50 protein-coding genes (2 of these 50 cut by a window edge) are annotated in these 57,446 nt (G+C 75.0%); 25 read left to right on the plus strand and 25 right to left on the minus strand.

Translation table 11 applies throughout. The features are described 5' to 3' along the window. Together AB0I60_RS05870 and AB0I60_RS05875 are read left to right on the plus strand one after the other, a co-directional pair. Positions 1 to 1,080: the 3' portion of an ANTAR domain-containing protein gene (locus AB0I60_RS05870; protein ID WP_360726076.1), read on the plus strand. The gene continues 12 nt to the left of window position 1, outside the view; 1,080 of the gene's 1,092 nt are visible here — the last part of the coding sequence; its start codon lies off the left edge, out of view; it ends in the stop codon at positions 1,078 to 1,080. A gap of 75 nt (positions 1,081 to 1,155) precedes the next feature. After that, a complete protein-coding gene (locus AB0I60_RS05875; protein WP_360726077.1) occupies positions 1,156 to 1,320 on the plus strand; it encodes a hypothetical protein in 165 nt (54 codons plus the stop codon). Here the strand turns inward: AB0I60_RS05875 and AB0I60_RS05880 are convergent. Further along, positions 1,305 to 1,991: a hypothetical protein gene (locus AB0I60_RS05880; protein WP_360726078.1), complete on the minus strand. Its 687-nt coding sequence runs from the start codon at positions 1,989 to 1,991 to the stop codon at positions 1,305 to 1,307. The genes AB0I60_RS05875 and AB0I60_RS05880 overlap by 16 nt on opposite strands. A 73-nt stretch (positions 1,992 to 2,064) precedes the next feature. Then, complete coding sequence (locus tag AB0I60_RS05885; RefSeq protein ID WP_360726079.1) at positions 2,065 to 2,958, minus strand: NADP-dependent oxidoreductase; 894 nt, start codon at positions 2,956 to 2,958, stop codon at positions 2,065 to 2,067. A gap of 70 nt (positions 2,959 to 3,028) precedes the next feature. On the opposite strand from AB0I60_RS05885, the gene AB0I60_RS05890 reads away from it, so the two are divergent. The 5 genes from AB0I60_RS05890 to AB0I60_RS05910 all read left to right on the plus strand — a co-directional run bounded on the left by AB0I60_RS05890 (position 3,029) and on the right by AB0I60_RS05910 (position 7,705). Next, positions 3,029 to 3,616: a helix-turn-helix domain-containing protein gene (locus tag AB0I60_RS05890; RefSeq protein ID WP_360726080.1), complete on the plus strand. Its 588-nt coding sequence runs from the start codon at positions 3,029 to 3,031 to the stop codon at positions 3,614 to 3,616. Between the two features lie 58 nt (positions 3,617 to 3,674). Then, entirely contained in the window at positions 3,675 to 4,400 is a 726-nt protein-coding gene (locus AB0I60_RS05895; RefSeq protein ID WP_360726826.1) for a HEAT repeat domain-containing protein, read from the plus strand. Next, complete coding sequence (locus AB0I60_RS05900; protein ID WP_360726081.1) at positions 4,387 to 5,451, plus strand: MerR family transcriptional regulator; 1,065 nt, start codon at positions 4,387 to 4,389, stop codon at positions 5,449 to 5,451. Before AB0I60_RS05895 ends, AB0I60_RS05900 begins: the two co-directional genes overlap by 14 nt. Before the next feature lie 242 nt (positions 5,452 to 5,693). Next, entirely contained in the window at positions 5,694 to 6,227 is a 534-nt protein-coding gene (locus AB0I60_RS05905) for a hypothetical protein (RefSeq protein WP_360726082.1), read from the plus strand. A 407-nt stretch (positions 6,228 to 6,634) separates the two neighbouring features. After that, positions 6,635 to 7,705: a hypothetical protein gene (locus tag AB0I60_RS05910; protein WP_360726083.1), complete on the plus strand. Its 1,071-nt coding sequence runs from the start codon at positions 6,635 to 6,637 to the stop codon at positions 7,703 to 7,705. An 8-nt stretch (positions 7,706 to 7,713) separates the two neighbouring features. Here the strand turns inward: AB0I60_RS05910 and AB0I60_RS05915 are convergent, their stop codons facing one another. Together AB0I60_RS05915 and AB0I60_RS05920 are read right to left on the minus strand one after the other, a co-directional pair. Next, on the minus strand, positions 7,714 to 7,920 hold the full coding sequence (locus AB0I60_RS05915; RefSeq protein WP_360726084.1) for a hypothetical protein: 207 nt from the start codon (positions 7,918 to 7,920) through the stop codon (positions 7,714 to 7,716). Between the two features lie 19 nt (positions 7,921 to 7,939). Next, the gene (locus tag AB0I60_RS05920; protein WP_360726085.1) at positions 7,940 to 9,166 is read right to left on the minus strand and encodes a hypothetical protein; all 1,227 of its coding nucleotides are present in this window, start codon (positions 9,164 to 9,166) and stop codon (positions 7,940 to 7,942) included. Between the two features lie 406 nt (positions 9,167 to 9,572). Here AB0I60_RS05920 and AB0I60_RS05925 point away from each other — a divergent pair, with 406 nt between their 5' ends. Next, a complete protein-coding gene (locus tag AB0I60_RS05925) occupies positions 9,573 to 10,253 on the plus strand; it encodes an SDR family oxidoreductase (RefSeq protein WP_360726086.1) in 681 nt (226 codons plus the stop codon). A 24-nt stretch (positions 10,254 to 10,277) separates the two neighbouring features. Here the strand turns inward: AB0I60_RS05925 and AB0I60_RS05930 are convergent, their stop codons facing one another. Beyond that, positions 10,278 to 10,904 (minus strand): maleylpyruvate isomerase family mycothiol-dependent enzyme, encoded by a 627-nt coding sequence (locus tag AB0I60_RS05930; protein ID WP_360726087.1) that lies wholly within the window; start codon positions 10,902 to 10,904, stop codon positions 10,278 to 10,280. A gap of 285 nt (positions 10,905 to 11,189) precedes the next feature. Here AB0I60_RS05930 and AB0I60_RS05935 point away from each other — a divergent pair, with 285 nt between their 5' ends. The 8 genes from AB0I60_RS05935 to AB0I60_RS05970 all read left to right on the plus strand — a co-directional run bounded on the left by AB0I60_RS05935 (position 11,190) and on the right by AB0I60_RS05970 (position 19,560). Then, on the plus strand, positions 11,190 to 11,765 hold the full coding sequence (locus tag AB0I60_RS05935) for a dihydrofolate reductase family protein (RefSeq protein ID WP_360726088.1): 576 nt from the start codon (positions 11,190 to 11,192) through the stop codon (positions 11,763 to 11,765). Positions 11,766 to 11,915: 150 nt separating this feature from the next. Next, positions 11,916 to 13,676 (plus strand): Xaa-Pro dipeptidyl-peptidase, encoded by a 1,761-nt coding sequence (locus tag AB0I60_RS05940; RefSeq protein ID WP_360726089.1) that lies wholly within the window; start codon positions 11,916 to 11,918, stop codon positions 13,674 to 13,676. Between the two features lie 93 nt (positions 13,677 to 13,769). Then, a complete protein-coding gene (locus AB0I60_RS05945; protein ID WP_360726090.1) occupies positions 13,770 to 14,612 on the plus strand; it encodes a metalloregulator ArsR/SmtB family transcription factor in 843 nt (280 codons plus the stop codon). Beyond that, the gene (locus tag AB0I60_RS05950) at positions 14,609 to 15,208 is read left to right on the plus strand and encodes a dihydrofolate reductase family protein (RefSeq protein WP_360726091.1); all 600 of its coding nucleotides are present in this window, start codon (positions 14,609 to 14,611) and stop codon (positions 15,206 to 15,208) included. Before AB0I60_RS05945 ends, AB0I60_RS05950 begins: the two co-directional genes overlap by 4 nt. Positions 15,209 to 15,516: 308 nt before the next feature. Continuing rightward, a complete protein-coding gene (locus tag AB0I60_RS05955) occupies positions 15,517 to 17,472 on the plus strand; it encodes a metallophosphoesterase family protein (RefSeq protein WP_360726092.1) in 1,956 nt (651 codons plus the stop codon). A 77-nt stretch (positions 17,473 to 17,549) separates the two neighbouring features. Further along, positions 17,550 to 18,578: a DUF916 domain-containing protein gene (locus AB0I60_RS05960; protein ID WP_360726093.1), complete on the plus strand. Its 1,029-nt coding sequence runs from the start codon at positions 17,550 to 17,552 to the stop codon at positions 18,576 to 18,578. A gap of 132 nt (positions 18,579 to 18,710) precedes the next feature. Then, positions 18,711 to 19,127 (plus strand): PRC-barrel domain containing protein, encoded by a 417-nt coding sequence (locus tag AB0I60_RS05965; RefSeq protein ID WP_360726094.1) that lies wholly within the window; start codon positions 18,711 to 18,713, stop codon positions 19,125 to 19,127. Between the two features lie 103 nt (positions 19,128 to 19,230). Beyond that, positions 19,231 to 19,560, plus strand: a complete 330-nt coding sequence (locus AB0I60_RS05970; protein ID WP_360726095.1) for a plasmid stabilization protein — start codon at positions 19,231 to 19,233, stop codon at positions 19,558 to 19,560. 41 nt (positions 19,561 to 19,601) lie between these two features. On the opposite strand, the gene AB0I60_RS05975 is transcribed toward AB0I60_RS05970, so the two are convergent. After that, positions 19,602 to 21,005, minus strand: a complete 1,404-nt coding sequence (locus AB0I60_RS05975) for an amidase family protein (RefSeq protein ID WP_360726096.1) — start codon at positions 21,003 to 21,005, stop codon at positions 19,602 to 19,604. Between the two features lie 51 nt (positions 21,006 to 21,056). Between AB0I60_RS05975 and AB0I60_RS05980 the strand changes: the two genes are divergently transcribed. Then, positions 21,057 to 21,644 carry a TetR family transcriptional regulator gene (locus tag AB0I60_RS05980; RefSeq protein ID WP_360726097.1) on the plus strand — a complete coding sequence of 196 codons (588 nt, stop codon included), beginning with the start codon at positions 21,057 to 21,059 and terminating at the stop codon, positions 21,642 to 21,644. 16 nt (positions 21,645 to 21,660) lie between these two features. Here the strand turns inward: AB0I60_RS05980 and AB0I60_RS05985 are convergent, their stop codons facing one another. From AB0I60_RS05985 to AB0I60_RS06020, 8 genes are all read right to left on the minus strand, one after another. Next, on the minus strand, positions 21,661 to 23,409 hold the full coding sequence (locus AB0I60_RS05985) for an ATP-binding cassette domain-containing protein (RefSeq protein WP_360726098.1): 1,749 nt from the start codon (positions 23,407 to 23,409) through the stop codon (positions 21,661 to 21,663). After that, positions 23,406 to 26,000, minus strand: a complete 2,595-nt coding sequence (locus tag AB0I60_RS05990; RefSeq protein ID WP_360726099.1) for an ATP-binding cassette domain-containing protein — start codon at positions 25,998 to 26,000, stop codon at positions 23,406 to 23,408. The genes AB0I60_RS05985 and AB0I60_RS05990 overlap by 4 nt, the downstream gene beginning before the upstream one ends. Beyond that, positions 26,000 to 26,704, minus strand: coding sequence for a hypothetical protein (locus AB0I60_RS05995; RefSeq protein ID WP_360726100.1), 705 nt, complete (start codon positions 26,702 to 26,704; stop codon positions 26,000 to 26,002). Before AB0I60_RS05995 ends, AB0I60_RS05990 begins: the two co-directional genes overlap by 1 nt. 90 nt (positions 26,705 to 26,794) lie before the next feature. Next, the gene (locus AB0I60_RS06000; protein WP_360726101.1) at positions 26,795 to 27,760 is read right to left on the minus strand and encodes a hypothetical protein; all 966 of its coding nucleotides are present in this window, start codon (positions 27,758 to 27,760) and stop codon (positions 26,795 to 26,797) included. A 91-nt stretch (positions 27,761 to 27,851) separates the two neighbouring features. Next, entirely contained in the window at positions 27,852 to 28,808 is a 957-nt protein-coding gene (locus tag AB0I60_RS06005; RefSeq protein WP_360726102.1) for a DMT family transporter, read from the minus strand. Then, a complete protein-coding gene (locus tag AB0I60_RS06010) occupies positions 28,805 to 30,259 on the minus strand; it encodes an AMP-binding protein (RefSeq protein WP_360726103.1) in 1,455 nt (484 codons plus the stop codon). Before AB0I60_RS06010 ends, AB0I60_RS06005 begins: the two co-directional genes overlap by 4 nt. 150 nt (positions 30,260 to 30,409) lie before the next feature. Next, positions 30,410 to 31,309, minus strand: a complete 900-nt coding sequence (locus AB0I60_RS06015) for a methyltransferase domain-containing protein (RefSeq protein ID WP_360726104.1) — start codon at positions 31,307 to 31,309, stop codon at positions 30,410 to 30,412. A gap of 454 nt (positions 31,310 to 31,763) precedes the next feature. Beyond that, on the minus strand, positions 31,764 to 32,255 hold the full coding sequence (locus AB0I60_RS06020) for a hypothetical protein (protein WP_360726105.1): 492 nt from the start codon (positions 32,253 to 32,255) through the stop codon (positions 31,764 to 31,766). Between the two features lie 735 nt (positions 32,256 to 32,990). Between AB0I60_RS06020 and AB0I60_RS06025 the strand changes: the two genes are divergently transcribed. The 3 genes from AB0I60_RS06025 (at position 32,991) to AB0I60_RS06035 (ending at position 40,679) form a co-directional block, all read left to right on the plus strand. Then, a complete protein-coding gene (locus tag AB0I60_RS06025) occupies positions 32,991 to 35,813 on the plus strand; it encodes a BTAD domain-containing putative transcriptional regulator (protein WP_360726106.1) in 2,823 nt (940 codons plus the stop codon). Then, positions 35,806 to 37,122, plus strand: a complete 1,317-nt coding sequence (locus tag AB0I60_RS06030) for an alanine racemase (RefSeq protein WP_360726107.1) — start codon at positions 35,806 to 35,808, stop codon at positions 37,120 to 37,122. Before AB0I60_RS06025 ends, AB0I60_RS06030 begins: the two co-directional genes overlap by 8 nt. A 254-nt stretch (positions 37,123 to 37,376) precedes the next feature. Then, complete coding sequence (locus AB0I60_RS06035) at positions 37,377 to 40,679, plus strand: BTAD domain-containing putative transcriptional regulator (protein ID WP_360726108.1); 3,303 nt, start codon at positions 37,377 to 37,379, stop codon at positions 40,677 to 40,679. A 44-nt stretch (positions 40,680 to 40,723) separates the two neighbouring features. Here the strand turns inward: AB0I60_RS06035 and AB0I60_RS06040 are convergent, their stop codons facing one another. The 3 genes from AB0I60_RS06040 to AB0I60_RS06050 all read right to left on the minus strand — a co-directional run bounded on the left by AB0I60_RS06040 (position 40,724) and on the right by AB0I60_RS06050 (position 42,565). Beyond that, on the minus strand, positions 40,724 to 41,131 hold the full coding sequence (locus tag AB0I60_RS06040; RefSeq protein ID WP_360726109.1) for a hypothetical protein: 408 nt from the start codon (positions 41,129 to 41,131) through the stop codon (positions 40,724 to 40,726). A gap of 137 nt (positions 41,132 to 41,268) precedes the next feature. Then, a complete protein-coding gene (locus AB0I60_RS06045; protein WP_360726110.1) occupies positions 41,269 to 41,901 on the minus strand; it encodes a hypothetical protein in 633 nt (210 codons plus the stop codon). Between the two features lie 82 nt (positions 41,902 to 41,983). Continuing rightward, entirely contained in the window at positions 41,984 to 42,565 is a 582-nt protein-coding gene (locus AB0I60_RS06050; protein ID WP_360726111.1) for a GNAT family N-acetyltransferase, read from the minus strand. A 148-nt stretch (positions 42,566 to 42,713) separates the two neighbouring features. Here AB0I60_RS06050 and AB0I60_RS06055 point away from each other — a divergent pair, with 148 nt between their 5' ends. Next, positions 42,714 to 43,739: a methyltransferase gene (locus AB0I60_RS06055; RefSeq protein WP_360726112.1), complete on the plus strand. Its 1,026-nt coding sequence runs from the start codon at positions 42,714 to 42,716 to the stop codon at positions 43,737 to 43,739. Positions 43,740 to 43,793: 54 nt separating this feature from the next. Here the strand turns inward: AB0I60_RS06055 and AB0I60_RS06060 are convergent, their stop codons facing one another. Beyond that, positions 43,794 to 46,346 carry an ABC transporter substrate-binding protein gene (locus AB0I60_RS06060; protein WP_360726113.1) on the minus strand — a complete coding sequence of 851 codons (2,553 nt, stop codon included), beginning with the start codon at positions 46,344 to 46,346 and terminating at the stop codon, positions 43,794 to 43,796. Between the two features lie 161 nt (positions 46,347 to 46,507). Further along, entirely contained in the window at positions 46,508 to 48,091 is a 1,584-nt protein-coding gene (locus AB0I60_RS06065; protein WP_360726114.1) for a lipase family protein, read from the minus strand. Positions 48,092 to 48,222: 131 nt separating this feature from the next. Here AB0I60_RS06065 and AB0I60_RS06070 point away from each other — a divergent pair, with 131 nt between their 5' ends. Continuing rightward, positions 48,223 to 48,960, plus strand: a complete 738-nt coding sequence (locus AB0I60_RS06070; protein ID WP_360726115.1) for a class I SAM-dependent methyltransferase — start codon at positions 48,223 to 48,225, stop codon at positions 48,958 to 48,960. A gap of 95 nt (positions 48,961 to 49,055) precedes the next feature. Beyond that, positions 49,056 to 49,451 carry a hypothetical protein gene (locus AB0I60_RS06075; protein WP_360726116.1) on the plus strand — a complete coding sequence of 132 codons (396 nt, stop codon included), beginning with the start codon at positions 49,056 to 49,058 and terminating at the stop codon, positions 49,449 to 49,451. Positions 49,452 to 49,542: 91 nt separating this feature from the next. On the opposite strand, the gene AB0I60_RS06080 is transcribed toward AB0I60_RS06075, so the two are convergent. From AB0I60_RS06080 to AB0I60_RS06100, 5 genes are read right to left on the minus strand one after another with little or no spacing between them, the layout of a single operon-like run. Continuing rightward, a complete protein-coding gene (locus AB0I60_RS06080) occupies positions 49,543 to 50,757 on the minus strand; it encodes a multidrug effflux MFS transporter (protein ID WP_360726117.1) in 1,215 nt (404 codons plus the stop codon). A gap of 36 nt (positions 50,758 to 50,793) precedes the next feature. Continuing rightward, the gene (locus tag AB0I60_RS06085; protein ID WP_360726118.1) at positions 50,794 to 51,777 is read right to left on the minus strand and encodes an alpha/beta hydrolase; all 984 of its coding nucleotides are present in this window, start codon (positions 51,775 to 51,777) and stop codon (positions 50,794 to 50,796) included. Beyond that, positions 51,774 to 52,751 carry an alpha/beta hydrolase gene (locus AB0I60_RS06090; RefSeq protein ID WP_360726119.1) on the minus strand — a complete coding sequence of 326 codons (978 nt, stop codon included), beginning with the start codon at positions 52,749 to 52,751 and terminating at the stop codon, positions 51,774 to 51,776. Before AB0I60_RS06090 ends, AB0I60_RS06085 begins: the two co-directional genes overlap by 4 nt. Positions 52,752 to 52,780: 29 nt before the next feature. Further along, positions 52,781 to 53,737 carry an aldo/keto reductase gene (locus AB0I60_RS06095; protein WP_360726120.1) on the minus strand — a complete coding sequence of 319 codons (957 nt, stop codon included), beginning with the start codon at positions 53,735 to 53,737 and terminating at the stop codon, positions 52,781 to 52,783. An 18-nt stretch (positions 53,738 to 53,755) separates the two neighbouring features. Continuing rightward, a complete protein-coding gene (locus AB0I60_RS06100; RefSeq protein ID WP_360726121.1) occupies positions 53,756 to 54,865 on the minus strand; it encodes a zinc-binding dehydrogenase in 1,110 nt (369 codons plus the stop codon). Positions 54,866 to 54,967: 102 nt separating this feature from the next. Between AB0I60_RS06100 and AB0I60_RS06105 the strand changes: the two genes are divergently transcribed. After that, complete coding sequence (locus tag AB0I60_RS06105; RefSeq protein ID WP_360726122.1) at positions 54,968 to 56,335, plus strand: amidohydrolase family protein; 1,368 nt, start codon at positions 54,968 to 54,970, stop codon at positions 56,333 to 56,335. 85 nt (positions 56,336 to 56,420) lie between these two features. Here the strand turns inward: AB0I60_RS06105 and AB0I60_RS06110 are convergent, their stop codons facing one another. Next, positions 56,421 to 57,143, minus strand: coding sequence for an SDR family oxidoreductase (locus tag AB0I60_RS06110; RefSeq protein WP_360726123.1), 723 nt, complete (start codon positions 57,141 to 57,143; stop codon positions 56,421 to 56,423). Positions 57,144 to 57,412: 269 nt separating this feature from the next. Between AB0I60_RS06110 and AB0I60_RS06115 the strand changes: the two genes are divergently transcribed. Continuing rightward, positions 57,413 to 57,446: the 5' portion of a methyltransferase dimerization domain-containing protein gene (locus AB0I60_RS06115; protein ID WP_360726124.1), read on the plus strand. 944 nt of this gene lie beyond the right edge of the window; 34 of the gene's 978 nt are visible here — the first part of the coding sequence; the start codon lies at positions 57,413 to 57,415; the stop codon falls past the right edge of the window.

A 57,446-nucleotide genomic window follows, 5' to 3' on the forward strand; every position in this document is an offset into this window, starting at 1 on the left:
GAAATCCGCCCTCCTGCCGAGTGCTCGGCGAACGCAGCGGCCTCCGCCCACGTCGTCTCCCTGCGCGGAGCGCTGGACGCCTCGGTGGCACCGATGGTGGGCACGGCGCTGTGGGGCAAGGCCGCGTCCGCGCGACTGTTCGTGGTCGACCTGACGCGGGCGAGCCTGTTGTCCGCCGCCACCGCCCGGGTGCTGTCCGACCTGGCCGGACAGCTCCTCGGCCAGGCGCGACAGGTGTGGTTCGCCGCGCCGGAGCCGCTGGCGGGCATCCTGAGCCGGGTGAACCGGGCGCTCACCTCCCTGGTTGTGCCCACGGTGTCGGACGTGGTCGTGGACGGGCGGTTCAGCCACTCGCACATCGACGTGCGCTGGCTGCGCAACCGGGCGCACATCGCGAGCGCCATCGAGGTGCTCCGCCTGCGGCACGGCATCGCCGACGAGAAAGCGGCATTCGCGCTTCTGCGCACCTCGTCACAGCGGAACAACGTGACCGTCCGGGCCTTGGCGCACGAACTGCTCAGCCCGCACCACGGAACTGCGCCGCCTCCGACCCGTCCGGTGCTGGAATTCGCCCCTCACGCCGTCACGACGTCCGAAGTGCTGGCCGCCCTGCTCGACACCGTCCTGCAGGTGACCAACGCGGGACGCGGGGACGTGCAGACCCTCGACATCCCCGAGGACGGTCTGTCGCTGGAGCACCAGCGCGGCTTCCAGGAGACCTTCGCCGACCACCTCCTCCACGTCCAGGGCAATTCGGCGGCCGACTCCGCGTGGCGGACCGGGCAGCGGGTGGTCGTCGGCGACGTCGCCACGAGCCCCGTCCTGGGCGCGGAGGACCGCCGGGCACTGCTGGAAGCCGGTGTCGTCGCCCTGCACAGCACGCCGGTCGTCACGCCGGACGGCACGTGCCTGGGCGTGGTGACCGACCACCACGCCGACCGGTCGGCCCTGCCGCACGCGCGCGGCGTGCTGCGCGCGGTGGACGAGGTGGCGTCGGCGGCCGGTGCGTGGCTGGACTGGCACCGCCGGGTGGTCGTGCCCGCCGCCGTCGCCGAGCTGCACGGCCTGGCCGGCCGCTGACCGCGCCCGCGCCGGTTTGGACGGGCACGCCCCGGGTAGGTCCAAGCCACCGCAGGAGGTGAGGAGGCGATCGCGTTGACCGGCGAGACCGACCCGGAGCAGCCCGTGACCGAAGAGGACGCGGAGGAGTTCGCCGAGGAGGCGGGCACCGACCCGACGGCCCAGGAGGTCGACGAGTACCGCGACATGATCGGCGATCCCGTGCCGGAGCCCCCGGCCGAGCCCTACTCGGAGACCTGAGCGGCCGGTGCCCCCATGGCATAACCGATCTTGGCGACCTCGTCGGCGACGGCCGCCAGGGTGGTGTCGGGGTTCAGCGCGGTGACCACCTGCGCCGTCAGGGGCCGGGTGGCGTACAGGTGCCGGACCGCGCCGAGGTCCACGGGCCGTTCGTAGTAGTCCTCGGCCCAGTCCTGGAACGCCTCCGGGGTGCCGTCGGTGAGCAGGCCGAACAGCCAGTCCGCGCCGTCCTGGTCGCCGCCCGGGAAGTTGATCCCGCCGTGCTGCCAGGACGCGTCGGCGGATTCGCGCCACATGCACGCGGTCACCCACGGCGTGCCGGTCTCGTCGGTAAAGGCACGGTGGCCGATCTGCGGGCGGAAGACCTCCGGCACGGAGTCGAGGACACCGGGCCACGGCTCGCCGTCCTCGGTGGCGTACGGGCTCATCGGGGACTCGTGGTCGAAACCGCGCACGTACGCGCCGAACGCGGTGAACGTGATGGAGTACTCGTTGCCCGCGCCGTCCCTCTTGAGGGCTACTTCCTCGCCGGGTGCCCACGCGGAGTCGTAGAGGTGGTGGCGGTCTTCGCTGTCCGGGTCCAGGACGACGTCCAACACGGCCAGCGCACGGCCGAGGTCGCGCAGTCGGGGGATGTCGGGCAGGCGGCGTGCGACGTCGTAGACGGTCATGGGCACATCCAAGTGCAGGGCGCGGTGACGTCCTGCGGCAGCCCGACCGCCCCCGCGCCCCGCATCGGTCCGGTCAGACGAGGATCACGCGGCGGCCTCGGGTGTGCCCGGCGTGGCTGTCGGCGTGGGCGGCCGGGGCCTCGGCGAGGGTGTAGGACTGCTGCACCGGGATGTGCAGCTTCCCCCGCGAGATGAGGTCGGAGGCCACGGCAAGCGCTTCCGCCATGTCGCCGGCCACGCCGGAGAACCGGACGCCCAGCTCCGGTGCGCCCAGGTCGGCGATGGAGACCACCGCGTGCGGGTCCCCGGTCAGCTCGACCAGTTCGCGGATCACGCCCGCACCCGCCAGGTCGAGGGCCGCGTCCACGGTGCCGAGGTCGCGCACCCGCTGCACCCAGCCGTCGCCGTAGGTGGTGGCCCGCGCGCCCAGGCCGCGCAGGTAGTCCTGGTTGGCGGACCCGGCCGTGCCGACCACCCGGATGCCGCGCTCGCGGGCGATCTGGAGCACCGCCGACCCGACGCCGCCGGCCGCGCCGCTGACCAGCAGCGTCTGCCCGGGGCGCACGCCGACCTGGTCGAGGACGCGCAGCGCGGTCTCCACGACGGACGGGTACCCGGCCGCCTCGGCGAACGGCAGCCCCTCGGGCACCCAGGTCCACGCCCACAGCACGGCGAACTCGGCGTAGGTGCTCGACCCCTCGCCGAACACGGGGTCGCCGACCCGGACGCCCTCGACGCCCGCGCCGACCTCGTCCACCACGCCGGCGGCGTCCTGCCCGACGCCGGAGGGCAGTTCGACGGGGTGCGCGGAGAGCACCTGGCCCTCCCTGATCCGCCAGTCGACGGGGTTGACGCCCGCCGCCCGCACGGCGATCCGGACCTGGCCCGGCCCCGCGTGGGGTTCTTCGGCGTCCACGAGCCGCAGGACGTCCGGGCCGCCGAACTCGGTGAAGCTCACCTTCTTCATGACGCCGAACGTAACACTAACGGTTAGCTTTCAGCAACGGTTACGCTTTTGCACCTGCTAGCATCCGGACGTGACCGTGCCCACCGGACGCCGTGAGCGCAAGAAGGCGGCGACCCGCCGGAAGATCGCCGACACCGCCCTGCGGCTCTTCCTGGAGCGCGGGTACGACGCGGTGGGCATCCGGGACGTGGCCGCCGAGGCCGACGTCGCCGTCACCACGCTGTTCTCCCACTTCGCCTCGAAAGAGGCCCTGGTGTTCGAGCAGGACGAGGACTTCGAGCACCGCCTCGCCCGCGCGGTCACCGACCGGGCCCCGGACGAGCCGCTGATCCCCGCCCTGCGGCGCGAGGTCGCGGCCCTGGTGCGGCACTGCACCGCCGACAGCGCCGCCCCGGTCCGGCGCATGGTCCACGGGTCGGCCGCGCTGCGCGAGCACGAGGAGTCGATGAGGCTGCGCCACGCCGAGTCGCTGGCCTCCGTCATCGCCGCCGACCCCCGCCTGGCGCGCAGCACGACCGCGTGCCGGACGATCGCGCGGTTCACCGTCGACGCCTACTCGCTGGCCCGCGACGCCGCCGACCCGGAGGCGGCGCTGGAGGAGATCTTCCGGATGGTCGAGGCGGCCTGGGCCGGTGCCGATCCCGCACCGCGAGAGTGAGCCCGCGGTCCGGGACTTGACCTTGACACGGTGTCAAGGCGTCCACTGGGTGCCGGAGGTGGTCCCGATCAACACCGCGTCGAACGACACCCCGCAGCGCGCCCACCTGGCCGCCGCACTCTCGGCCGAGAACTCCTCGGTCCGGCTCCAGGCCGCCCTGGCCGCCGGGTCGCACCCCGATCCCGCCCTCCTGGAGGAGCTGGTCGAGCGGTGCGCGGTCGAGCCCGACTTCTTCGTGCGGGACATGCTGTCCTGGGCGCTCACCCGCCTGCCGCCGGAGACCGCCCTGCCCCGGATCCGGCGCGAGCTGGACTCCGCCCGCGTCCGGGCCCGCAGCCAGGCGCTGCACACGCTGTCCAAGATCGGCGACAGGAGCGCGTGGACCTGGATCACGCGGGACATGCTGCGCGACGCCGACGACGAGGTGGCGCGGACCGCGTGGCGCGTCGCCGTCGCGCTCGTGCCCGAGCACGCCCGGCCCGGCCTGGTCGGCGAACTCGTCGGCCAGTTCGGGCGCGGCGGGCGGGACGTGCAGCTCAGCCTCAGTCGGGCGCTGGTGGACCTCGGTGACGTGGTCGAGCCCGCCCTCCTGGTCGCGGCGGCGAACCCCGACCCCGTGGTGGCCGCGCACGCCCGTGCCACCGGACTGCTGCTGCGGGACCCGGAGATCGGCTTCGACGCTGCCGTCCACGAGGCCAGGCGGCTCGTCGCGCTCGGCGCGGACCGGGCGGCCGACGTCGACGGGGCCGCCGACGCGACGGGGGACGCGGGTGCTGATCGGTGACGTGGCCCGGCAGTCGGGGGTGAGCACCCGGGTGCTCCGGCACTACGACGCCCTCGGCCTGGTGCGGCCGTCCGGTCGCACCACGGGCAACTACCGCGAGTACTCCGCCGAGGACGTCCGCAGGATCTTCCACGTGGAGAGCCTGCGGTCCCTCGGGCTCTCGCTCAAGCAGGTCGCCCGCGCGCTGGAGGACCCGGCCTTCACGCCCGCTGCCCTGGTCGGCGACCTCATCCGGTGGGCGGAGGACCGGCTGGCGCGGGAGCGCGAGCTGCTGGAGCGGCTGCGCGCGATCGACGCGTCGGCACCCGACGGGTGGCACGGCGTGCTGCGCGTCGTGGAGCTGATGCAGGGGCTCGGCTCGGCCAGCGCCGCCCGCAGGCAGCAAGCGGTGCTGGCCCGGTCGGAGGACGTGCCGGTGCCCGTCGAGCTGCTGGCCGGGGCGGTCCTGGCCGAAGCCGACCCGCACGTCGCGGGCGCGCTGCGCTGGGCGCTCGCCAGGGCGGGCGGCGACGGCCTGGCGGCGCTGGCCGTGGGCGCGCGCTCGGAGGACGTGGCCGTCCGGCGGCGCGCGGTGCCGGCGATCGCCGCGATGCCCGAGGAGGTCCCGGAGGTGACCGCGCTGCTCGCGGACGCGCTCGGGGACCCGGACGCGACCGTGCGCGGGCAGGCCGCACTGGCGCTGGGCCGGCGCGGGGTGCCCGCTTCGGTGCCGGCGCTCGTCGGCACGGTGGTCGAGGGCCACAACGACGTCGAGGCGGCGGAAGTCCTCGCGGCCCTGGCCCGGGACCACGGCAGCGCGGACGTGGTCCTGACCGCCCTGGTGGACGAACTGGCCGCGCACACCGGGGACTCCGCCCGACGCATCCGCCTGGCGCAGGCGCTGGTCGAGCTGCCGGGCACCGCCGCGTCGGACGTGCTGCGCCGACTGGCCGGCGACGACGACCCCGCTGTCGCCGTGGTCGCTGCGGCATTCGTGGGCGTGCTCGATGAACGGTCACGAAAGGGTGAGGACGACGGGGTTCGACGGCCCGGTTCGGCTGACGGCCGGTGACGAGCAGGGCGGGCGATCGGGTGTACCCGGCGCAACCGTCTCGAATACCTGGTGAAAAGGGCTCCGATACGGGTAGAAATTAGGAGCCGAGATATTCGACCGGTGCGGGTGCTCTCTTTGGATTGTTAAATTCACACTGGGGTTCTTCCGGTTGAGCCCGGTCGCGGGGATTCGCTAGCTTCACATTTCCCCGACGTGTCCTGCAACGCGTCGGATCTCCCTGCGATGGAAGGAAGAGCAACGTGCAGAAGTTGTTCTTGGCGCCTGCCCTGCTGGCGCTGGTCGTCGCCGTCCTGGTCGCCCCGGACTCCCGGGGCTCGTTCCTGGTGGAGGGGCACCCCACCAGCGTGGTCGAGGTCGCGCAAGCGCCCGCGAACCTGCTGTCCGCCGCGCCGGCGGCGGGGTGGCCGGTGCCCCGTGCCCGGACGTACCGCATCCTCAGCTCCTGCTCGGCCTACGCGTCGGCCATCCGGACCGGGGCGCGGGCGTGGAACGGGCTGACCGAGAGCGCCAACGGGACTCCGGTGGAGTGCCGCAACGGGTACATCGCCGACTGCGGCGGCGGCAGCCGGGTGGTCGGCTGCAACTGGGGGCAGGGTCAGCGGATCGCCCTCTACATGGGCGGCGTGAACGACGACGCCCTGTTGGCCGCGCACGAGTTCGGCCACGACTGGTACGGCCACTCCAGCTACCAGTGCGCGGGCTGGGGCAGCCCTCAGGAAGTGATGGCACCGACGATGTGCAACTACGGCGGTACGACGGCGTTCGAGCGTTGATCGCATTTCCGGCTGGGCCTCGACCGGGGGACTGATCGGGTGGTGATCGGGCGTCGGTGAGGAGTGGGTCGGTGCGCGGGGAGTGCCCGGGTGACGGGCGCTCCCCGCGTTCGCGTGCGGCAGTGCGCGGCCGGTGTGACGTGTCTCGTTCGGGTGGAGGGTGGATTCTCCCGGGCCCTGGTGGTTGACTAGCGAAGATGATCTTGGTTGCGCTCGGTGACGTTACCGCGCGAGCTACCCCTTTCGGGTTAATCGCTGGGGTGTTGGCCAGGGCGAATGGGCAGTGGGGGGTCCCATGGCGGCGGGGTGCGCGGAAAGATCCGGGGTTGCGCACCGATAGGGGAAGGCGGGTACGGCTACAGGTGCGGCCGGAGGCGGGGTTGGGCGAGGCGAAGGGGTAGTTGCCGGTGAGTCAGGCACGGGACGAGTCCGCCGCGATCGACGACCTGTCCGCGCTCTACGACCTGCTCGGTGCGGCAGCCCTACCGCCCGTGGTGGTCGCCGCCGCCCTCGGACCCGGCCGCGCGGACTTATCGAGCCCCGACCTGGCCGAGGTGGGCCGGTGGCGGGCGGACGGCTGGCTGGTCGCCACCTCCACGCCCGCGACCCGGTCCGTCGTGTCGCCGGAGCGCCGCCGCGCGGTGGTCGACCGGGTGGTGCGGGCGCTGCTGGACGACCTCGCGGTCGAGCGGGACGCGGGCGTGCGGTGGGTGGCGGAGGGCACGCACCGGGTGGTGCTCGCCGTGGCCCGGCTGGCGTCCGCCGAGGTGCGGCCGTCGGCGGCGGTGTCCCTGCTCGCGCTGCTGTGGGCGGCACCGGGCGCGGCGGGGTTCGAGCCCGACTTCGCCCGGGAGGCGGTCGACCTCGGCCTGGACGCGGCCTCGGCGGCCCGTGACCCGCACGCGCTCGCCGGGCTGCTGCGGGCCGCGTCGCGGTGGTCCGAGGCGCGCGGGGACCTGGCCAGGGCCGAAGAGCTGGCGTCGTGGGAGTGGGAGGTGTGGCGGCGGCTCGACGACCTCCCGGAGATGGCCGCGACGCTGTGGCGCCGCGCCGGCATGTTCGCCGCCCGCCGCCGGGGCGACCGCGAGCTGGGCTGCTACGAGCGCCTGGAGTCGCTGCACCGGGGCGAGCACGCGCGCCCCCGGCTGGCCCGGGTGCTGGCGGCCAAGGGCAGCGCGTTCCTGGCCTACGGCCGGGTGCCGGCCGCCGTGGACGCGTTGCAGCGCGCGGAGCGGATGGTGCGGTCGCTGCCCGACTTCCCGCCGGTGGAGCAGGCGGCCGTGCTGGAGTGGTCCGGGCGCGCGCTGTGGGCGTCCGGGGAACCCGGCGTGGCCCGGCGGCGGTTCTTCGACGCGCTGGCGCTGCTGGTCGACCGGGACGAGCCGGGTGCCGACCGGGTCCGGGACCTCCTGGCGCACGACCGGGGTGCGGAGCTGCCGCCCGCGCACCCGGACCGGTTCCCGGGCGCGCGGGCGTGAGACCGGGGTCAGTCGTGGTGGCGCAGCCACGGGAGCACGTGGTCGGCCGCTAAGTTCGCCGCGGCGACCACCAGGGACGCGACGCGCAGCGGGAGGTCCAGCCACGGGCGCGGCGCAGCCGGTTCCGGGCGCAGCGGCGGTGTCGGGCGGGGACGTGCCGCGCCGGGGCGCCGGGACGGGGACGACGCGGGTCGGGGGCGGTGGGGACGGGTCATCGTCTCGCTCTCTCGGGGGCTAGCGGGGTGGCTCGGGGGCGAAGGTGGCCGGGATCTGCTGCGGGATCGCGGCGCGTTGCAGGGTCAGCACGTCCATGGCGCGGTCGCAGACGAAGATCTTGAACGGGTGCTGCGCCAGCACCCGCAGCGTCCCGTTCCGCTCCAGGTCCTGGGTGATCTTCCAGGCGGTCTTCGGGCTGATCCCGTGCCGGACGGTCAGGGCGTGGCTGCTGGTCACCGGCGCGGTCGGCAGCGCGGCGACGACCGCACGCAGCGCCGGGGACTTCCGGGCCTCGTCGGCCACCCGGTCGCGCAGCTCCTCGCGCAGCGCGGCCTGGGCCTCGACCAGGTCGAGGTTGGCCACCGCCTGCTCGTGGACGCCGCGCGCGAAGAACTCGACCCACGGCGACCACGGGCCGCCCCGGACGAGGTCGCGCAGGTGGCGGTGGCACTCCTCGCCGCGCTCGTCGAGCCAGTACGACAGGGACAGCGACAGGTCGCGGGTCAGCCCCCTGCGCACCATCTCGGCGCTGGAGAACAGCTGGGACACGTGGCCGTTGGCCTCGGGGTAGGGCCGGCTCAGCTCCAGCACGGCGTGCGCCACCGCGATCCGGACCAGTCGGGGGCCGACGAGCGGGGAGGCCACCCAGCGGTCCCACTCGGCGAGCGCGTGCCCCAGCTCGGCGGGCGGCGTGGTCCGCGCGTAGGGCGGGCTGTCGGGCGCGGCGGCGAGCACGCCCTCGTCCCGGCGCAGCCCCTCCCGGGCGGAGCGCGGCGACTTCCCGGTCAGCGCGGCGCTGACCTCGCCGTGCAGGTCGATGTCATTGCGCCGGCCGTTCGAGATCTCGCGCTCCAGCAGGCGGGCGGCCCCGATGAACCGGCTCAGCGGGTCCGCGCCGGCCTCCCCGGCCGGTGCGGACCGGTCGTGGTGGGTCAGCACCAGCGCCGCCTGCCAGGTCTCCACCGGGGTGGCGGTGTGCCCGGCCAGGCGCGCGGAGTTGAGCACGTCGCGCAGTTGCAGGCAGGTGACCAGCGCCGCCGGGTCCGCCACGCCGCGCACCGCGTGGTCGAACGCCCCGGCGGCGTGCTCGGCCAGGCACATCAGGGCGTGGGCGCGCGGGGACACCTCGACCTCGTCCGCGAGGTAGGTGAACCGGTAGACCGGCAACGCGGCGGTGTCGGCCCCCGGGCCACCGGCCCCGCGCGACCCGTCGCGCTCGCGCGGGGGCTGGGAAGCTGGTCGCATGGCGGCAAGACTGGCGCAAACGGAGTTGGCAACGCAAATTCGGCGGTGACCCGTTCCGATGATCAACTTCAGGTGGAATTCCGGTTGTCGCAGGGCTGTGACCAGGGCTTTTGTTCGAATGCTCACGAATGGGTCCGTGTCTCCGCGAAAGTGCGGCTACGGCGGGCACCGCCGGCGCGGGTGATCAGGTCGAACCGGCGTTCGAGCCCGGTAGCTGCTCGATTCCAGGGCCGGTGGCGTCGGCGCGCACCCCCGTTCTCGGCGTCAACCACTCGATAGAGGGACATTCGCCGGCAGTCGGCGACGGCGCGTGATCAGGACGCGGCGGACCCCTGCGCCCGGGAGTTGTGACCGGGCACCCGGTGGCCCAGGGTGGGGGACGACTGATCGAGCGAAGGAGGGGCACGTGGGCCGAGGTGTGCTCGTCACCGGTGGCAGCCGGGGCATCGGGGCGTCCGTCGCGGCGGCGTTCCACGACCTCGGCGACCGGGTGGTGGCCCTGTCGTCGGCGGACGTGGACCTGGCCGACCCGGCGTCCGTCGCGCGCGCCGTGGAGTCCTCCGCCGACGCGCTCGGCACGATCGACGTGCTGGTCAACAACGCGGGCCTGGTCGAGTACGGGTCGGTGTTCGACAAGTCGTACGAGGAGTGGCAGTCGCTGTGGCGGCGGACGTTCGACGTGAACGTGTTCGGCGCGGCCAACATGTCGTACTGCGTCGCGCGGCACATGGTCGAGCGCGGGGTGCGCGGGCGGATCGTGAACGTCGGCTCGCGCGGCGCTTTCCGGGGTGAACCGGGGATGCCCGCGTACGGCGCGAGCAAGGCCGCGCTGCACTCGGTGGGGCAGTCGTTGGCGCTCGTGCTCGCGCCGCACGGGATCGCGGTGGCGACCGTGGCCCCCGGTTTCGTGGCGACCGAGCGGGTGGCCGACCTGGTGACCGACGAGGTCCGCCGGCAGAGCCCGTTCGGCCGGGTGGCCCAACCCGAGGAGGTCGCCGCCGCCGTCGTCTACCTCGCGTCACCGCAGGCCGAGTGGGCCTCCGGGACCGTCCTCGACCTCAACGGCGCGTCCTACCTGCGGACGTAGGGCTGTCTGCGGGAGCGCCGGGGGTCAGGCCGGCGTCGCCAGGGCGGCCAGCCCCGGGCCCGTCAGCTCGTCCAGCGCCACCCGCCGGCCGTGGACGCCGAGCAGGAGCGCCAGCGCGGGGCCGGTGACCTCCGGACCGTCGCCGAGGGACAGGTCCGCGTCGGTCGCGGTGAGCCGGATGCCCGTCACCAGCTCCTTCGCCCCGCCGAACGACGCGGGCGTGCTCGTCTGGTACTCCAGCGCCCGGACGAGGGCCTCGCGCGGGTAGGCGCGGGTCAGGCCCAGCGGGCGGCGGATGTCCTCGCCGTGCACGACCTCCTCCGCCAGCCGGCTGTTCAGCGGCGCCGGGGGAGTCGAGGTCCGGGTCACCACCCGGCGGAGGCGTTCCAGCGCCTCCTGCGGGGTGGCACCGCGCTCACGGGCCACGCCGCGCGCGTTCAGGCGGTCGAAGTCGAACCGGGCGCGCACGAGACCGGCCACGAAGCCGAGGCGGGTCGTGCGCGCGGTGTCGACCAGGTGGGCGACAACGTCGTGCACGGTCCAGCCGTCGCACAGCGACGGCGTCTCCCACCGCGCGCCCTCCACGGCGGTGAGGTCTTCCACCAGCGCGGCCCGCTCCGCGTGCACCAACGTCCAGACGGCGTTCGCCACGGCTCCTCCTTCGTCGCACCCGGGTGTTCGCCGACTGGGACCCCGGGCAGGGCCGGAAATCGTCGCAGGGTGACCGGCGTCACGTTCGGCGGGTCGGTCGGCGTCCGCTCCCGGTCGTCGCGCACGATGCCCACCACTGCGGTGGGTGGTGCGCCGCCGCAGGTCCGAGCGGTCGGCGGCCGTGCACGCGGTCGGCGGCGAAAAGTTTCCGGACGGGTGTCGATTGCGGCGGCGCTCGTTCGACGCACCGGTGACAGCAGGCAGAACCGACCGAGGAGCACCCCGATGCGCACCCTGATCGCCACCGCGTTCGTCTCGCTCGACGGCGTGGTCGAAGCACCCGGCGGGGAACCGGGCTACCGGAACTCCGGCTGGACCTTCCAGGACGTCGAGTTCGACCCGGCCGCCTACGAGCTCAAGGAGCGCGAGCAGGCCGAGTCCTCGGCGATGCTGCTGGGCCGGGTCAGCTACCAGGCGTTCGCCCCCGTCTGGCCGGGCATGACCGAGGAGTTCCCCGCCTACAACGCCATGCCGAAGTACGTCGTGTCGACCACGTTGCGGGAGGAGGACCTGGTGACCAACTGGGGCGAGACCACCGTCCTCCGGTCGCTGGACGACGTCGCCGCGCTCAAGGAGGGCGACGGCGGGCCGATCATCGTGCACGGCAGCGCCACGCTCGGCCGCGCCCTGTCCGACGCCGGTCTCGTCGACCGCCACCACCTGCTGGTCTTCCCGGTGCTGCTGGGCGCGGGCAAGCGGCTGTTCAGCGGCACCGACAAGGACAAGCAGAACCTCCGGCTGGTGGAGAGCGGGTCCTACTCCAACGGCGTGCAGAAGCTGGTCTACGACGTCGTCCGCTGATCCCGGCGGGGCCGGGGTGTGAACGTGCCGGTCCTTTCGGACGGGGTTCGCGGTCTGTCGTCCGGGTGAGGAGGTGCGCGAGACTGGAGGCACGCCGCCGTGCATCTCCACTCGCGCCCCGCGCGCGAGTCCCTGCGAAGGAGACCTGCGATGGCACCTCCCCCTGGCTCGCTGCGGTCACGCGCGCGCCGTCGTCCGCTGGAGTGCGCGGTCGGGCTCGGCCTGGCCGCCCTGCTCGCCACCACGGGCGCACCCGCCGCGCACGCCGCCCCGGCACCGCCGGCCGCCGCCGCCGTCGAGCAGCGCGTCTTCGTCGAATCGTCGGTCGACAGCGACCGCGACGGCCGGCCCGACCGGATCGCGCTCGACATCGCCCGCCCGTCCGGGACGGGCCGCTACCCCGTGGTGTTCGAGCACAGCCCCTACCGGACGCCGCTGGGCTCGCCCGCGATGCACCAGGTGAACGTCGACCGGCTGCCGCAGGAGGGCCTGTTCGGCACGGCCGGCGCGCACCGGGACGGCTCGGCGCGCGTGGCGTCGCCGAACCTGCCCGGCTGGCTGGACGACTACTTCGTGCCGCGCGGCTACGCGGTCGTGCTCGGGCACAGCATCGGGACCGGCGCGTCCGAGGGGTGCCCGACCAGCGGGGACCAGCAGGAGGCGTTGGCGGGCAAGGCCGTCGTGGACTGGCTCAACGGCCGGGCGCGCGGCTTCGACAGCTCCGGCCGCGCGGTGACCGCGTCGTGGAGCGACGGCAACGTCGGCATGACCGGCATCTCCTACAACGGCGCGCTGCCGAACATGGTGGCCACGACCGGGGTCGCGGGTCTCAAGACCATCGTCCCGATCGCCGCGCCGACGAACTGGTACGACTACTACCGCGCCAACGGGCTGGTGGTCGCGCCGGGCGGGTACCAGGGCGAGGACGCCGACGTGCTGGCCAAGGCCGTGGTCACCCGCGCCGGGTGCGCGGACGAGATCGCCGGGCTCACCCAGCGCCAGGACCGCGTGACGGGCGACTACAACGCCTTCTGGGACGAGCGCAACTACACCCGCCTGGCCGGGCAGGTGAAGGCGAGCGTGTTCGTCGTGCACGGGCACTCGGACTGGAACGTCAAGGGCTCGCACTACGCGCAGTGGTGGGACGCCCTGCGGCGGCACGACGTCCCGCGCAAGATCTGGCTGCACCGGGGCGGTCACGGCGCACCGTCGCGCGCGGACTACCAGTCGACGCTGCTGCGCTGGTTCGACTACTGGCTCAAGGGCACCGACAACGGCATCATGCGCGAGCCGGTCGCCGAGGTGGAGCACAACGACGGCTGGCGCAAGCTCGCCGACTGGCCCGACCCGGCCGCCCGGCCCACGGCGCTGCACCTGGTGGCGACGTCGGCCACCGCGCCGGGCCGCCTCACGCCCGCCCCGGCGGCCGGTGTGGCGCAGGCGTTCGAGGACCAGGGCCGCACCCGGACGGCGGCGCAGCTCGTCGCCCGGCCCGACGCCGCCGACCCGAACCGGCTGGTGTTCCGGTCGGACCCGCTGACCGCCGCGTCCCGCCTGTCCGGGGTGGTCGCGGTCTCCCTGCGGCTGGCGGTGGAGAACCGGGACGACGCCAACGTGACGGCGCTGCTGGTCGACTGCGGGCCGGTCGGCAGCACCGCCGCGCCGGTGGTCGTGACGCGCGGCTGGATCGACCCGCAGAACCGCGACTCGGCCTCGGCCGGTGCGAAGGTGGTGCGCGGGCAGGAGTACGACCTGCGCTTCTCCTTGGAGCCCAAGGACTACGCGTTCGCGGCAGGGCGGCGGATCGGCCTGGTGGTCGTCTCCACCGACTACGACTACACCTTGCGGCCGGCCGCCGGCACCCGGCTGCGCCTGGCCGGCGGGTCGGTGGTGGTGCCGCTGACCGGCTGACCGGGGTGTCGCCGCTCCGGTGCGTCGAGCAGCGGGCCGGAGCGGCGACGTATTCCTTGACGCGAATATTCTGGGTGGTGAATACTTCGGGGCGTGGACGAGATCGCCTCAGCCCTCGGGGACGCCGCGCGGTGGCGGTTGCTGGAACTGCTCGCCGAGCGGCCCCGCTCGGTGGGGGAGCTGGCCGAGCTGACCGGCGCGCGCCAACCGCAGACCACCAAGCACCTCCAGACCCTCGCCCGCGCGGGCCTGGTCAGCGTGCACCCGCTCGGGCAGCGCCGCGTCTACGCGGTCGAGACCGCGCCGCTGGCCGCCCTCGCCGACCGGGTGCGCGACCTGGTCGGCACGGCCGAGGCGCACGCCGGCGAGCGGGACGTCCTCGCCCGGTACCGGGCCGCCATCGAGGCGGAGGCCGCGCTCGCCGACCGCGACCGGTGGGCGGACGGCCGCACCTTCGCGTTCGACCGCGTGCTGGCCGCCCCTCCGGACGTCGTCTGGCGGCACTGGGTCGACCCGGACCTGCTCGCCTCCTGGTGGGCCCCGCCGTCGATGACGGTCACCGAGTGCCTGCTCGACGCGCGCGAGGGCGGGGCGGCGGTGCTGGAGTACCGGGACGCCGAAGGCCGCTACCGCTCCGAGGGCACCGTCCACGCCGCCGTCGAGCCGGAGCGCCTCGCGTTCCACCTCTCGGTGCTGGACGCGGCGGGCGGGATCTCGTTCACCGGGCACTACGACCTCGCGCTGGACGCCGACCCGGGCGGCACGCGCCTGCACCTCGACCTGCGCATCACCGACACGGCGGTGGACGCCGTCCCGCACATCGCCGGGATCGGCACCGGGTGGGACCGGGTGCTCGACCACCTCGCCGCCGTCGTCGGCGGACACCCGCGCGCCACCCCGGCGTCGCGGCCGGAACGGAGGAAGACCGGGACATGAGCGACACGACAACCCGCCGGGTGACCGCCAACCTGAGCATCACCCTCGACGGGCGCTACGACGGTCCGGGCGGGCCCGGCGACCTCGGCGCGATCCTCCCGTACGCGACCACGGAGGTGGCGCGGCGGCACCTGGCCCGCATCTGGGAGAACGCGTCCACGGCGGTGCTGGGCCGGCTCAACGCCGAGGGCTTCCTCGGCTACTGGCCCACCGTCGCCGCCGACGAGGACGCCGACCCGCGCGATCGCGGGTACGCGAAGTGGTTGGTGGACGTGGAGAAGGTGGTCTTCTCCACGACGTCGACCGAGTCGCCGTGGGACCGCACCCGCCTGGTGAACGCGCCCGCCGCCGAGGTGATCAGCGGCCTGAAAGCCGCCGGTGGCGGCGAAATCCTGGTCAACAGCAGCCCGAGCGTCATCACCGCGCTGCTGGCGGTGGACCTGGTGGACCGGCTGTACCTCATGGTGTGCCCGGAGATCGCCGGCGGCGGGCGGCGGCTGTTCGAGGACGGTCTGCCGGCGTCGAAGTGGGTGCTGACCCACCACGAGACCGGCGAACTCGGTGAGACCGCGATGGTCTACGACCGCGCGCGCTGACCAAGTCCATTGTGGACATGAGGGCGGCCGGGTGTCGAGGTGCCCGGCCGTCTGTCCCCGTAGTGCTCCAGGGGGGCGTGAAGCCGTTGTGGCCGTGGGGGTTCGCGGTCACGCTGGTGGTATGGACCAATCGCGGTCCGTGGTGGGTCACCGCCCGTGTCCGAGCACATCCCCCGCGTGCTCGTCTGCGCATGTGCGCATCTGTCCGGGAATGGTCATCCCCTGTTTCCTGAGCGTTCCTCAACTCGTGGGGGTTGGCGTGCGAGCGTCTGGCACGCACCACCCCGACCAAAGGAGCACTCCGCAGCATGTCTTCTCAGCAGCCGAAACGCGGTGCGCGCAGAGCCTCGCGCACCGTCGTGGCCGCCGCCGTCATCGGTTCGGTGGTGGCGGGAGCGCTCGCGTCGGCCGGCACCGCGTCGGCCCAGACGTCGAACGTCAGCCGGGTCATCCTCACCCCGACCGCCACGCCGAGCGACTCGCAGAGCTTCACCTGGCGCAGCACCACCGCCGGCGGCGGGACCGTGCAGCTGCGCCCCGCAGGCGGCACCGCGACCGACATCGCGGCCACCGCCGTGGACACCAGCTCCCTCTCCGGCGTCGACTACACCCACTACTCGGCCACCGCCACCGGTCTCAGCGCGGACACCGCCTACGAGTACCGCGTCGGCAGCGGCGACGAGTGGAGCCGGTGGCGGCCGTTCCGCTCGGCCGCCAAGGGCGCGAAGCCCTTCGAGTTCTTCTACTACGGCGACGCCCAGATCGGCCTGGACTCCACCTGGCCGGCCGTCGTCGCCGCCGCGAACGCCAAGGCGCCGAACGCGGCCGGCAGCGTGCACGCGGGCGACCTGATCGACAGCAGCACCCAGGTCCAGTGGACGAGCTGGTTCAACGGCATGGGCGAGAGCGCGGCCACCACGCAGGTGCTCGCCGCGCCCGGCAACCACGAGTACAGCGGCGACAGCGCGCTGCGCAACTGGAAGATGAACTTCGAGTACCCGGCCAACCACCCGAACCTGGGCACCATCGGCGCGCTGGCCGACCGCGCCAAGGGCGACACCGACGCCGCCCGCCAGACGGCGGCCTACTTCGCGCACTGGGACAACGTCGCCCGCGAGACGGTGTACTTCAGCGACTTCCAGGACGTCCGCTTCATCACGCTCAACGCCACCCAGAGCACCGGCTACCTGCGCCCGGCCACCCTGCCGGCGTGCTCGGTCGCGTGCCCGGACGCCGCCTCGCTGTGGGTCGAGTTCCAGGCCGCGTGGTTGGACCACATCCTGGCGCACAACCCCAACAAGTGGTCCGTGGTGACCTTCCACCAGCCGGTCTACAGCACCTCGACCGGCCGTGACGAGCCGATCCTGCGCGCCAACTGGGTGCCGGTGTTCGAGAAGCACAACATCGACCTGGTGCTGATGGGCCACGACCACACCTACGCCCGTGGCTTCAAGAACAGCGACGCCAGTGGCACGCCCGGCATCACCACCGGCCCCGTGTACGCCGTCAGCAACTCCGGCGCGAAGCACTACACGCTCGCCCCGGCCGACGACAACGTGTGGACCCGCAACGGGGCGACCCAGGTCCGCCGTGGCCAGGGCGTCACCACCTACCAGGTGATCTCGGTCAACGGCGACACCGTCACCTACCGGTCCTACGTGGCCGAGAAGACGGCCACCTCGCCCGAGCCGGAGAAGGTCGGCGACCTGTACGACACCTTCACCATCACCAAGCGCGGCGGCATCAAGCACGTCACCGAAGCCGGTGTCGAGCCGCCGGCGGCCGACGGCGAGCAGCGGGTCAAGGTGACCGTGCCGGAGCGCGCGCCGGGCGAGCTCGTGTGGAGCATCGACGGCGGCAACGGCGTGGTCGACCTCGGCACCGCGAAGGAGTCCGGCGACCACTTCGCCGCCACCGGCTCCCTCAACCCGGTGCGGGTGACCGACACCCGGCTCAACGGGCCGCAGTGGTCGCTGTCCGGCCAGGTCGGCGACTTCACCTCGGCCGGCAAGACGTTCAGCGGCAAGTACCTGGGCTGGACGCCGTACCTCGGCGGCAACGACGGCGGTGCCGTCCCCGGTGCCGAGGTCGTCACCGGCTTCGCCTCCGGCAACGGCCTGTCGCAGTCGGCCACCCTGGGCAGCGCCCCGGTCGGCCACGCCGGCGGGTCGTCGGTCCTGCGCGCCGGTCTGGACCTGAAGCTGCCGGTCACGGTCGCCGACGGCACCTACCGCGCGACCCTCACCCTGACCGCCCTGGGCTGAGCCCGTTCCCGCACTCCCCGGTGGGGCGGCGCGATCGCGCCGCCCCACCTCCTACGTCCGCCCCCTGGAGAACCCCGATGCCCCGCCCGCTGCTCGTCCTCGTCCTGGCCGTGTTCGCGCTGGTCACCGTCGCCGCACCCGGTGCCGCCGCCGCCCAGACCCAGGACCCGGTGACGTGGGGGGTGCGCCCGGCGGCCGGCACCGACCACGGCGACAACCGCCCCAACTACAGCTACACGGCCGAGCCGGGCAGCACCGTCCGGGACGCGGTGGCCGTGGCCAACCACGGCGACCGGCCGATCAGCCTGCTGCTCTACGCGGCGGACGGCTTCACCACGGCCAGCGGCCAACTCGACCTGCGCCCGCGTGCCGAGAAGCCCTCCGGGCTGGGCGCGTGGGTCACGCCCGCCCAGTCCCAGGTGGAGATCCCGGCGCGGTCGGCGGTGGAGGTCCCGTTCACCATCGCCGTGCCCGCCGACGCCGGGCCGGGGGACCACAGCGGCGGCATCGTCACGTCGCTGGCCGTGCCCGAGCAGTCGGGCGGCGTGAGCGTCGACCGGCGCCTGGGCACCCGGATCCACCTCCGCGTCGCCGGCGAGGCCAAGCCGGTCCTGGCGATCGGCGACCTGTCGGTCGACTACCGGGGCAGCGCCAACCCGATCGGCTCGGGGTCGGCGACGGTGCGCTTCCGGGTGTCCAACACCGGAAACCTGCGGATGAGCGCGGAGCAGGAGGTGTCCGTCGAGGGCCTGTTCGGGCTGGGCGGCCGGCAGCAGGCGCTCACCGTGCCGGAACTGCTCCCGGGCGCGCACCTGGACTTCACCGTGGAGGTGGAGGAAGTGGCGCCCTTCGTCCGGCTCGACGCGACGGTCCGCCTCGCACCCCGCGTGGAAGGGTCGGCCGGCACCGCGAACCCGGAGGCGGTGACGGCCACCGCGAGCGCGTGGGCCGTGCCGTGGAGCGCGTTGCTGGTGCTGGTCCTGCTCGTGGGCCTGTTCTCGGTGTGGCGGTGGCGAACCCGCCGGCGCGGGGCCACGACCGACCGGCGGATCGCCGAGGCGGTCGAGGAAGCCCTCCGCGCGGACCGCGCGCCCGCCGACCGGTAGTTCCCGGCCCTGTCCTTTGCGGACAGTCGCGGGTGATCGTCCGTGCGGTGGCCCCGGCCGGTGAAAGAGGTGTTCAGCGGGCCTCTTCGGCGGGTAACCCGGAACGGACATCGGCCGACGCGGGAGGACGAGATGGAACCTTTTGCCTTCACCCCTTGGGCGTGGCGCGACCCGGCCTGGTTGCCGTTGGCCGTCGAGGGCGCCCGTGGTGACGCGGACGGCACGCGGCCGGACGCCGACCTGGTGGGCTACCACGTGGAAGCCACCGACGGCGGCATCGGCAAGGTGGACTCGCACAACCCCGAGGTGCCGGACGGCTGCCTCCTGATCGACACCGGGCCGTGGATCTTCGGCCGCACGGTCGTGCTGCCCGTCGGCATCGTCCAGCGGGTGGACCACGAGGAGCGCCTGATCCACGTCGACCGCACCAAAGACCAGATCAAGGCCGCGCCGGAGTACGACCCGCACTCGTTCGAGAGCGACGACTTCCGCCACCGCACCCACGCCTACTACACCGAGACCTACCGGCTCGTCCCGCCGATGCTGTGACGCAGCCGCTGCCGCCACACCTGACGGTGGCGCTCCGGTGGGAGGAGTCGGGTGTGGTCGGCGGCCGAGCGGGGTAATCGGTTGTTCGGAACGGAGGTTTGCCATGCCACGCGGATCGAACGCCAAGCGGGAACGCCAGTACGAGCACATCAAGGACTCGGTCGAAGGACGCGGCGAGTCGCCCAAGCGCGCCAAGGAGATCGCCGCCCGCACGGTGAACAAGAACCGGGCGCGGGCGGGCGAGTCGAAGACCGCCAGCCGGTCGTCCACACAGGACATCTCCTCGCAGCGCCGGGGCGGCCTGCGCTCGGGCAACCGGCAGGGACCGCAGGGCCCCACGCGCGACCAGCTCTACAACGAGGCCAAGAAGCGCAACATCAAGGGCCGTTCCACGATGACCAAGAAGGAGCTCGCCTCCGCCCTCGGCCGCTGAGGGACCACTCGTCCTCGCCGCCACCGGCCTGCGGTGCGTTCTCAGGTGCGTGCCGCGACCTGCGGCCGGCGCACGGGGCCGAGGACGCCGAAGCGCGCCTCCAGTTCGCGGGCAGCGGTCAGGCAGACGTCTTCCCGGTGGTGCGGGCCGATCACCTGCACGCCGAGTGGCTGCCCCGCGCCCACACCCGTCGGCACGGCCACGGCGGGCACGCCGACGCAGGTGGTCGCGGTGCACAAGCGCATCCCGAACATCACCCGCAGGCCGTCGTCCGGGTCGAACGGGTCGGCGTCGAACGGCCGCCAGGTGTAGACCGGGCCGAGGAGCACCGGGTAGCGCTGGGCGAAGGCGGCCCACTCGCGCATGGCGCCGAACCGGGTGGCCGTCGCCTCCAGGTAGTCGTCCAGGGTGGCCGGCGGGTGCCGGGCCAGGGACAGCTCCATGTGCTGGGCGGACTCGGGGGTGAGCAGCGGGCGGATCGCCGGCCAGCGGCGGCCGAACTCGGCGGTGATCAGCGTGCCGTACGCGGTGAGCGCGTCCGCGAACCGGGGCGGCTCGGCCTCCTCGACCTCGTAACCCGCGTTGGCCAGCGCGTCGGCCGCCCTCTCGACCTCGGCCCGCACCTCCGGGTCGACGCCCAGCCCGGCCGGGTCCGCGCACACGGCCACCCTGCGGGGCAGCGCCGGCAGCGGGCCGCCGTGCGGGATGGTCCTCGCGTCGCCCGGGTCGGTGCCCGCCAGCACGTCGAACGCCCGCGCCAGGTCGGCCACGTTCCGCGCGACGGGGGCGTCGGTCGGGAACAGTTGGGAGGCGAGCGTAGGGTCGCCGCCGACCCGGTGGTCCGCCGCGATCCTGCCGTAGCCGGGCTTGAGGCCGGCGACCCCGCAGAACAGGGCGGGCAGCCGGATCGAGCCGCCGGAGTCGTTGCCCACGCCGAGCGCGGCCATGCCGGTCGCCACGGCGACCGCGTCACCGCCGCTGCTGCCGCCGGGGGTGCGGATCGCGCCGTGCGGGTTGACCGTCTCGCCGAACATCTGGCTGACTGTGACGTTGCCGGCGATCGCCAGGTCCGCCGTGTTGGCGTGCCCGACGAGGATCGCCCCGGCCGCGCGCAGCCTGCGCACGGCGGGCGCGTCGGCGTGCGCCATGGCGTCGCGGAAGTGCGGCACGCCGTGGGTCGTGGGGTGGCCCGCCACGTCGATGTTGGCCTTCACCGTCACGGGCACGCCCGCGAGTGGGCCGGGGTCCTCGCCGGCGCGGACCGCGTGGTCGACCCGCTCCGCCTCGGCGGTCGCCTCGTCGAAGACCGCCGCGACCGCGTTCACCACCGGGTTGACCTCGGCGATCCGCGCCAGGTGGGCGGCCACCACCGCGCGGGCGCTCACCTCGCCCGTCCGGACCGCGCGGGCGATCGCCTCGGCGGACCACGTCCAGATCTCGTCCATGCCGTCAACATACAGATCTGTATTTGAATGCACTCCTGTATATTCGTGGCCGTGGCCCGCCTCTCCCGCGCCGACAACCGCGCGCTGACCAAGGAACGCCTGCTGACCGCCGCCGCCGAGCTGTTCGCCGAACGCGGCGTCAACGGCACGTCGTTGGAGCAGATCGCCGAACGCGCCGGCTACACCCGTGGTGCGATCTACAGCAACTTCCCGGACAAGAACGCGATCGCGCACGAGTTGCTGCTGCGGCGCACCCGCGAGGAGGCCGAGGAGGTGCGCGCCCTCGGCGGCGACTTCGACGCCCTGCGCCGCTGGAACCGCGAGCGCGCCGAACACCTGCCGGCGTGGCTCTCCCTCCGGCTCGAACTGGTCCTGCACGCGCTGCGCGACCCCGCCGGCAGGCCGCCCCTGGCCCAGCGCGAGACCTTCGCCCGGCAGACCATCGCGGCCGGCCTCTCGGCGGGCGGCACGGCCGACCCGGACTTCCTGGCGCTGATCATCCACGCGCTGGAGGACGGCCTGCTGATCCAGCACCTGCTCACCCCGGACACCGTGCCGGCGGACGTGGTGGTGGACGCGGTGGAGTACCTGCTCAGGCCCCCGGCCACCCCGCCGGCGGATGAGCGGCGCGCGGAGTAGCGCCGTGATCCCGGCGTCAGGCCGGCGCGGCCGACCCGGTCTCCCGGCCGACCCGCCAGGCGGCGCTGCGCTCGTGGTGGGCGCGGAACTCGGCGAAGCGGCCTCCCCGGGCCGTCAGCTCGGCGGGGGTGCCCTGCTCGACCAGTGCGCCGTCCTCCAGGTAGAGCACGCGGTCGGCGGTGCGGACGGCTCCGAGCCGGTGGGCGACGACGACCCGGGTCCGGTCGCGCGGGTCGGCGGTCAGGGCCTCGGTCACGGCGGCCTCGTTCTCGGTGTCCAGGGCGCTGGTGGCCTCGTCCACGAGCAGGATCGGGGCGGGGCTGAGCAGGGCGCGGGCGATCGTGACGCGCTGGCGCTCGCCGCCGGACAGCGCCGCCCCGGCCTCGCCGACCGGCGTGGACCCCTCGACCACCCGGTCGACGCGGGCCAGGGCGGCGGCGCGGTCGACGGCCGCGTCGTCGGCGGTCGGGTCACCGGCGCGGATGTTGTCCCGGACGCCGCCGTCGAACAGGTACGGGTGCTGGAAGACCATGCTGCACAGGCGTCGGCGCGCGGCCGGGGGCAGCGCGGTCGCGTCCTGGCCGTCGATCAGGATCCGGCCGCCGTCGGGCTGGTGCAGCCCCGCGAGCAGGGCCAGCACCGTGCTCTTGCCCGACCCGGACGGGCCGACGACCGCCGTGGTGGTGCCCGGTTCGAGGGTGAACGACAGGCGGTCGACCACGGGCGTGCCGCCGTAGCCGAACGTGACGTCGCGGAACTCGACGCGCGGTGCGCCGGCGACCTCGATCGCCCCCTCCGCCCCCGGTTCCGCGTCGGCGGTGCGCACGGCGCGGATGTCGGCCAGCGTGCCCCGGACCGTCTCCAGCGCGGGGGCCAGCTCGGACAGGGTGGTGAACGGCTCCACGAACCGCACGGCCACCACGAGCAGCGCCACGGCCTCCGGGCCGGGCAGGTCGCCGCGCACCGCCAGGACGGCGGTCGTCCCCGCCAGGAGCACGAGCGCGAGCTGGGCGGCCACGCCGAACAGCAACTGGCCCGGCACCTGGAGGAGCAGCAGCCGCAGGGTCGTGCCCCGCTGGGCGGTGACCGCGTCGCCCGCCGCGCTGCGGGCCGGGTCGACCCGGCGGGCCGCGCGCAGCGCCTGCTGGGTGCGGGCGAACTCCAGCACCCGCTCGGTCAGCGCGCTGTGCGCGCGGGCGTCGGCGGCGTCGGCCGCGCGGCTGATCCGGTTGCCCGCCCACAGCGCGACCAGCAGCGCGGGCAGCGCCAGGACGGCGGCCACGCCCACCGGCCACGCGGCGACCAGCAGCCCGGCGGCCAGGGCGACCGGCAGCAGCACGGCGCTGAGCAGCGGCGTGAGCAGGTTGACGACCAGGCCGACCAGTTCCGGACCGCCCGCCGCGAGGGCCCGCCGCGCGGTCGCCGTCCGCTCCCCGGTGAACCAGCCGAGGGGGATGCGGGTGACGCGCTCGGCCGTGTCCCGGTGGGTCCGGTCGAGCAGCGCGAAACCGAGGGCGAACCCGTGCCGGGACAGGGCGGTGTCCACGGCCCACGCGAGCGCGGTGACGGCGGTCAGCGCGCCCAGCCACCCGAAGGCGTCCGCCGGGGTCGTCGAGAACAGCGCCGACACCAGCGGGAGCAGCAGCAGGCAGCTCGCCGCGCGCAACGCCGTCGAGACGACCGCGAGCACCGCGTACCGTCCTGCTCGCCCCCGCTCCTGCGCCGGGATCAGGTCGATCAGGGTGCGGATCACGGTGCCGATCACCGGGGTACCTCCACTCGGGCGGGCGCGCGGTGGCCGTCCCACAGCGCCCGGTAGCGCCCGGCGGCGGCGTGCAGCGCGGCGTGGGTGCCGGTCTCCACCACGCGCCCCCGGTCCAGCACGACGATCAGGTCGGCGTCGGTGACGGTGTGCAGCCGGTGCGCGACGACCAGGACCGTGCGGTCCCGGGTGAGCCGGCTCAGCGCCTGCTGTACCAGGAACTCCGACTCCGGGTCGGCGAACGCGGTCGCCTCGTCCAGGACGAGCACCGGGGTGTCGGCGAGCAGCGCGCGGGCGATGGTGACCCGCTGGCGCTCGCCGCCGGACAGCGGGGCGTCCGCGCCGACCACCGTGGCGTAGCCCCGGGGCAGCCGGAGGATCCGGTCGTGCACCAGGGCCTGCCGGGCGGCGGCCTCGACCTCGGCGTCGGTGGCGTCCGGGCGGGCCAGCGCGATGTTGTCGCGCAGCGTGCCCCGGACCAGCTGCGCGTCCTGGAACACGAACCCGACCTGCCGGTAGAGCTCGTCGGAGGTCAGCGAGCGGACGTCCCGGCCGCCGACCCGGACCGCGCCCGACCCGACGTCGTGGAACCGGGCGAGCAGGCCCGCCAGCGTGGACTTGCCGGAGCCGGACGGGCCGACCAGCGCGGTGACCGTGCCGGGCCGCAGGGTCAGCTCCACGTCGTGCACGACGGGGTGGCCGGGCCGGTAGCCGAAGGACACCCGGTCGAAGTGGACCGTGCCCGGTGCGGCGTCGCGCGGCGCGGACTCCCCGGTGACCAGCTCCGCCTCGCCCAGGGCGACCGCGATGCGCCGGGCGGCCGACACGCCCGCGCGGACCCCGCCGAGGCCGTAGCCGATGCCCAGCAGCCGCGCGCCGAACGTCGTGCCCAGCAACAGGAACGGCAGCAGCGCGGCCGGGTCGAGCGCGCCGCCCACCACCATCGGCGTGCCGGCGGCGGCGATCAGCCACAGGAACGTGGTCGGCCGGGTCACCAGGTCGATGAACGTCTTCCTGCCGGTGAACGGCCGCTGCCAGTCCGCCAGGAACGCGGTGTGGTCGGCGAGCGCGCGGCGGAACGACGACGCGGCCACGCCGAACACGCGGATCACCGGCTGCCCGTCGAGGTAGGCCGCCGACTCGGCGGTCATCCGCTCCGCCCACCGCGCCGCCTCGGCGATCTTCGGCCCGCTCTGGGCCATCATCCCGGCGAACGCGACCAGGTAGACCAGGACGGGCACGAGCAGGACCAGGGCGAGCCGCCAGTCCACGGCGAACAGGTACACCAGCACGGCGACCGGCGCGACGACGGCCGCGACGGCGTCCGGGATGGCGTGCGTGACCAGGGAGTGCAGCGCGAGCGTGTCGTCCTGCACCAGGTTCTTCACCGACCCGGAACCGCGCCGGGTGAACCAGCCCAGCGGCAGCCGGGCGAGCTTGGCGAGCAGCCGGCGGCGCACGTCCGCGCCGAACCGGGCGTCCACGACGTGCAGCCACAGCATGAGCGCGCTGCCCAGCGCGGTGCCGGTCGTGAGCAGGACGAGGAACGCGATCCCGATGTCCCGCAGGCCCCCCGCGCCCGCTCCGGCGAGCAGCAGGCGGGCCAGGTCGACCAGCACCACGAACGGCGCGAGCTGGAGCAGCGTGATGACCGCCTGGAGCGCGCCGGCCGCGACGATGGTCCGCTTGACCGGCGCGAACAGCTCACCGGCGGCCTGCGACCGCCAACGGCCCGCCGGCACCGTCCTGTCCGGTGGGGGCCCGGCCGGTGCGGGTTCCGGTGCTCCGGCAGCGGTCCCGCCGACGGCGGTGTCGGTGCCCACGGGGCCGGTCTCCGGGGTTCCGGTGCGGCGCAACGATCCCATCGCCCGGCCGTGCGCCCAGTACGCCTGCGCGTGCAGGTCGGTCTTGGGGAAGCCGAACCGCTCGCGCAGCAGCTTGCGGAGGTGCTTGAGGCTGCCGGTCTCGGTGGCGACCCAGGCGTACCAGTCCGACCAGTCGCGGTCCTCGATCGCGGCGGCCAGCGAGGTCTCGCCCCGGCGGGGCACGCGGTGCACCCGCAGCCCGGGGTGCTCGGCGAGCGGGATCAGCTCGTCCTCGGCGTGCTGCTGCTCCAGGTACAGCTCCACGGCGGCGTCGGCGGGCAGCACGGCCAGGATGCCGTTCACGGCCGGGACGGACGCGGGGTCGCCGATCAGCAGGTACCCGGCGGGCGGCGGGTCGGGCGGCGCGAAGCGGGACGAGCCGAACGAGGTGACCGCGACCGTCGCGCCGGGCCGCGCGGCGAGCACCCACGCCGTCGCCGGTCCGGCTGGCTCGTGCAGCACGACGTCCACGGCGAACTCGCCGCTGTCCCGGTCCGCCCACACCACCGTGTACGCCCGCTGGTGCTCCCGGTCCGAGCCGGTGTGGTCGGGGAACCAGAACCGCAGCCACCCGGCGGGCTCCGGCGCCAGCCCCTCGACCAGGTCGGGCGCGGACAGCCGCACCCGGACGAAGTGCGGCGCGACGCGCGACACCCCGACGACGGTCGCCACGTGGTCGCGCGCGCCGAACCCGCGCAGGACGGCTCCCTGGAACCCCCGCGCCGCCATCAGCGCCCACCTCCCGGCAGGCCCAGCGCGGCGGTGATCTCGGCGACCGAGCGGCCCGCCGGCGCGGTGGTGAGGATGCCGCCCAGGCAGGCGGTGATCACCAGGCGGAAGTAGGTGTCGGTGCCGATGTCGGGGAAGTTCGCGTGCGCCTCGGCGAGCAGGTCGCTCGACCCGAGCAGCCGGCGGGTCTCGGCGACCTGCCGCTCGAACCCGGGCGTGTCGGCGATGCCCCGCCGCTGCTGCTCCTCGGCGGCGGCCAGGCTGATCGCCAGCAGGGCGACCGTGCTGCACACCACCGCCGCCGCGTCGGGCCGGTGGCCCCGGCGGACCAGCGCGGCGATCCCGCCCTCCAGCAGCGCCGCGCCGGCGCGACCGCGCGGGAACAGGACCTGGAGGTAGCCGGACATGCCCGGGTGGTCGAGCACGAAGTCCCGGAGCTGGACGGCGAAGGACACCAGGTGCCCGGCGACGTCGTGGGCGGGGTCGTCCACGACGCGCAGCTCCGCCAGGACGCTCTCCCCGACCAGCGTCTCCAGCCCGAACCTGCCGTCGACGTGCCGGTAGAGCGCGGTCGGCGTGACCCCGAGCGCGGTCGCCACGCCCTGCACGGTCAGCTCGGCCAGGCCGATGGCCCGGCCGGCCCGCTCGATGTCGGCCGCGCCGATCCGCGAGGGCCGGCCACCCACCCGTCCCCGTGACGACACCTGCGCACCCCCGAAGTTAGGTAACCCTTTGTTAGGGGCGTAACTTAGCCTCGGAGGTGCGCGGATGTCCAGTGCGGATGTCCCCCTCGCTCACTTCACCAGGGTGAACAGCTCCCCGCCGCCGCCGATCGCCTCGGCGGCCCGGCCGATCTTGAGCGTGCCGTCGTCCGGGGCGACCACCCGCACCACGTCGGGCTGGTCGGCGGGCACCTCGGCCGTCGCGCCGGGGAACACCGCCGCCCACGTCGGCGAGGCGAGCCGCTCGCGCACCCGGCGGAGGTGGGCCTCGGCGTCGCGGGTGGGCGTGCACACCACCTCGGACGGCTTCCCGTCCACCACCCGCACGCCCGCGCCGACGAAGGGCTGGTACGACGGCCGCTGCACCAGCGCCGCCGTCACCTCGCCCAGGCACCGCGCCAGGCCCGCCAGCCCCCGGTCGGCCAGCAGCGACGAGCCCGGGTCGTCGGTCCAGCTCACCGCCGTCGCCGCCGTGGTGTGCTCGAACCTCTCCGGCCCCACCCGCACCTGGTTGAAAGCCTTCGCGAACTCCCTGCGCGCCAACGGCGAGCCGGGCGCGGCCCCGTCCACCCCGGTGAGCCACGACGTGACGCCGTCCTTCGAGTCGCCCTTCTGCGCGGACAGCGCCTCGAACTTCGCGTTGACCGCCGCCACGTCGAAGTCCGACCGCAGCACGCCGATCCGCTCGCCCACCACGGTCACCCGCAGGGCCTGCCGCGACTTCCTCGGGTCCACGCCGATGATGTCGGCCAGCGCCGCCGAGTGCGCGTGCAACGGCCCGTAGCCGTAGCCCTCCAGCGAGACGAACCGGCCATTGCGCGCCACCAGTTCCCGCACGGCGGCCCCGTCCCCGTACTCCACCCGGATCACGGCGGGGTCGGCGGCCGTGACCCACGTCAGGGCCGTGGCGAGCCCGGTCGCCGGCACGGGGGACGTGCCGGCGACCGACGTCGGGGCCGTGTCGGGTGCCGGTGCACCGGAACAGCCCGCCACCACGACGCCCAGCACCGCCGCCACTGCGGCCACTCGTCGTCTCATCGGCCACACGCTAGCGACACCGGGCGCCCCTTGTCGCCGCATCCCGGGGCCGCGCGGAAACTTCCGCACGGCCCCGGAACCGCCGCCGCGGTCACGGTTCCCGCGAGGACCGCCCCTGCCCGGCCGGCGAGTCGGCCCCCTGCGGAGCCGTGCCCGGCCGCTTCGCGGCGGGCGGTCCCGTCCGGGAGACGGCGACACCCACCAGGCACAGCAGCCCGCCCAGCACGGCGACCGGAGCGGGCACCTCGCCCAGCAACAGCCACGACAGCAGCACCACGATCGCGGGCACCGCGTACGTCGTCACCCCGAGCTTCCCCGTGGTGGAGCGGGACAACGCGTACGCCCACGTGCAGAACGCCACCGCCGTGGGCAGCAGACCCAGGTACACCACGGAAGCGGTCGCCGAGGCGGGAGCGGTCGCCACGTCGTCGACGAGCTGCCCGGCGAACGGCAGGCACGCCACCGCGCCGACCGCGCACCCGGCCGTGGTGACCTGCAACGCCGACGCGTGCGCCAGAGCGGGCTTCTGCGCCACCACGCCCACCGCGTACCCGACAGCGGCGAGCAGGCACAGCAGCACCCCCGACGTGGTCGACGGCCCGTGGTCGCCGGACAGCCCGACCGCCACCGTGCCCGCGAACGCGATCGCCAACCCGGCCACCAGCCGCGCCGGCAGGCCCTCCTTGAGCACCGAGCCCGCCAAGACCGCCGCCAGCACCGGGCCGACGCCGACGACCAGCGCCGCCGTGCCCGCGTCGGCGTGCCGCTCACCCCAGTTCAGCGCCACCGAGTACAGCGCGAACCAGCACACCCCCGACCCGACGACACCCGGCCACGCGGCGCGCGGCGGCGGCCGGACGCCCTTCGCCACCGCCACCGCGCCCAGCGCGAGCGCACCGACCAGCAACCGGCCGAGCGCCAGCGACCCGGGCTCGTAATGCGCCCCGGCGTAACGGATGCCCACGAAGGCCGATGCCCACAGCACCACCGTCACCGCGACGGCCGCCGCACTCCTGCCGTCCACTCCGGACAGGCGATCGGCCGTCACCCGGCCAGTGCCCGGACCTCGCGCCGGCGCAGCTTCCCGCTGGGCGTCCGGGGCAGCGCGGTCACGAACACCACGTCCTCCGGCACCTTGTACCAGGTGAGCTTCTGCTTCGCGGTGTCGAGCAGTTCACCGCCGACCCGCTCCGACCGCGCCGCACCGCCCTTGAGAGCCACGTACGCGCGCAACGTCGTCACGCCGGACTCCCGGCGCACCGAGCACACCCCGGCCTCCTGCACGTCCGGGTGCCGCATCAGCAGGTCCTCGATCTCGGTGGGGTGGACGTTCTGCCCGCCGACGATCTCGACGTCGTCCACCCGGCCGTGCAGCCGCACGAAACCGTCCTCGTCCACCGTCGCCGCGTCCCCCGTGGCGTACCAACCGGTCTCCCGCGCCGGCGGGTCGTCCCCCTGCCGCACCCCGGGCGCGATCGTCGGACCGGCGACCTCCAGCAGGCCCTCCACACCCGGCGGCGTCGGTTCGCCCCGTTCGTCCACGGTCCTGACCCGGTAGGGCGGGAGCACCCGGCCGATCGTGCCGACCCGTTGCGCACCGGGCGCGTTGGAGACGGCGGCGTGCCCGATCTCCGTGCTGCCGAAGACGTTGAGCAGCCGGTCGCCCAGCACCTCGCGCACCCGCACCTCCAGGGACTCGGGCAGCACCTCGCCGCCGACCATGCCCAGCCGCAGCCCGTCCAGCGCGGCGTGGTCGGGGTGGCGCAGCAGGCGGGCGTAGAAGCTGGGCTGGCCGTAGAAGAGCGTGACGCCGTGGCGCCGCACCAGGCGCAGCGCCTCGTCCTCGGTGGCCCGCTCGCGGGTCAGCACGACCGACCCGCCCCGGTGCAGCGGCACCAGCAGCGAGTTGGCCAGCCCGAAGGCGAAGTACATGCGCGACACCGACAGCGTGACGTCCGCCGGCGTGATGCCGATGACCTCGCCGATGCCCTGCTCGTACACGGCGGGGTCGCCGTGCGCGTGGAAGCACAGCTTCGGGTCACCGGTCGTGCCGGAGGTGAACACCGCGTACGCCGGGGTGTCCGCCGTGACCTCCGCGACGGGGGCCTCCGCCGTTTCCCCGCGCAGTTCGGCCGGGTCCACCGCCGCATCGAACAACCCGGCCGAACCGGACTCGGCGACCACGAGGTCCGGCCGCGCCAACCGGGCGGCCCGCGCCAGCTCGTCCGGGTGCAGGGCACAGTTCAGGTGCACCGCCACCGCACCCAGCCGCACCGCGCCGAGGAACGCGCGCACCAGGTCGATGCCGTCGGGGAGGGCGAGCAGCACCCGGCTCCCCGGCCCCGCGCCGCGCGCGGCGAGCGCGGCGGCGAACCGCGCGGCACCGGTGTGGACGTCCTCGTAGGTGTGGACGTCGTCGCCCACGTGGTAAGCGGGAAGCGGGTTCCAGCCGTTGTCTTGCGCCCGCAGCGCCAGGTACCCGGCCAGGTTCGCGGTCATCCGGAAAGTCCCCTCGATGTCGACCGTCGTGCACGTCGGGGGTTGGCCTACACCCTCCCGCGCCCCGGGCTCAACACCGGCCCGCACCCGTGCGGCCCCCGCGCGGCGGTGAGGGGGAGATGTCGCCGAACGTCACTACGGACCGCCGGTTCACGCGGGCTTGTCGAAGACCATGGCGCTGTAGCGGCACGGCGCGACCAGGGCGGTCAGGTGCGCGTGCGCCAGCTCCACCAGGTGCCGCCAGTCGGCGTCGGTGAGCGCGCGCAACCCCGGCCGGTAGAGGCGGGCCGCCCCGCGCCCCGCCGCCGTGCCGAGGAAGCGGGCCAGCGGCGGGGCCAGGCGGCCGTAGTGGGCCAGGGCGTGCGGCGTCCAGTCGTGCACCGCCCGCACGGCGAACCCGGCGTCCAGGGCGGCGGTCAGGTAGCGGTCCAGCGGCTCGAACTGCTCGAAGTGCCAGGTGTCGCGGACGAGGCGACCCGGGTCGAGCGCCTCGACGGTCGAGGGGTCGCGGTCGCGCCAGGTGAAGTCGACCAGCACCAGGCGGCCACCGGGGCGCAGCAGGCGGTGGGCCTCGCGGAGGAACGCCCGCCGGCCGGCCGGCCCGAAGTGGAACGCGGCCTCCAGGCAGTGCACGCGGTCGAGCGAGCCGTCCGCCAGCTCGACGGTCCCGGCGCGCGCGGGCGGCGCGGTCACGTCCACCACCGCGAACTCCACGCCCGGCTGCCCGCCGAAGCGGGCGCGGGCCTGCTCGACCTGCTCGGGCTGGACGTCGACGCCCAGCGCCCGGCAGCCGCGCCGGCCCAGCCACGCCGTGGTGAGGCCGCGCCCGCAGCAGGCGTCGAGCACCAGCTCGCCGGGCCGCGCCTCCAGCAGGGCGAGCGAGCGGCGGGCCAGCCGGCGTTGGAACCACCCGAGGCCGCCGACCGCCAGGGGGAGCGTGGGCCAGGTCAGGTAGCCGACGTTGACCAGGTCGCCCCAGCCGAGCTGCTCCAGCGCCCGGAAGAGCACGCTGCTGTCGTTGTAGGAGTCGGCGATGCCGTCGGCACCCATGGACGTGCTCCTCCGCGTGTCGGCGACCGGCCCGGTCGGGGTCCAGTATCGACTCCGACCCGCGACCACCGCCGACGCGGCGGGGTGGTGAGGGGCGATCACGCCCCGGAAAGCGGAAATCCCGCTGATCGGGCGAGTGCCCGATCAGCGGGATTTCCGGTCTGGCCACGGCGATCCCCGCCACTCCCGGGGCACCGGTCGCCGGACGGAGCCGATGACGTGGTGCCCGGGACGGGAGCGGAGCGGACCGGGTGGGTGACGGGTGGGCGGGCCGGGCCGGGGATGTCGATCCCACCCCCTCAGGAGCGGCGACCCCGGTCACCCGGTGCCGCCTCCGCGAGTCGGGGGCCCGGGGGTCGAGGCCGGGCTCCCCTCGCCCGTGGTGCCCGCTCGAACCGGCACCCGTCGGCCCGACCGCCCTTTAGCGGACGGGGTCGGGCGCGCTGAGCAGTGCTCAGCCGTTGTCCTCGCCGGTGAGGTTCGCGATGGCGACACCCGGGGCCTCGCTGATGCCCACGGTGCCCGCGCCGTCGCTGTCCTCGTTGCCGCCCGCACCGTTGCCGTTGCCACCGGCGCAGCTGTTGTTGCCGGTCTGCTCGTTGATCACGGTGCTGGTGGTGGTGTCGCCGTTGTGGCCACCCAGCACGTTGATCTCCGGCAGGCCCACGTTCGGCTTGACGTCCTGGACGGCGGCGGCGACGGCGACCAGGCCGACGGCGACGGGGATCTGGGGCTTCGCCACGCTGACGCACTGGAGCGCGTTGGCAGCCGCACCGTCGGCCACGCTGACCTGGTCGACGCCGATCACGGCGTCCTTGTGCACGATCTCCCGGGCGCCGGGCGCGAAGTCGTGACCCTCGACCTCACCCGCGGAGGCCATGCCGGTGCCACCAATCATGAACAGACTGGCGACCCCGGCAAAGACGATACCGGCCTTCTTCAACACTGTAGGTTCTCCATTCGATTTCCTGCGAATGCCCGACGAGTCCCGTGTACCGCTGCGGATGTCGAACGACGGGGACACTATCGGGACGCGCTGCCGCGATAGTGCCGAATAGCGCCATGGTGTACCGAAGTCACCCTATCCAGTGAATAATGCCAATCGGACGGTAATCACCGCCGGTCCTGACGGGCGTATCCGCATCAGATGGGGTTGACCAGCCCATACGGCCTGTTCCGGTGGTGCGTGGGACGGGTGCGCACCCCGGCGGCGCGACCGGGGGCGGGTCAAGGGGCTCTGCGCACTTTTTATCCGTTGTGGCAGGTCGGAACCGACTGTCGGGTCGCGGCGAAAGGCTCGCGCGGTTGTGGGAGGGAGAAAAGGACCTGGACGGGCTCCGGTGCGGTGGTGGCGGTGCGGGCCGTGACGGTTTCCGCAGCCGGGCCGTCACCCGAACGAGTTCCGGGTGACGAGAACACCGGCCGGAGGGTCACTGTGCCGGGCCGGCACGGGCCGCGCCGGCCGCCGGTCCGGCCGGTTCGGTGGGCGGACCGGTGCCGGGAGGGGGCAATCGAGACGCGGCGGGAGCGGGTTGGGCCGACACGACGCAAGATCCTCTGCCGCACGGACCACGGCGCGTGGTCGAACGTCCGCGACCCCCGAGTAGCTCTTGAGCCCCCGGGTGCGGAGCGATAGGAACCGTTCGGTCAGCGCACCGAGGCATCGCCGGAGGGGTCGCCCATGACGGTGGAGTTCCGGCTGCTCGGCGAGATCGGGGCGAGCGTCGGCGGCCGGTTCGTGGAGGTGGGTTCGGCCAAGGGCCGGTGCCTGCTGGCCGTGCTGCTGGTGGAGGTCAACCACCCGGTCTCGGTCGACGGGCTGGTCGACCGGCTGTGGGGCGGCCTGCGGGTGCCCCGGCGGCCCGCCGCCGTCGTGCAGAGCTACATCTCGCGCCTGCGGCGCGGCCTCGCGCCGGCCGCCGGCGTGCGCATCCTCCGGCTGCCCGGCGGCTACAAGCTCGCCGCCGACGCGCACACCGTCGACCTGCACCGGTTCCGCGACCTGACCCGGGACGCGCGCGCCGCCCGGCGCGACGAGCTGGCCGAGGCGCTCTACGAACGCGCGCTCGCGCTGTGGCAGGGCGAGCCGTTCGGCGGGCTGGACGTCCCGTGGCTCAACGTCGTGCGCGCCGAGCTGGTCGGCGAGCTGCACGCGGCCCTGCTCGACCTGGCCGACGTCCGGCTCCGGTCGGGCGGGCACGCGGCGCTGCTCGCCGACCTCACCACGCGGGCCGGGCAGCACCCGCTCGACGAGCGGGTGGCCGGCCAGCTCATGCTGGCGCTGCACCGCAGCGGCCGGTCGGCCGACGCGCTGGCGCACTACGACGGGCTGCGCCGGCGCCTCGCCGAGGAGATGGGCACCGACCCCGGCGGGCCGCTGCGCGCGCTGCACCGGCGGATCGTCGCCGCCGACCCCGCGCCGGCCCCGGCGCACCCGCCGGTCCGCGCCGCCGGCACCCCGGTGCCGCGCCAGCTCCCGTCGGCACCGAGGCTGTTCGCGGGCCGGGCCGCCGAACTGGCCTTCCTCACCTCCACCCTCGGCCGGCACGTGGACGCCGGCACCACGGTGGTGGTCTCCGCCCTCGGCGGCACCGGCGGGATCGGCAAGACCTGGCTGGCCCTGCACTGGGCGCACCGCAACCTCGACCTGTTCCCGGACGGGCAGCTCTTCGTCAACCTGCGCGGTTTCGACCCGCTCGGTGCGCCGGTCCCACCCGAGGCGGTGGTGCGCGGCTTCCTGGACGCGCTCGGCGTGGAGCCGGCCGCCGTCCCGGTCGAGCCGGCCGCCCAGTTCGGCCTGTACCGCAGCCTGGTCACCGGCCGGCGGGTGCTGATCGTGCTGGACAACGCCCGCGACAGCGCGCAGGTGGTCCCGCTGCTGCCGGGCAGCCCGACGTGCGCGGTCCTGGTCACCAGCCGGCGCAGGCTGACCGGGCTGACCGCGAACCACGGCGCGTTCGCCGCCGACCTCGACCGGCTGCCCGACGCCGAGGCGCGCAGCCTGCTCGTCCGGCGGCTCGGCCGGGAGCGGGTCGAGGCGGAGCCCGCCGCCGTGGCGGAGCTGCTGGACTGCTGCGCGGGCCTGCCGCTCGCCCTGGGCGTGACCGCCGCCCGCGCGGCGGCCCACCCGGACTTCCCGCTGGCGACGCTGGGCGCGGAGCTGCGCGACGCGGCCCACCGGCTGGACGCGCTGGACGTCGGCGAGCTGACGGCGGACGTCCGCTCCGTCCTGGCCTGCTCCCGCTCGGCGCTGGACCCGGAACCGGCCCGGGTGTTCGCGCTGCTCGGCGTGGCGCCCGGACCCGACCTGGGCCTGCCGGCGGCGGCCTCCCTGTGCGCGCTGCCGGTGGCCCGCTGCCGAAGGGTGCTGCGGGAGCTGGAGGAGATGCACCTCGTGCAGCAGCACGTGCCCGAGCGGTACCGGATGCACGACCTGGTCCGCCTGTACGCGGCGGAGCGCAGTCGCCGGGACCTGGCGCCGGACGACCGCGAGGCGGCCCTGCGCCGGCTGGTCGACTGCTACACCCGCACCGCGCACCAGGGCGACCGCCTGCTGGAACCGCACCGCCCGCCGATCGAGCTGAGCCCCCGGGTCGAGGGCTGCGCGGAGGTCCGGTTCGCCGATGCCGACGCGGCGGCGGCCTGGTTCGCGGCGGAGACCCCGTGCCTGGTGGCCGCGCAGCAGGCCGCCGCCGACCGGGCCTGGCACGCCGAGGTGTGGCGGCTGACCTGGGTGCTGCACACCGTGCGCAGCCGGCAGGGCCGGTTCCACGACCTGATCGACGGCTGGCGGGTGGCCCTGGCCGCCGCGCGCGAGCTGGACGCGCTCGGCCCGCAGATCCAGGCGCACCGCCACCTCGGCACCGCCCACACCCGCATCCGCCGCCACCAGCTCGGCTACCAGCACCTCGGCCAGGCGCTGGCGCTCGCGGAGCTGGCCGGGGACCTGCGCAACCAGGCGCACTCGCACCACTCGCTGACCGCCCACTGGGAGTTCCTCGGCGACTACGCGCGAGCCCTGGGCCACGCCACGGCCGCCCTGCGCCTGTACCGGGAGCTGGACGACCCGGTCGCCGAGGCGCGGGCGCTCAACCAGGCGGGCTGGGAGCACGCCATGCTCGGCGAGCACGGGGATGCGCTCGCCTGCTGCGAAAGAGCGCTGGCGCTCAACCGGGAGCACCGCGACCGCGACGGCGAAGCGGCCACTTTGGACAGTCTCGGCTACATCGCCCACCAGACCGGCCGGCACGCCGTGGCGGCGGACCACCTCCAGGAGGCGCTGACCGTGAGCCGCCGCGTCGGCAACACCTACCTGGAGGCGGACGTCCTGGAGCACCTGGGTGGCGCCCGCGCCGCCGTCGGCGACCACGCCGGGGCGCGGGCGGCGTGGCAGCGGGCCGTCGAGCTGTGCCACGCCCAGCGCCGCACCGCCGACGCCGAACGCGTGCGCGGGCGGTTGACCGGGCTCGACGGGCCGGCACCGGCGGCTGAGCACCGTGGCTGAGCACCCGCCCGCCGTCGTCGCCGCCCGGCGGGACCTGCTGCGCCAGGTCGCCGCCGAGTTCGGGTCGGCCTACGTCTACGACCTCGACCTGGTGCGGTCGAACGCGGCGGCGGTGCGCGCGGCGCTGGCCCCCGTGCAGCTCTGCTACGTCGTCAAGGCCAACCCGCTGCACGAGGTCGTGCTCGCGCTGGACGACGTGCTCGACGGGGTCGCGGTGACCTCGCCCGGCGAGCTGCGGCACGTGCGGGAGCTGGGCGTCGCCCCGGAGCGCGTGACCTTCGGCGGCCCGGTGCCGACCCCGGCGGACGTCGCGCGGGCGGTGCGGTGGGGCGTGCGCGCGGTCCACCTGGCCTCGGCCGCCGACTTGGCCCCGGCGCGCGCGGCCCGGGACGCGGCGGGCACCGGGACCGCGCTGGCGCTGCGGGTGGACCCGGCCGGCGGCGCGCTGCCGGCCGACCCGGTGAGAGGTGCGGTGCCGGGCGATCCGGTGAGAGGTGCGGTGCCGCCTGACCCAGTGGGGCGCGCGGTGCCGGCCGACCCGGCGGGAGCACCGTCGCGGTTCGGCGTGGCCGAGGAGGCGCTGCCCGGCCTGGCCGAGCGCGGGCTGCTGGACGCGGTGCAGGGCGTGCACGTGCACGCGGGCAGCCGACTCCGGGACTGGGCGGTGGTGGCCCGCCGGTCGGCGCACCTGGCCCGGATCGCCGGATCCCTGGCCGCGCGGCTCGGCCGGCCGCTCGACCACGTCGGCCTCGGCGGCGGGTTCGGCGTGCGGCACCCGACCGACGGCCGGGTGCTGGAACTGGACCGCCTGTCGCCCGCGCTGCGCGGCCTGCCGACCGCCTTCCCCCTGTCCCCCGGGGGGAAGGCGGTCCTCGAACTGGGCCGCTACCTGGTCGCGCCGGGCGGCGTGCTGGTCACCGCGGTGGTGGGGGAGCGGTGGTCGCGCGGCACCCGGTTCGTCTTCACCGACTGCGGCCACCACGGCTTCCCGGTGCCGTCGCCGACCGGCGGGCCGCACCGGGTCGTGCCGCTGGACGACCGCCCGTTCGACCGCACCGCGCCGCCGGTCGTGGTGTGCGGCCCGCTGTCCGCGCCGGCCGACGAGTTCGGCGTGGTGCGCGGCTGGGCACCGCGCCCCGGCGACGCGGTGGCCGTCTGCGACGCGGGCGCGTACGGCTACTCGATGAGCCCGCAGTTCTTCCTCAGCCGCCGCACGCCGGCCGAGGTCGTCGTGGAGCACGGCCGCGCCCGGCTGGTCCGGGAGCGGATCGACCCGGGCGACTACCTGTCCTGGGGCCGGCCGACCTGACCCCGGCGGTGCGACGGCGTTTGCACCCGCTGTCGGTGGTGGCCGGCTCGACCCGAGCGGTGCGACGGCGGTCGGCACCCGCTGCCGGTGGTGGACAGCCGGTGCGCGGGCCGGGCGGCACGGCGGCGGTCCTGCCGGACGGGGGTGCCGGCCGGCCCGGGTGGACCCGGGCGCGATCGGCCGGGTGCCGCAAACCGCCGGTATCCCGGTGCGGCGGGGGCCGGGGGTTGGTTCGCTCGCGGGCGGGAGGCGCTGTGCGCATTCAACTGCTGGGGCCGCTCCGGGTGTGGCGCGACGACGGCCGCGAGGTCGACCTCGGGCCGCCGGCCAGGCGCGCCGTGCTGGGGCTGCTCGCGCTCGCCGGCGGCGACCCGGTACCCGTCGCCGAACTCGTGGACGCGCTGTGGGGCGACCGGCCGCCCGCCCGCGCCACCAACGTGGTCCAGACGCACGTCAAGCACCTGCGGCGGCTGCTGGAACCCGACCGGCCCGCGCGCACGCCCAGCGCGCTGCTGCCCAGCGCCAACGGCGGGTACGCGGTGCGGGTGCCCACGGACGCCGGGGCGTTCCGGGAGGCGGTCGCGCCGGCCGACCGCGCCGACGACCCGGCCCGCGCGGTGGAGCTGTGCCGGGAGGCGCTGGCGCTGTGGCAGGGCCGCCCGCTGGCCGACGTCCCGCTGCTCGCCGGCCACCCGGAGGTGGTGGCGCTGGACGCGGAGCGGCGTCGCGCGCTGACCCGGTACGCGGAGGCCGCGATCGCCGCCGGGCGGGCGCGCGAGGCGTTGCCGGTGCTGGCGGGGGCGGCCGGGGCGGAACCGCTGGACGAGCACCTCCAGGCGTGCCTGATCCACCTCCAGCGGGCGGCCGGGCGGCGGGCCGAGGCGTTCGCCGGCTACCGGGAGGTGCGCGACCGGCTCGCCGACGAGCTGGGCGTCTCGCCGGGTGCGGAGCTGGCCGGGGCGTACGCGGCGCTGCTGGCCGACGACGCCGAGGAACCGTGGGCCGGACCGGTCCGGACGCCCGCGCAGCTCCCGGCCGACGTCGGCGGGTTGACCGGGCGCGCGGCGGAGCTGGCCGAGCTGGACGGCGCGGCGGCGGCCGGGCTCGTCGTGGTGTCCGGGACGGCCGGCGTGGGCAAGACCGCGCTGGTCGTGCACTGGGCGCACCGGGCACGCGACCGCTACCCCGACGGGCAGCTCCACCACGACCTGCGCGGGCACTCCGGCGAGCGGCCGGCCCGCCCGGTCGAGGTGCTGGCGCACTTCCTGGCCTCGCTGGGCGTGCCGGCCGACCAGGTCCCGGTCGACGTGCGCTCGGCGTCCGCGCTGCTGCGCACCGCGCTCCGGGGTCGCCGGGTGCTGCTGGTGCTGGACAACGCCGTGGACGCCGACCAGGTCCGCCCGCTGCTGCCCGGCCACCCCGGCTGCGCGGTCGTGGTGACCAGCCGGGAGCGCGCGGTCGGGCTCGTGGCGCGGGACGGGGCGCGGCAGCTCGTGCTGGACGTGCTGCCGCCCGCCGAGGCGGTGCGGCTGCTGACCGCCGCGCTCGGCACCCGGCGCACCGCCAGCGAACCGGGCGCGGCCCGCGAGCTGGCCCGGCTGTGCGCCGGGCTGCCGCTCGCCCTGCGGATCGCCGCCGCGCGGCTCGTGGACCACGGGGACTGCACGATCGCCGACCACGTCGCGCAGTTGCGCGGGGACGACCCGCTGGCGGTGCTGGAGGTCCCGGGTGACGAGCAGGCGACGGTCCGCCGCGCGTTCGACCCGTCCTACGCCGCACTGCCGGCGGAGGCGCGGCGGGTGTTCCGGCTGCTCGGCCTGGTGCCCGGCGCGGACTTCGGCGACGAGGCGGTCGCCGCGCTGTGCGGGCTGCCCCGGGAGGCGGCGGGACGGGCGCTGGACCGGCTGGCGCGGGCGCACCTGGTGGACCGCCACCTGCCCGGCCGGTACCGCTTCCACGACCTGTTGAGGTCGTACGCGGTCGCGCTGGCGTCGGCTGAGGACGCCGACGACGTGCGGCGCGCGGCATCGGCCCGCCTGCACGCCTGGTACCTGGACCGCACCGACGCCGCCGCCCGGGTGCTCTACCCGCACCTGCTGCGCCTCCCGCCTGCCGACCCGGCGAACCCGACCACTTCCGCCGGCGGGGCCGACCTGGTCGAGCCCTCCGGCGCGGGCGGGTCGAGCGGCCCGGGACGGCCCGCCGACGCGGGCGGGTCTGCGGGAGCCCCGGGTTCGGGGACCGGGTTCGCGGGGTCGGCGGAGGCGTCGACGTGGCTGGACGTCGAGCGGGCCAACCTCGTCGCCACCGCCTGCGCGGCCGGTGCACCCGTCGCGTGGCTGCTCGCGGACGCCCTGCGCGGGTACTTCTGGCTCGCGCCGCACGCCGTCGACTGGTCCGCCGTGGCCGAGGCGGGGCTCGCGGCGGCGTCGGGGCCCGGGGCCGGGCGGGCGCGGGCGGCGTGCCGGTTGAGCCTCGGGGACGTGGGGTTCCGGCTGGGCCACTACCGGGCCGCCGTGCACCACTACGCGCACGCGCTGGTCCTCGCCCGCCGCGCGGGCTGGGCGGAGTGCGCCGCCGCCGTCTCCGGCAACCTGGGGTGCGTGTACTGGCAGCGCGGGCGGCTGCGGCCGGCCGTGGCGCACTTCGACCGCGCGCTGGCGTCGAGCCGGCAGGTCGGGTCGACGGCCGGCGAGGCGGCGGCGGTGGGCAACCTCGGGCTGGTGCGGCGGGAGATGGGGGAGCTGGACCTCGCTGCCGACGCCTACGGGCGCGCGTCGGAGCTGTACCGGCGGATCGGGTCGCGCTACGGCGAGGCGATCAACCTGCTCAACCTCGGGCACGTCCGGCACGACCAGGCCCGGACCGGCGAGGCCGCCCGGCTGGCCCGCCAGGCCCTGGTGGTGCAGGCGGAGACCGGCGACCGGTCCGGGGCCGCCGGCGCGCACGCGCTGCTGGCCGCCGTGCTGCGCGACACCGGCCACCCGCGCGAAGCCCTCGACCACGCGCGCACCGGCCTGGGCCTGGCGCTGGACGTGGCCGACCCCCGGGCCGAGGCGGAGGCGCTGGTCGTCTCGGGCGGGGTGCACCTGCGCACCGGCGCGCGGGAGGCGGCGGCCGTGGACTTCGGCCGCGCGCTGGCCGCCGTGCGGCGCACCGGCGACCGCTACCCGGAGGTCGAGGCGTCGATCGGGCTGGCCGAGGCCCGGGGCGACCTCGCGGGCGCGCTGGGCGCGCTGGGCGCGGCCGAGCGGTGCGGCTACCGGTGCCTGGCCGCGACGGCGTCCACCTCGGTCGCCCGAACCCTTGCCGCGCAGGGGGAGTGGCGAGGTGCCGAGGCGCACGCGCGGCGCGCGGCGGAAGCGGCTCGGGCGACCGGGCACCGGCTCGGCGAGGCCCGCGCGCTGCTCGTCCAGGGCAGGGCGCTGGACGAGCTGGGCGACCCGGCGGCCGAGGCGGTGTGGCGCGAGGCGTTCGACCGGTGCGCCGCCGCCGGGATGCCCGAAGCGCTGCCGGTGCACCGCAGGCTCGCCGCGCCGGTCGACCGGTGGCGGTGAGCGGCGGATCGGCCGGTCGATGACGCGGAGCGCCGGGCCGGCGGTCAGGCGCCGGCGACGCCCCGGTCCACGTCGTGGCTGCCGTCGGGGTGCACCACGACGACCACCCACGGGTTGACCTGGTGCGGCTCGCCGGCGGCGTCCCGGCAGGTGAACTCGCCCGTGCTGAACGACTCCCACGAGTCGCCCGCGCGGGACGTGCCGGTCTCGCGGACGCCCCGCCACTCGCACGTCGGGTCGGTCGGTCTCGCCTGCACCGTGGGCGGTGACACGGAGGTGATGCCCGCCGGGCCGCCGCACCACTTCACCCGGTGCAGGTACTCCCACGGCACACCGCCCTCGGCGGCGGCTGTCGCGGTGGTCTCCCAGCAGGTGCCGGGGGCGGCGGTGGCGACCGGGGCTCCGCACAGCGCTGCGGTCAGCGCCGTGCACGCGACGAGTGATCGGTTCATCGATTTTCCCCTGTTCTTCCAACGGTTCCGGTTCGGTGTCCACTGGGCACGGCGCGCGCCGACGCCCGTCGGGGTGTTCGGCGCGCGCCGAACACCGGTTCGGGCCCTGCGGCGGTGGGCCCGAACCGGTGCGCGGGTCAGACGACTTCGAGGATGAACCGGAAGCCGTCGGGGTCGAAGGCGTTGGCGTCGAAGGCGTACGCGCTCTGCCCGCCGCCGCCGCTCGCCCAGCCGGTGAACACCGGCCGGCCCTCGGGCTCGCGGCGGTCCACGGCGTTGAGGCCCAGGCGGAAGTCGCCGATCACCACGCCCGGCGGCAGCGGCCGGGTCTCGATGATCACCCGGTACTGGTCCGGGTCGAACGCGTCGGGGTCGGTCATCACGTCGCTGGTCCCGCCGCCCTGGCCGGCCCACGGCGTGAAGACGACCGCGCCCAGGTCCCGGCCCCGGTCCCGGGCCTGCCCGCCGATCCGGAAGTCGACCGGGTTCAGCGTGCCGCCGCCGAAGGCCGGGTTGAGGTTGATCCGCGCCCCGTCGGGGTCGAAGTCGTTGCTGTCCCCGGCGAACTGCGACGAGCTGCTGCCGAAGTTGGCCGTCCCGGTGAACTGCTCGACGCCCTGGCCGGACCGGCCGCCCTCGTCGACGAGCTGGAAGCCGACCCGGAAGTTGGGCAGCGTCGCGGCGCCGGCCGTCGGCGCGGAAACCACCAGGGGCACGAGGGCGGCCACGGCCACCGCCGTCGCCGTGGCCGCTTTTCCGATGCTGAGCACGAGATCCTCCTCCATCTGCGTCAAGGACCCCGGCGACGTTAGGAGCGGCGGTTGGACAGCCGTTGGACGTCGGCTGGACGCGTCAGCCGGTGCGGACCATGCACCACGTCAGGGGCCCGCCGTCGGGCGACTCGACCTCGGCGGTCACCTCGAAGCCCAACCTGCGGTACAGGCGCAGGTTCCGCTCGGTCGAGGTCTCCAGGTACGCGGGCACGCCGGCCGCGTCGGCGGCGGCGAGACCGGGCCGGAGCACCGCCGTGCCCAGCCCCCGCCCCTGCCGGTCGGGCCGCACGGCCACCGTCCCCAGGTGGTACAGCGGCCCGGCGGGGCGGTACGGGTCGAGCGCCTGCTCGGCGAGCGCGGACGCGACGGCGCGGTCGCCGGCCAGTTCGGCGGCGCGCGCGGCGACCGGGCCGAACGCGGCCTCGGCGTCGGTGTCCGGCGTGGTCCACACGGCGACGGCGCCGAGGTCGTCGGAGACCCACACCTCGCCGAGCGCCAGCCCGACCTCCACCAGGTAGAGCCGCTGGAGGTCGCGCACCCGGCGCTCGTGGTCGTCTTCCGCCACGACGTGCCGGATGTAGGACTTCCCGGCGAAGGTCGCGGTCAGCGTGTCCACCGCGCCGTCGATGTCGTCGTGGGTGGCGCGTCGAATCTCGGTCACGATCAACACCGTATCGAGGTCGGCCAGTGGATTTCGGCCGCGGTCGCCGGAACGCGACGACCCGGCGGGTTCCGGCGACCGGGTCGTGCGCAGGGCCGTTCGGGGGGCTTGCCGGCATTCGCGCTCGGTGCCGGCTATGGTGCGATGAGTGACGACTGGTGGCCCTCCCGGGCAGGCGGACGACGACCTCCGATTCGTGTTGCTCGACCATGCGCTGGACTTCCTGTTCCCGGCGGCGTTGCGCGCCGTCACGGCGCTGGGCGTGGCGGACCACCTGACCCGCGAACCGCGCCCGTTCGGCGAGCTGGCCGAGGCGGTGGGCGCCGATCCGCTCAGCCTGTACCGGGCCCTGCGGCTGGTGGCCACGCGCGGGGTCGTGACCGAGGTCGACACCGGGCGCTTCGCCTCGACGCCGCTGGGCGACCTGCTCCGCACCGACACGCCGGCGTCGCTGGGACCGGCGGTGCTGATGATCACCGACCCGACGTTCTGGCGGCCCGCCGGCGAACTGGCCGAGACCGTGCGCACCGGGACGTCGGTGTTCGAGCAGGTGTTCGGGGTGCCGTTCTTCGAGCACTTCGCCCGCGACCCCGACACGGCGGCGGTGTTCCACGTCGGCATGGCGTCCATGTCCGACCCGGAGAACCCGTTGGTCGCCGCCGCCTGCGAGTTCCCGGACTCGGGCGTGGTGGTGGACCTCGGCGGCGGGCACGGCGGCCTGCTGCTGGCCGTGCTGCGCGACCACCCCGGCCTGCGCGGGGTCCTCTACGACCAGGAGCACGTGCTCGCCGGCCACCTGCTCGGCCGCCTCGGCGCGGACGACCGCTGGGAGACCGCCGCCGGCGACTTCTTCACCGACGCCCCGCCCGGCGACTTCTACCTGGTCAAGCGCATCCTGCACGACTGGGACGACGAGCAGTGCGTGCGCATCCTGGAGCACTGCCGGCGCGGCGTGTCCGACCACGGCCGCCTCCTGGTGGTGGACGCGGTCGTCCCGCCCGGCAACGCCCCCGACCACGGCAAGCTCATGGACCTGCTGATGATGAGCTCCCTGCCCGGCCGGGAGCGCACCCGTGCCGAGTTCGAGGACCTGTTCACCCGGGCGGGTTTCCGGCTGACCCGGGTCGTGCCCACCGGATCGCGTCTGTCCGTGGTGGAGGGTGTGCCGGCCTGAAGACGTACGGCGTCCCCGCGCGATCCGGCTCCGAGGGCCGGTGCACCACGGCGCTCAGGCGTACGCCACGAGGTAGCCCAGCACGATCGCCAGGATGTACACCGGGTACGCGACGCGGGCGAACCTCGCCAGCTTCTCCTCCGACCGGCCGCGCCCCCGGTTCGCGTAGCGCTTGCGCAGCATGGCGACCAGCACGCAGACCGCCGCCAGCAGGATGAACGCGTAGTAGCCCCATTCCAGCGCCACCGTGTAGCTCACGGACGGAAGCTGTGACGTCACGTTGTTCAGCAGCACGGCGGTGCTCAGGATCGCCGTCACGCCCATCGAGACCGGTGCCGCCCCGTCGCTCGCCTTGAAGAACAGCGACAGGTAGGTGACGCCGATCAGCAGCACCAGGGGGAGCAGGTTCTTCACCAGGAACGGCAGCACGTCCCGGGTGATCACGACGTCGGCGGTGTACTGGCTGTAGTAGATCCCCGTCACCGCGCTCGTGTCGTCGTTCCCGCCCAGCGCGTCGCTGCTGCCCACGGTCCGCTGGGTGAAGTTCACCGACGACGCGAACCAGTTGGGCAGGTTGTCGATGCCCGCGTCGGCGTCGGTGCCGCTGCGCAGGTAGGCGTCCGGTGCCTGGTTCAGGATCTCCTTGTCCGTCACGTAGGTCACCTCGTCGGCGGTGCGCGTGCGGTTCTGCAGCCGGACGTCCAGCACCTGCTCGTCGAACGGGAAGTCGTGGAACTCCAGGCCGTTCTTGAACCGGTCGGCGACCCGGTAGAGCCGGTACGTGTGGCCGTTCTCGGTCACGTCGCGCAGCGGCGGACCCGGTTTCAGGTCGGGCTTCACCGAGTTCACGAACGACAGGTCCGACGCGGAGTGGTCGCCGTCGTACTTGAGCCACAGGAAGAAGTCGGCGAAGTAGGTGCCGTCCCGGGTGTCCAGGTCGCGCACCTCGTTGAGGTTGACGCCGGTCGCCACGACCTGCCGCCGGGTCAGGTGCCGGTCGCCGATGGCGATGACCGCGCCGGACGCGACGCCCTCGCGCAGCGCGCGGTCCGACTGCGGCTCGTAGGCGGTGAGCTGGACGGGTGCGGACACCAGCCGGGTGCCGTCGCTGACCACGAACGACACCGGCATCTGCGCGGAGCCCGCCGCCGAGAAGTACAGCGGGCCGAGCAGCGCGGGGAACGCGTTCTCCCGGTTCTTCAGCGCCGCCATGGCGTCCCGCACGCGGCGGCGGTCGTCGGCCCGGTGCGCGCCGGTCAGGTCGAGGTCGCCGGTGAGGACGGCGTGCACCCCGATGTCGATCGCCTGCCGCGCGGTCGCGGCCGGCCACAGCGGGAGTTCCCCGTAGCGCTGCTCGAAGTCCTGCGACCACGTGAGTGCCTGACCCGACAGCGAGTCCGGGGAGAGCGGCGTGGCCAGGTGCAGGCCGGAGGTGAACAGGCCGGGCCGGCCGCGCTCCCGCTCGTCGCGGACGAGGGCGCGGTGCAGCGCCTTGGTGCCCATCGACGCCGTGCCGAGGATCGGCGCGGTGAAACCGTTCTCGCGCAACCGTTCCACGACGTGCAGGCCGCGCTTCTCGGTCATCGCCAGCACGACCGGCTCGTCGGTCGGCGACGCGGTGAGCCGGCGCACGGCCTCGTCCACCGTCGCGTCGTCCCTCACCGCGATCCCCTCGGCCGAGGCGCCCAGCACGCGCAGCCCGCCGCTGAACGACTCCAGCACCGACTGCCCGTACTCGTCGTCGTCGTGCACGACCGTCGCCGAGGGCACGCCGAGGACCTTGGCCGCGTAGGCGGCGAGGAAGTCGCCTTGCGTGCGGTTGCCGAACATGCTGCGGAAGTACCAGTCGCTGTCGTCGGTCAGCCGCGTCGACCCGGCGGACGGGGTGATCGCCGCGATCCCGGCCTCCCGGTAGACCGGCGACGCGGCCACGGCGGTGTCGCTGGTCGCGTGCCCGACCACGAACAGCGCGCGGCCGTCCCGGACGATCTCCTCGGCGACCTCGCGCGCCCGTTCCGGCCGGCCCTCGTCGTCGTGGACGTCCAGCACGACCCGGCGGCCTTCGACGCCGCCTCGCGCGTTCAGCTCCTCCACGCGCATCCGCAGGCTGCGCTCGACGTGCGCGGACTGCTCGGCGGCCTCGCCGGACAGCGAGACGGCCAGGGCGACGTGCAGCGGTTCGGCTCCGGTGCCGCCCCACGTCGTCCACGCGGCGGTCACCGCGAGCAGCAGCGCGCCGACGACGCCCACCGCGACCACGCGCAGCCGCCTCCGGCGGCGCTCGCGCGGGGTGGTCGGGGTCGTGGGGGGACGGGGCGGGTCGACCAGGTCCGCCGCTTCGGCCGGCGGCCGGCTCGGTCCCCCGCCCAGGGCGGCGCGCGACCGCGCCGTGTCCGGGTCGGCCACCAGCTTCCGCGCCTTGTCCAGGCAGAACCGGCGCTCGGCGGGGTCCTCCGCGAGTTCCGCGAGCCACCGCCACGCCGGCTCGTAGTCGATGTCCACGGCCAAGGCGCGGCCGAGCAGCTCCCGAGCCCGCGCCGGGTCGGACTCCCGCGCGCGCAGCGCCTCGTGGGTGAGCGCGGACGCGGTGGCGGGCAGGTCTGGCACGGTCAGAGCCTCCGGAACGGTGGCGCGGCAGGAGCGCCGGCGAGAGTACGCACGGCACGGTTCGCCCTCCCGAGACCGTCGAGATCACCTCGCGGTGAGCGCGAGCGGTGCCGGGAGGGGGACGCCGGGCCACGGTCGGGTGAGGCGCGGCCCCGAGGGGACTACGGTCGGAACCGGCCGAACAGCCAGTGCCCGGGGTGCCCGGCATCGGGTGCGCGGCAGAACCCGCGAACGGCGTCGACCAGTTCGGCCACCGAGAGCCGGCCGTCGCCGCCGGTGTCGAGGGCCGCCACCACCCGCGCGGCCTCGGCCTCCGGCACCTCGCAGCCGCGCAGCAGCCGGCGGACCTCGGTGTCGTCCACCCGGCCGTCCCGGTCGGCGTCGAGCAGCGCGAGCACGGCCTCGGCCAGCGGCAGCACCTCGTGCTCCGCCACGCCGAGCCGGCCCAGGAACTCCGCCCCGCCCACCCGGCCGTCCCGGTCGGTGTCGGCGCGGTCGGCCACCGCCCACCACAGCGCCCGGTAGCCCTCGCGGACCGCGCGGGCGCGCGGCGACCCCGGCGGCTCCCCGAACGCCTGCACCAGGCGCAGGGCGAACACCTCGTAGTCGTCGAGGCTGAGGTACCCGTCGCCGGTCGCGTCCAGCAGGCCGAACCCGGCCGTGCGAGGTGCTGCCGGGGCGGTGTCCAGCGCCCGGTCCGCCCACCGGGTCAGCGCCGGGACGTCGGCGGACAGCAGGCCCGCGTGGTCCGCGCCCTCGTGGGCCACCAGGGCGACGTCGGCCCCGGCCGCGTGCAGCTCGCCGGCGTACGAGCGGACCACGTCCAGCGGCACGACCTCGTCCGCGCCGCCCGCCACCAGCAGCACCGGCCGGTCCAGCCGGGCGACCGGCACCCGGCACGCCTCCAGCACCTCGGCCACCCCGGGCCGCCCGAGCAGGCCGGTGGTGCCCAGGTCGCGGTTGGTCAGCGCCGATGTCGCCCGGTACACCTCGAACAGCGACCCGCGCTCGGCCAGCGCCACCAGCTCCGCGCCCCGCTCGGTGAGCAGCCGCCGCGCGTCGAAACCGGGGTGCGACACCCGCAGCCCGGCCAGCAGGAAGGGCACCAGGACGGTCACCGGGTCGTCGTCGCGGGCGGTCTGCCGGGCCACGATCTGCGGGACGTGGACCGGCGGCGCGAGCGCGATGGTGCCCCGGAAGTCCAGCTCCGGCGCGTACCGGGTGGCGACCAGCCCGGCGAACAGCGCGGCGTGCCCGCCCTGCGAGAAGCCGACCGCGAGCCACTGGTCGCGCAGCGGCAGGCCCAGGCCGTGGGCGGCGCGCACGGCGTCGACCACGTCGTCGGCGACCGCCTCGCCGTTGAGGTACGGGTGCGGTCCGGGCGTGGACAGGCCCTCGTAGTCGGTGGCCGCCACGGCGTACCCGGCGGCGAGCCAGCCCTCCACCAGCCCGCGCTCCCGCCTGGTCAGCCCGGTGCGCGAGGGCGCGGCGGCGTCGCACAGCCCGGTCGTGCCGTGGGCGAAGGCGACGACCGGCCACGGTCCCCCGCCCGCCGGCGCGAAGACGGATCCGGACACCACCCGCCCGGCCCCGTCGTAGCCGACGCCCTGGTAGCGCACCCGCCGCGCGACCGCCGCCCCGGCCGGCCGCAGTCCGTCGGGCAGCTCCTCGCTGTCCAGCGGTGTCCCCGCCGGCCGCACGCCGGGGTCGACCGCGTCCACCTCACCCGCCACCTGGGCACCCATCCCCCCAGCGTGGCAGCCGCCGGTCGGCGGTGCGCCACCCGGCGGGCGGGGAGCACCCGTTCGTCCGAGCGGGACGACCCGACCGGGAAAACCGGAGGCGTCCCGCGAGCGCGCCGCGCTACGGTCCGGCGGTGACCGATGAGGACGGGTACTTCGGCGGAGCCGTCGCGGCGCAGTACGACGAGACGTCGGCCGACGTGTTCGACCCGGCGGTGGTGGGTCCGGCGGTCGACTTCCTGGCGGGCCTGGCCGGCACCGGCCGCGCGCTGGAGCTGGGCATCGGCACCGGCCGGATCGCCCTGCCGCTGGCGGCGCGCGGCGTGCCCGTGCACGGCGTCGACCTGTCGCGGGCGATGGTCGCCGAGCTGCGCGCCAAGCCGGGCGGCGACGCGATCCCGGTGACCGTCGGCGACTTCACGTCCGCCACGGCGGGCACCACCTTCTCCCTCGCCTACCTGGTGTTCAACACGATCATGAACGTGACCTCGCAGGACGCGCAGGTCGAGTGCTTCCGCAACGCCGCCGCGCACCTGGAGCCCGGTGGCTGCTTCGTCGTCGAGGTGATGGTCCCGGAGCTGCGCGCGCTGCCGCCCGGCCAACGGGCCGTGCCGTTCCAGGTGAGCCCCACCCGGTGGGCGTTCGACCTCTACGACGTGGCGACGCAGCAGATGAGCTCGAACTACGTCGAGGTGGTCGACGGCCGGGGCTCGTACCGCTCGATCCCGTTCCGGTACGCGTGGCCGGCCGAGCTGGACCTGATGGCCCGGATCGCGGGGCTGCGGCTGCGCGAGCGGTGGGACGGCTGGACGCGCGCACCGTTCACCGCCGAGAGCCGGCAGCACGTCTCGGTGTGGGAGAAGCCCGCCTGAGCGCCCGGCGCGCGGCGGCCGGCGACCTCGGTGCCCGGTCCCCGCACCGCCACGTACTACGGTGGGGGCGCGGCCGGACGCGGGAGGCGACGACGGTGACCACCTGGGTCAATGTGATCAACTATGTGCGCAGTCGGTACGAGGTGCTGGAGGAGTCCGAGAGCTGGCTGCGGTTCCGGCTGGACGCGAAGGGCGGGCGCACGCAGCAGGTCGCGGTGCACCACGTCAGCGACGAGAACGGCACGGCGTGGCTGGAGATCTCCTCGGCGGTCGGCCGGGCGGACGCCGTGGACCACGCGCGGCTGCTGGAGCTGGCCGGCACCTCGCTGGTCGGCGGGGCGGCCGTGGTGGACGGCGTGGCCCTGCTCAAGCACACGGTGCTGCTGGAGGAGCTGGGCGGCGTCCGGGACGAGTTCGAGCGCCCGCTGACGATGCTGGTGGCCAGCGCGGACGCGTTCGAGGAGGAGCTGACGGCGGCCGACCACTTCTGACCCCGGTCCGGGGCCACCCGGCACATCGGCCGGGTGGCCCGGGACCGGTGGTGCGCCCGGCCGACGCCCCGCGAGCCGGCCGGACGGGCGGTCACAGCGGGCCCGGCGGGACCACCTCGACCCGTTCCGCCTCGACCTGGCTGCGGCGCAGCCGGGGCAGCACCGCCAGCCACACCAGGGCCGCCGCCGCGCCGTACGCCACGGCCATCGTGACGGCCATCGACAGCGGGCTCGTGCCGCTGAGCGCCACCAGCGGCGCCACCAGCGGGCCCAGCGCGAACGACGTCGTGCCCAGCAGGGCCGCCGCCGTGCCCGCCCGGTCCCGGTGGTCGGCCAGGGCCAGCGCCGACCCGTTGGACTGGGTGCCGCCGCTGGCCAGCATCATCAGCGCCAGCGACACCAGCAGGGCCACCAGGCCGAGACCGAGCAGCACCGACGCCAGCAGCGCCAGGGCCGCCACCGCGCCCAGCGTCGTGCCCACCGCGTACATCCGGGCCGGGCCGACCCGCCGCACCACCACCCGGTTGACCTGCGCACCCACCACGGCCATCACCGCGTTGCCCGCGAAGCACAGGCTGAACACCTGCGGGCTGAGCGAGTAGCTGTCCTGCAGCACGAAGCTGATCGACGCCAGGTAGGTGAAGAACGCGACGCCGCCGCACGCGCCGACCACCAGGAAGCGCCGGAACATCCGGTCCTGGAGCACCGCGCCGAACTGCCGCGCGCCGCCCTGGGCGTAGCGGGCCCCGGGTGGCAGGCTCTCCGGCAACGACGTCAGCGCCAGCAGGAACAGCGCCACGCCGATCCCGGCCAGCACGCCGAAGATGCCGCGCCACCCCATGATCGGCGCGAGCTGGCCGCCGATGACCGGTGCCACGATCGGCGCCAGGGCCCCGACCGTGGTCAGCATCGCCAGCAGCCGCACCAGCTCCACGCCGTCGGTGAGGTCGCGCGCGACCGCCAGGGCGATCACGATCCCCGCCGAGCCGCACAGCCCCTGGAAGAACCGGGCGGCCAGCAGCAGCTCGATGGACGGCGTCAGCGCGCACGCCAGGGACAGCAGCGCGAACAGGCCGACGCCGAACAGCAGGGGCCGCCGCCGGCCGAACCGGTCGCTGAGCGGGCCCACGACCAGTTGGCCGAGGGCCAGCCCCAACATGCACGCCGACATCGTCGCCTGGGCGAGGCTCTCGCTGGTGTCGAGGTCGGCGGCGAGCCGGGGGAGCGCGGGCATGTAGAGGTCCATCGAGATGGGCCCGAAGGTCTCCAGCAGGCCCAGCACGACGGCGACGCGGCGCAGGCTCACCCGGCCCGCCCCGCGACCCGGCTCACCGCGCCCGCCTCATCGGGCACCGAGGATCCGCTCCAACCAGGACAGCCGGGCGGCCTCGGCCGCGCGGGACACCACGGCGTCCGGGGAGAACCCGGCGAAGGCGTGGTACCCGCCCGACCAGATGTGCAGCTCGGCCTGCCCGCCGGTGGCCCAGATCCGCGACGCGTACTCGGCCGCCTCGTCGCGGAAGATCTCCGCCGCGCCGACGTCGACGTACGCCGGCGGCAGGCCGGACAGGTCCGCCATCCGGGCCGGCACCTGGTAGGGCGACGCCTGGTCGGTGCCGCGCAGCGGACCGAGGATGGCGTTCCAGGCGGTGTCGTTGTTGTTGCGGTCCCACGCGCCCCGACCGTCGTACTGCCGGGTGGACACGGACTCGTTGCGGTCGTCGAGCATCGGGCACATCAGCACCTGCCCGGCGATCGCCGGGCCGCCCCGGTCCCGGGCCAGCAGCGACACCCCGGCGGACAGCCCGCCGCCGGCGCTGGCCCCGGTGACGACGACCCGGTCCGGGTCGACGCCGAGTTCGGCGGCGTGCTCGGCGAGCCACACCAGGCCCGCGTAGCAGTCCTCGACGGCGGCGGGCGCGGGGTGCTCCGGGGCGAGCCGGTACTCGACCGACACCGCGACGGCGTTGAACCGCAGCACGTCCTCGATCAGGCCGTCGATGCCGAAGTACCGGTTGCCCAGCACCATCCCGCCGCCGTGGATGCCGTAGAACGCGGGCGCGTCCACGACCCCGCCGCGCGGCCGGACCACCGTCAGCTCGATGTCGGGCGCACCGGCCGGGCCGGGCACGACGTGCTCCTGCACCTCGACCGGCCGGTCGCCGACCACCTGGGCGACCGGCGGGACGATGGTGGCGAAGTGCGCCCGGTTGGCCAGGATCGTGTCGGCCCGCAGCGGGATCCGCTCGACCATGTCGAGGAACGCGGCCAGCCCCGCTTCCAGCTCGGGGTCGTAGGGGACGGGCGGGTAGCGGTCGGGGCTCATCCCGCGACCAGCCCCAGCACCCGGCGCAGCCACGAGGTGCGCGTCTCGATGGCGATCCGGCTGACGTGCCACTCGGGCACGTACATGTCGAACCCGTGGAACGCGCCGCTCCACACGTGCAGCTCGGCCTGGCCGCCGGTCTCCCAGATCCGCAGCGCGTACTGGGTGTCCTCGTCGCGGAACGTCTCCGCGCTGCCGACCTCGATGAACGCCGGGGGCAGCCCGGACAGGTCGGTGGCGCGGGTGGGCGCGGCGTACGGCGAGACCGCGTCGGTGCCGTAGTCCTCGCCCAGCAGCGACTGCCAGCCCGCCAGGTTCGTCTCCCGGGTCCACGTGCCCAGGTTGCTGTACTGGTGGCTGGCGACCGTGGTGTTGGTGTCGTCGATCATGGGGCACAGCAGGAGCTGGCCGACCAGCGCGGGGCCGCCCCGGTCGCGGGCCAGCAGCGCGACGCCGGCGGACAGGCCGCCGCCCGCGCTGCCGCCCATCACCACGACCCGCGTCGGGTCGATGCCCAGCTCGGCCGCGTGCTCGACGGTCCACACCAGACCGGCGTAGCAGTCCTCGACGGGCGCGGGGTGCGGGTGCTCGGGCGCGAGCCGGTACTCCACGTTGACCGCGACGACGCCCAGCTCCAGCACCAGGGCGAGCAGCCGGCCGACGTCCATGTTGCGGTGGCCGACCATCATGCCGCCGCCGTGGATGTTGTACAGGCAGGGCACCGGGCCCTCGACGTCGCGCGGGGAGATGACGGTGATCTCCAGGTCCGGTGCGCCCTCGGGGCCGGGGACCTTCCACTCGGCGACGTGCACCGGGGCGTCGCCGACCTGCTCGGCGGCGGGCGGGAACATCGCGGCCATGGCGGCGCGCATCCCGGGGATCGTCTCCGGCGTGAACGGGGGCGCGTCCGGCGACACGATCTGCGCGAGCGCGGGCTCGATCTCGGCGTCGAAGGGGACCGGGGGGTAGGTCACGGCAGGCTCCTCGGGGGTGGTTCGGTTGGTCACGGTCCCTCCGGGTCGACCACGCCCCGGTCGGCCCAGAAGGGCTCGACCAGCGAGCGCAGCTCCTCGGCGCCGACCTGCTCGACCAGGTCGACGGCGGCGAGGTTGTCCTCCAGCTGCGCGAGCCGGGACGCGCCGAACAGCGTGGTGACGTTGGCCGGGTGGGTCAGGGTGAAGGCGACGGCGAGCCGCGCCGCGCTGGTGCCGAGCTTGTCGGCGACCTCGGCGATGCCGGCGGCGTGCTGCTTGAGCGCCTCGCGGATGCCGCCGGGGTCGCGGCCGATCTCGCGGCTCTGGCCGTCGCTGCCGGCCAGGATGCCGCCTTCGAGGACGTCGGACGCCTGCATGGTGAAGCCCTCGGCGAACAGCTTGCCGAACGGCTCACCGTCCGGGATGGACCGGCGGCCGATGCTGTACTTGAGCTGGGCGATCTGCGGGCCCGGCACGCCGCGCCCGGCGGCGATCTCCTGGAGGCGGCGGATGTTGCCGGCGGACCAGTTGTTGACGCCCCAGGCGCGGATCAGGCCGTCGCGGGCCAGCCCGGACAGGTCGTCGACCAGGTCTTCCAGGGCGACGTCGTCCCGCCGCAGGTCGCCGAGGACGACCAGGTCGGCGACCTCGAAACCGCCGCGCAGGAAGGCGTTGCGCAGCTGGGGGCGGAACCCCTCGTCGCCGAAGCCCTCGATCCAGAGCTTGGCGGACACCAGGTAGTCGTCGCGCGAGATGCCGGAGGCGCGCATGATCGCGCTCCAGATGACGTCGGTGAACACCGGCGGCATCCCGGGGAACCCGTAGACGCCGACGTCGAACAGGTTGATCCCGGCGTCCACGGCGGCGCGGATCATCGCCACGGCGTCGGCGAAGTCCATCCGGTCGTAGGTGTGCCAGGAGCCGAGGGACAGCAGTGACACGTCCAGGTCGGACGTTCCCACGCGGCGGCGGGGCAAGGCGGACACGGTGTGCCTCCTACGGGGTCAGGGGAGACGGGGGTCGATGACGGCCTTGACCTCGTCGAGGCGGTGCATGGCCTCGATCCGGTCGGACGCGGCCGAGAGGCCGACCGGGGTGCCGAACAGCTCGTGCCACGGCATCCGGTCGCCGAAGGCGCCGAAGAACTCGATGGCGCGGTGGTAGTCGGCGATGTCGCCGTTGAGCGAGCCGACGACGGTCAGCTCCTTGCCCATGACGGTGCCCAGCGGCAGCGGCGCGGAGCCGGGGCCGGTGGTGCCGACGATGACGACGCGACCGCGCTGGGCGGCCATGGCCACCGCCTCGTGGCCGACCGACGGTGCGCCGGCGAAGTCCATCACCAGGTCGGCCCCGTGGCCGCCGGTCAGCTCGCGGACCCGCTCGACGACGCCGTCCGAGCCCAGGGCGATGTCGACGGTGGCGTCCGCGCCGAACCGGCCGGCCAGGGTCAGCCGGGACGCGGGCGCGCCGACCGTGATCACCGTGCCCGCACCGGAGATCCGGGCGACGGCGGTGGCGAACACGCCGAGGGCGCCGGAGCCCTGGATCACCACGCGCGAGCCCGGCGCGACGCCGCCGACACCGTGGAAGGCGCGCAGCACGGTCTTGGCCGCGCACCCGGCCATGGCCGCCCAGGTGTCCGGGAGGTCGTCGGGCAGCAGCAGCTTCGCCGCGCCGGGCACGACGTAGGCGTACTCGCACAGGCCCGCCGTCGCGTACGGGTGGACGTCGGAGCGCTGGAGGAAGCCGTAGCCGCGCTTGGCGCACGCGACGGGCTCGCGCAGGACGGTGCAGCCGTAGCACTCGCCGCACGTCGACTCCGACCAGCCGATGCGCGCGCCGACCGGGACGTCCCGGCCGAGCGCGTCCCGGGTGCCGGGTCCGACGGCGACGACCTCGCCGACCATCTCGTGCCCCAGCACCATGGGCAGCATCCCGGGGAAGCTCATCTTCCCGGACCAGATCTCGACGTCCGTGCCGCAGAGCGTGGCGCACGAGACGCGCACCAGAGCGGCTCCGGGCTCGACCTCGGCGGGCAGCGGGAGTTCGGTGAGGTGCAGCGGTTCGCCGTGCTCGGTCAGCACCGCCGCGCGGGTGGAGGTCGGGACGGACATCGGGCTCCTTCCGGTGGCGGGAGGCGCAAGAAGGCCACCCGGTGGGTTAGTCTACGGATGTCGACTAAAATGTCGAGACCCCGGACACAACAGGGAGCGCCAGTGGGGACATCAGTTGCGGACCTCGTCCTGCGCGGCGGACCGGTCCACACCTTGGCCGGCTCTCGCCCCGCCACCGCGCTGGCCGTCCGGGACGGGCGCGTGCTGCGCACCGGCACCGACGCGGACGTCGCCGACCTGGTCGGTCCGGGCACCGACGTGGTCGACCTCAACGGTCGCGCCGTCATCCCCGGCATCAACGACGCACACCTGCACGCGACCTGGCTGGGCGCGCTGTGGCCGCACACGCTGTTCGGCGACAGCGGGGCGCCCGGCATGGCCCCGGAGCGCCCGCTGACCACGCCGGCCGAGCGCCGGGCGGCGATCCTGCGCGCCGGGGACCTGTTGGCGGGCCTGGGGATCACCAGCTACACCGAACCGGGCCTGGGGCCGGGCGAGGACGCCGGCAGCACCGGCGCGTTCGGCACGTCGGTCGTCGAGCAGTACCGCGACCTGGCGGCCGAGGGCCTGCTGCGGGCGCGGGTCACCGCGCTGTGGCTCTACGGCGAGCTGGACGGCCCGAGCACGCTCGCGGACTTCCGCGCCGGACTGGCCACAGTGGACGGTACCGGTCCCGACCGCGAGCGGCTGAACTTCACCGGGGTGAAGATCTTCGCCGACGGCATCCCGCCGATGCGCTCCGCCTACACGCACCACTGCTACGCCGACGGGTCGCGCGCGGAGCTGCTCGTCGCGGGCGGCGACGACGCCGAGCGCGAGGCGAACCTGACCCGGATGGTCCTCGACGCCCACCACGCCGGCCTCCAGGTGGGCCTGCACGCGACCGGCGACCGGGCGATCGAGCTGATGCTGGACGCGGTCGAGCGCGCCCGCGCCGAGCACGACGTCGACCTGGGCCACTACGTCATCCACGGCGACCTGGTGAGCACCGACCAGCTCGCCCGGATGGCCCGGCTGGGCGTCGGCCTGTCCGCGCAGGCGGGGATCGCCGTGCGCACGGTCGGCGTGGTCGACGCGGCGATGGGGCCGGGTCGCGCGCAGAGCGCGTGGCCGTTCCAGGCCGCGCTGGACGCCGGCGTGCCGCTGTGCCTGACCTCCGACTCGCCCGTGCTGCCGCCCGACTGGCGGCGCGAGATCGCGGCGGCCGACCGGTGGATGGGGCCGGCGGCGGACCCCCGGCAGCGGCTGGAGACGCTGCTGCGCTGCTACACCGTGCACCCCGCGATCCAGGACGGCGCCGCCGACTGGAAGGGCACCCTCGCCGACGGCATGGCGGCCGACTTGTGCGTGCTGGCGGCGGACCCGCTGGAGCTGACCGCCGCCGAGCTGCCCGACGTGGCCGTCGACCTGACCGTCCTGGGTGGACGGGTGGTCTTCGAGCGCACCGGTTCGAGCGCCACCGCCGTCTAGGACCAGCACGTCTGAACAGCACAGGCTGCACACGGCAGAAGGGCCGGTCCCCGAGGGGGCCGGCCCTTCTGCCGCACGTCCGAGGTCAGGTGAGGAGCTGGCCGCCGTCGACCGGCAGGCTGGTGCCGGTGATGTGCGCGGCCGAGTCGCCGGCCAGGAACACCACGGCGGCGGCCACCTGCTCGACGGCCGCGAGCTGCCGCAGCGGGATGCGGCTCTCCCACGCCTGGCGGGCGGGCGAACCCTCGGGCAGGCCGGCGGCGAGCATCGGGGTGAGCACCGGGCCGGGGGCCACCGCGTTGACCCGGATGCCGTTCTCGGCCAGCTCGACGGCGGCCCACCTGGTCAGCGCGTCGACGGCCGCCTTGCTGCTCTCGTAGCCGCCCATGCCGGGGGTGGGCTGCCGGCCGCCGATGGACGACAGGTTGACCACCGCGCCGCGCACCCCGGCCTCGACCATCCGGCGCGCGACCTGCTGGGTGACCAGGAAGGTGCCGTGCACGTTGGTCTGGAGGATGCGCAGCATGTCGGCGGGCGGCAGGTCGAGCAGCCGGCCGTGCACGCTCAGGATGCCCGCGTTGTTGACCAGCACGTCCACCCGGCCGACCTCGTCGAGCGCGCGGGCGATCGAGCCCTCGTCGGTGATGTCGACGGTCACCCCGCGCACACCGAGCGTGGCGGCGGCCTCCTCGACGCCGTGGACGTCGGCGAGGACGACGGTGTCACCGAGGGCGGCGAACGCGGCGGCGATCGCGCGGCCGATGCCGCCGGCTCCTCCGGTTACCAGCACGGTGCGGGCAGAGGTCATCGTCGGTTCCTCTCGCGGGACCGGGGGTCCGGTCGGGTGTTCAGTATACAAGCGTAGAAAATAAACCCCTTGGACCACAACCGGAAGCGCGCGGTCGGACCGCTCGCGTCCACTCGGCGGGGTCCGGTCGGACGGGAGTTGCGGCCCGATCGGGTGGACCGCCGGCAGAACCCGGCGAAGGGGGTGGCGCTTTTAATCGACGTGCGTAGACTAACGCTCTCTCGTCCTGGGCGGTCCGAGGCCGCCCGCATTCCGCCAGAGGAGCCGTCATGACCGGACCCGCACCGGACCGCATCGTCGACA

This window comes from Actinosynnema sp. NPDC050436 (genome assembly GCF_040655415.1).
Taxonomy (GTDB): Bacteria; Actinomycetota; Actinomycetes; order Mycobacteriales; family Pseudonocardiaceae; genus Actinosynnema.

What these genes read in the sequence shown, in the direction of transcription:
- AB0I60_RS05885 (WP_360726079.1), bottom strand. Translation starts at nt 2,958, where the DNA reads ATGAAGAAGGTGAGCTTCACCGAGTTCGGCGGCCCGGACGTCCTGCGG.
- AB0I60_RS05915 (WP_360726084.1), bottom strand. Translation starts at nt 7,920, where the DNA reads ATGACCCGTCCCCACCGCCCCCGACCCGCGTCGTCCCCGTCCCGGCGC.
- AB0I60_RS06000 (WP_360726101.1), bottom strand. Translation starts at nt 27,760, where the DNA reads ATGAGACGACGAGTGGCCGCAGTGGCGGCGGTGCTGGGCGTCGTGGTG.
- AB0I60_RS05975 (WP_360726096.1), bottom strand. Translation starts at nt 21,005, where the DNA reads ATGGACGAGATCTGGACGTGGTCCGCCGAGGCGATCGCCCGCGCGGTC.
- AB0I60_RS06040 (WP_360726109.1), bottom strand. Translation starts at nt 41,131, where the DNA reads ATGAACCGATCACTCGTCGCGTGCACGGCGCTGACCGCAGCGCTGTGC.
- AB0I60_RS06100 (WP_360726121.1), bottom strand. Translation starts at nt 54,865, where the DNA reads ATGTCCGTCCCGACCTCCACCCGCGCGGCGGTGCTGACCGAGCACGGC.
- AB0I60_RS05935 (WP_360726088.1), top strand. Translation starts at nt 11,190, where the DNA reads ATGCGCACCCTGATCGCCACCGCGTTCGTCTCGCTCGACGGCGTGGTC.
- AB0I60_RS05955 (WP_360726092.1), top strand. Translation starts at nt 15,517, where the DNA reads ATGTCTTCTCAGCAGCCGAAACGCGGTGCGCGCAGAGCCTCGCGCACC.
- AB0I60_RS06065 (WP_360726114.1), bottom strand. Translation starts at nt 48,091, where the DNA reads ATGGGTGCCCAGGTGGCGGGTGAGGTGGACGCGGTCGACCCCGGCGTG.
- AB0I60_RS06110 (WP_360726123.1), bottom strand. Translation starts at nt 57,143, where the DNA reads ATGACCTCTGCCCGCACCGTGCTGGTAACCGGAGGAGCCGGCGGCATC.
- AB0I60_RS05970 (WP_360726095.1), top strand. Translation starts at nt 19,231, where the DNA reads ATGCCACGCGGATCGAACGCCAAGCGGGAACGCCAGTACGAGCACATC.
- AB0I60_RS05965 (WP_360726094.1), top strand. Translation starts at nt 18,711, where the DNA reads ATGGAACCTTTTGCCTTCACCCCTTGGGCGTGGCGCGACCCGGCCTGG.
- AB0I60_RS05960 (WP_360726093.1), top strand. Translation starts at nt 17,550, where the DNA reads ATGCCCCGCCCGCTGCTCGTCCTCGTCCTGGCCGTGTTCGCGCTGGTC.
- AB0I60_RS06025 (WP_360726106.1), top strand. Translation starts at nt 32,991, where the DNA reads ATGACGGTGGAGTTCCGGCTGCTCGGCGAGATCGGGGCGAGCGTCGGC.
- AB0I60_RS05920 (WP_360726085.1), bottom strand. Translation starts at nt 9,166, where the DNA reads ATGCGACCAGCTTCCCAGCCCCCGCGCGAGCGCGACGGGTCGCGCGGG.
- AB0I60_RS05950 (WP_360726091.1), top strand. Translation starts at nt 14,609, where the DNA reads ATGAGCGACACGACAACCCGCCGGGTGACCGCCAACCTGAGCATCACC.
- AB0I60_RS05940 (WP_360726089.1), top strand. Translation starts at nt 11,916, where the DNA reads ATGGCACCTCCCCCTGGCTCGCTGCGGTCACGCGCGCGCCGTCGTCCG.
- AB0I60_RS05880 (WP_360726078.1), bottom strand. Translation starts at nt 1,991, where the DNA reads ATGACCGTCTACGACGTCGCACGCCGCCTGCCCGACATCCCCCGACTG.
- AB0I60_RS05990 (WP_360726099.1), bottom strand. Translation starts at nt 26,000, where the DNA reads ATGGCGGCGCGGGGGTTCCAGGGAGCCGTCCTGCGCGGGTTCGGCGCG.
- AB0I60_RS06085 (WP_360726118.1), bottom strand. Translation starts at nt 51,777, where the DNA reads ATGAGCCCCGACCGCTACCCGCCCGTCCCCTACGACCCCGAGCTGGAA.
- AB0I60_RS06015 (WP_360726104.1), bottom strand. Translation starts at nt 31,309, where the DNA reads ATGGGTGCCGACGGCATCGCCGACTCCTACAACGACAGCAGCGTGCTC.
- AB0I60_RS06010 (WP_360726103.1), bottom strand. Translation starts at nt 30,259, where the DNA reads ATGACCGCGAACCTGGCCGGGTACCTGGCGCTGCGGGCGCAAGACAAC.